This is a genomic window from Helicobacter pylori Shi112 (genome assembly GCF_000277405.1).
Taxonomy (GTDB): Bacteria; Campylobacterota; Campylobacteria; order Campylobacterales; family Helicobacteraceae; genus Helicobacter; species Helicobacter pylori_C.
Window position 1 is genome coordinate 57,672 of sequence record NC_017741.1, and the last position, 57,671, is coordinate 115,342.

Below are 57,671 nucleotides of genomic sequence, written 5' to 3' on the forward strand. Positions count from 1 at the left end.
GTTCTAAAATCACGCTGTTTGATAGGAATGGGAACGATATGCCAGAAATCGAACTCAAAATGGATTATAAAGAGCTTTTAAACCTTTTAAAAAGCAAGATAGATGAAGGCGTTGCCAACTTCTTTGCAGAATTTTCTAAAGTGATGGCTGAAAATATTGACAATCAGTGTCGGGCGTTTCATATTTTCTTAGGAGGGAATGCGAGCAAATCGGTGCTGGTCAAACAAGCGTTTGAAAACGCCAAAGAAAAGGAGCTCAAAGCTTACAAGCAAAGGACTTCTAAAGATGATTTCACATTCATTCTTTATGAGCCGCTAGGCACAGAAGCGTCAGACAAACAGATTTCAGAGCTTACAGGAAAAGATGCTGTTGAGGCTTGGGGGGGTTATGTGAAGCCCAGTTGCAAAACCGGTGTGGCTTTTGGGCTTTTAGAGAGCAGGAACAAAGCAGGCGGGATTGAAATGCCCTCTATAGACGCCAACCCTGTGTTTAAATACGATTTGGGCGTTGAAAAAGAAGGGAAATTCCACGCTAAAATCAGTCGGGATTCTTTAAAGCCTAATGAATACCAGATCTTCCAAACTAAAGAGGAATGGGGAGGCTTTGATGGGTTAGAGATACGCTACAGCGATAAAGCTCTAGCCAACACCAACGCTTTAAGCATTCACGACACGCAACTTACTTTTATAGCGTTAGAAGAGCATGAAGAAGTGGATGTGAAGGTGTGTTGCGTGGATTCACAAAGCATTAAAGTGGGGCTGTTTAAAGACGACCAATTAATCTATGAAAGCGAGGTAGAAAAACTATGATAACTAAGAACGCGTATGCGTTTGTCGTGATTGAAGAAAAAGTCATGGCGTTTAAACAAGATAAGGGGCTAATCCCTATCTTTGAAGGCTTTGTGCCTTTAAAAGAGGGCTTTTTGAAACATTTTAAAGAGCGTTGCAATTTGGAATTTTTAGAAAGCTTAGACCTTTTGTTTTTGTATGACAAGCCATCCGCGCACGAGATCTTTTCCTTGTGCAAGGAGCTGAAAAATTCCATCTGGGACAGGAAGCTTGTGGTAGCTTTAGTGGAGGCTTTAGAGGGGTTTAAGGATTGGAATTTGTCGCTCAAAATAGAAGACAAGCGTTCTAATAGCTTGGGTAATGGCGCAAAAAAATTGCTCACCAACGCTGATTTAGAGAGTTCTCATCAAAAAATAGTGATAGACAGCATGAAAACATACCACCAAAGCCAGCAAGAAAAATACAAAAGAGAAAGAGGCCAAGTAAAAGAAACGCCAGCACAGACACCCCCTAGCTATGGGGGTGGAAGCATTAGAATCAGCGGCGATAAAAAGCCTGATTCTAATGAAGAAAATTTTTAAAAGAAAGGACAACAGATGAGCAAAGTGCAAATGGATACCGAAGAGGTTAGGGAATTTGTGAATCATTTAGAACGCTTTAAAGAGTTATTGAATGATGAAGTGAATGGCTTGAGTAGCCATTTCAATAATTTGGATTCATGGCAAGACGCTAGGAGAGACAAATTTAGCGAGGTGTTAGACAACTTGAAAAGCACTTTCAACGAGTTTGATGAAGCCGCGCAAGAGCAAATCGCATGGCTTAAAGAGAGGATTAGGGTTTTAGAAGAAGATTATTAAGGATGATTTATGGCTGAATGGAAAACGGACACAGAAGAAGTCAAACAAATCGTTAAAAGATGCAGGGATTTTAAAGGATCCTTGCAAGAAGAAAAATGCGCCCAATTTATCAAAAACCTTGATGCATACGCGCGAGAAATCAAATTAGAATGCGAAAAAATTAAACTCCAATTGGAAAACGCCAAAAGAGAGTTGAGGAAAGCAAAACAGAATAAAAATAATCTTGGGTGGGTAACAAGTGGCTTGCAATTTGTAACTGGTGCAGTCTCATTTGTTTATCCTCCTGCTAGAGCTGCTGGTGCTTTGGCTGTTGCAGCCATTGGATTGGCTTCAAAATTTATGGGAGAAAACACAGAAAAATGGGAAAAAAATGTAAGATTACTAGAACAAGCACTTGAAACCTACTCTACTCAAGCTAGAGAGAGCAAGAAACTTGTGGAGGGAGCTTGGGAGAGCGTTAAAAAGATATTAGGGTTTTATACCGATAAACACCAGGAATTTATCAAGCGCTTGAACCATGCGAGTGAAGCGATAGATAACCAATACAATATCGCGTCCCCGGAAATTTTGAACGAGGGCGATTTTGAAAGCATTGTTTATAACCCTAAAAAAAGCGTTTTTGATGAGCGCTTGAAAGATTTAAGGGAAGATTTTAGCTTTTCTTTATACGCTGATTTGAAAGACAGAATTAACGCTAACTCAGATCGCGCTAAAGCGCCTAAAGATCAAGAATTGGATTTGATGAGCGGCGCGTATTCTTTTGATGAAAGCTTGAATTTAGCCAAAAAGAATTACGCTAAAAACTTCAAGGGAGCTTTACAAGATTTTACAGAAAAAATCAAAAAATCCCCTAACGATTTGAACGCTATGAACGAAGCCTTTAACCATTTAAAAACAGAGCTAGAAAGAGTTAGCACTGATGAGCGCTTAAAGGGTTTTGGGGGAAAATCTCGCTTCTTTATATGCGGATTTGAAAGATAAGATTGATCGTAACGCTTTGTCTAACGATGAATTGGATCGCATCATAGCTTTTAGGGGGCAGGAGTTTGAAAAGAATTTAGAGGATTTGATGCCAAGCTTTAGAGATGGAGCTAACTCTAACGAAGAATTAGAACGCATGGCAAGTTTTAGAGAACAAGAATTTGAAAAGAATTTAGAGAATTTGATGCCGAGTCCTTTAGGCGTGCCTTCTTTTGATGAGAGCTTGAATTTAGCCAAAAAGCATTACGCTAAAAATTTTAAGGAAGCTTTACAAGATTTTACAGAAAAAATCAAAGAATCCCCTAACGATTTGAACGCCATGAACGAAGCCTTTAATAACTTGGAAACAGAGTTAGAGCGCGCTACAGAAAATTTTAGCCAAAAAACAGTGTGCGTCTTAGAGCGGTATGAAAATTATAAGCAGCAAGCGTTGGGTTATGGCGAGTTTTTGGAAAAAGAAAAAGAGGGCTTTATTATAGATGAGCAAAACCCTTATCCGGAAGAAGTCCGCTTTAATGAGTTGCGTTTGGCGGAATTTGAGAGCGTTTTTAGCGCCATTGTGCCTTTAGAGGATTTAGATAAAACCGTATGCGCTCATCATGCCCTAAAGGCTTTAGAAGCCGCGCTTAAAAATAGGGATTTGGGCTTTGATGCGACAGAGTTGGAACAGATCGCAAAAGGTTTCATTCCTAGGGGGTATTTGTGGCATTTTGATGCGAATGTTTTAGGGAATTTGGCGTTGGTGAGAGAAGAGCTATTATTAGGCGTGAAGCGCACGAAAGGATACTCACTATGGAAACAATTCCTACAAACTCAGAACTGAATTGGGAATTTGTAGAGCCGCTCAATGACAATGCGTTGAGTGGGTTAGAAGATCAATTAAAAATGGGATTGAGCGATGCGTTTAAGGACTTTGTCAAACGATCAAACTATGGTTTTAGCCAATGGCGTTCTTTCATGGTGGGCAATAAGTCTTACACATTCAAACATGTTTTGAACTTCAATTTAGAGGGCAAGGGCTTATTTATTGATTTCATGAAAAGCTTAAAAGAATGGTTAAAGCCTGAAGAAATTATTTTCGCTAATGACGGGTATGGGGGGTATTATCTTTTGAATACGGCTAGTGGTGTGGCGCTGTTTTTAGACACTGATGATGGCTCAAAACATGCGCTGTTGCACCTTAAAATGTTTTTAAAAAAACTAGAATCAAGGGGTTAAAATGTTTTCTCATAAAGTTTATTTGGAGGGTTGCACCCTTGAATTAAGAAAGATTTGCGATGATTTTGCAGAAAATGCCATGCAAGATGATTTAGGGCAGAAGCTCAGAGATGAGGTGTTAGAAGACATGTTAAAAATCGCGCATGATTTAGAAAATTTAGAGCAAGACACGCAATACCAAAGAAGAAGAATTGATGAGCAAATTGAAGAAGCCAAGAGTTTGATGAAGAAAATTGATATGAATTTCCACTCACAGAGCGAAATTGATAAGCTTATGCGTGAAGCTAAAGAGCATGAAAAAGAAGCCAATAGACGCTATGATGAATACTTAAAATCTAAGGATAAAGAATGATTGGAATCAATACCTTGTTGCAAAAACTGGATGATGCCCTAGATAAAGTTGTCCATCAAAAAGAACCAGAGAGTTTTCTCAAGCCGATCGTTTCAGAAATAGAGGAATATCAAAAGAATATCAGGCAAATCCAAGCGCAATTCACAGACGCGCCGCAATTCAATGAAATGAAAGCTTACCCCCAATTTTTAAGCTGTGGTTTATTGGAAATTAAAGGCAAAAATGGCGCTAATATGGATTTTTGCTTGCCTAAAGTTTATCCTTTCCCCCCTAAAAGCTTGTATATAGAGCATGAAAAAGACGGGCAGTTTTTAAGAGAAATGCTCATGCGTTTGCTATCTAGCACGCCTTTAGTGCAATTAGAAGTGATCTTAGTTGATGCGCTGAGCCTAGGGGGTATTTTCAACCTGGCGCGACGGCTTTTGGACAAGGGCAATGATTTTATTTACCAGCAAAGGATTTTAACCGAAAGCAACGAAACAGAAGAAGCTCTAAAGCATTTGTATGAATATTTAAAGGTCAATTTGCAACAAAAACTAGCCGGTTATAAAGATTTCGCGCATTATAATGAAGACAAAGAGGACAAATTGCCTTTAAAAGCGCTTTTTTTAAGTGGGGTTGATGCTTTGAGTAGCGATGCGCTTTATTATCTGGAAAAAATCATGCGTTTTGGCTCTAAAAATGGGGTTTTGAGCTTTGTCAATTTGGAGAGCGAAAGTAATAAATCCGCAGAAGATTTGAAACGCTATGCGGAGTTTTTTAAAGACAGGACAAGTTTTGAGCGCTTAAAATACCTTAATGTGGAAGTGATCAATGATCATGGTATCCAATCTAGGCACATGAAAGACTTCGCTACTAAAATTAAAGCGTATTACGAGCAAAAGAAAGCAGTTAAAAGGGAGTTGAAAGACTTACAAAGAGAGCAAGAATTTTGGACTAAAAGCTCTCAGTCTAAAGTGTCTGTGCCGGTGGGGTGAGATATTAACCACAAAGAGGTGTGTTTTGAGATCGGTGAAGCGCAAAACCACACGCTCATTTGCGGGCGCAGCGGGAGCGGGAAATCCAATTTCTTGCATGGGTTGATCCAAAATCTGGCTTTCTACTACGCGCCTAATGAAGTCCAACTCTTTTTATTAGACTATAAAGAGGGGGTGGAATTTAACGCATACACAAATCCGACAATTTTAGAGCATGCGAGGCTGGTGGGCGTGGCGAGTTCGGTAGGTTTTGGCGTTAGTTTTTTAAGCTGGCTTGATAAAGAAATGAAAAAAAGAGGCGAACGGTTCAAGCAGTTTAATGTGAAAGACTTGAGCGCTTACCGAGAGCATGGCGAAATGCCCAGACTGATCGTGGTGATTGATGGATTTCAGGTGCTTTTTAGCGACAGCACCACTAAAGAAAAAGAGAGAGTGGAAGCGTATTTAACCACCATTCTCAAAAAAGGCCGTAGCTATGGCGTGCATTTAATTTTAGGCACTCAAACCATGCGCAGCTCTGGCATTACAAGCCTTATGTCTCAAATCGCCAACCGCATCGCTTTGCCTATGGATGCAGAAGACAGCGATAGTATTTTGAGTGATGATGTGGCTTGTGAGCTTGTCAGGCCAGAAGGCATTTTCAATAACAATGGGGGGCATAAAAAATACCACACCAAGATGAGTATCCCTAAAGCCCCTGATGATTTCACGCCTTTCATCAAAAAAATCCATAAAGAATTTAACCAAAGAAATCTCGCACCCATAGAGCATAGAATCTATAATGGCGAAACGCCTTTAAAAATGCCCGACACCCTTAAAGCTAATGAAATGCGTTTGCATCTGGGCAAAAAAGTGGATTATGAGCAAAAGGACTTGATAGTTGAGTTTGAAAATAGCGAATCGCATTTGTTGGTGGTGAGCCAAGATTTGAGCTCTCGCATCGCTTTGATGAAGCTCTTCGCTCAAAATTTCAAGACTGCCAACAAAGAGTTGCTCTTTTATAACGCTGAAAAACGCCTTGCGAGAGAACTTGATGAGTTGGAAAAACACCACATCACGCCCATGCAAAGCCCTTTAATGAGCGTTTTAGACACCGCCATGAACCCTAATAGCGTGCTGATGATAGACAATTTGAATGAAGCCAAAGAGTTGCATGACAAAATAGGGGTGGAAAAATTAAGATCGTTTTTAGAAAAAGCCACAGACAACGAGCAGTATTGCATCATCTTTGTGCATGACCTCAAACAAATTAATGTTAATCACAATCTTGACAAGTTAAAAGAATTGTTAAACAACCACTTCAAACAACGCCTGGCCTTTGTGTGCAATGGGGAAAATTTAAACGCTATCAGAAAAGATTTACCTTTATTAACAAACAAACTCAACGCGCACCTGATAAACACCTCTAAAGACAGCCATGCTGAATTCAGGCCCTTCAGCTTATAGGGTCAAAAAAAGGGTTAAAAAAAAGGGGGGTTAAAAAGACTAAAGGGATTTAATCTTTTTGAAGTGCTCTTAAATCTTTTGCGTGATGGTTTGCGTGATGGAACGAGCGATTTTTTCTCTTAAATGCAATAAGGGTTCTGAGCCTTTCGCTAAAGCTTTCACACATAAATGAGAACTAGCGATTTCGCTCACTGCCCCATCCACTCCTTCGTTTTCTCCAATGCATTCTCGCACACCAGAAAGCTCTATGGGGCAATTGACCAGCACCAAATTCAAATAATGCGTATAGCCATCAAACATGCACATGTTATTCAAGTTGGTGGTTTTGGGATCTAAAATCGTGTTGTCATAATAGATGGGCTTCTCATCTTGTAAAATAGAGATTTTTGTGTGCAAGCGGTTGAATTGGAACAACTCATTGCGCGCCACTCGCCCTGCGACAATGATTTCACTATAGAGCAATTGAGAGCTAGAGTGCAAAGAAATCGTGGTGTTGCCCTTAAAATGTGCGTTTTCAAAGGGGATTAACGGAAAGGGCGCAAAATCTAAAAAAGCGTTTTCCCCCACAACAATATGCATCTCTCTGCTGGCAAACCCGTCTTCAGTGTTATGGATTTTTTCAAAGGATTGCGAAGTGATCCTTAGCTTGCAGTTTGGACCGATGTTTAATTGCATATCTTGCGCATCGCCCCTCATCATGCCAGGGCTTACCGCTAAAAGCATGATTTCAGCTAAATCGTCTTTAGGGTAAAAGGGTGCCATGAGCTTAAAGGGAGGCGTGAAAAAATTGTCTTCAATCACGCACCGCCCGTCAGCCCCTATTTTGGTTTTTAACCTGAGCTTGGATTCTTGAGCGTAAGTGTTCATCAATCTTCCAATAAAGCGTTGCGCTTGATCCAAGCGATCACATCGTCTAAACCTTCTTTAGCGCGGATATTTGTAAAAATAAAGGGCTTTTCGCCGCGCATTTTTTTAGAATCCCTTTCCATGACTTTCAAGTCCGCTCCCACATAGGGGGCTAAATCAATCTTATTGATGACAAGCAAGTCTGAGCGCGTGATTCCTGGCCCGCCTTTCCTGGGGATTTTATCGCCCTCAGCCACATCAATCACAAAAATCGTAAAGTCCGCTAGCTCCGGGTTAAAAGTCGCTGAAAGGTTATCGCCTCCGCTTTCAATCAAAAGCAATTCCAAATTAGGGAAACGGCCATGCATTTCTTCTACGGCTTCTAAATTCATAGAAGCGTCTTCTCTAATAGCCGTGTGCGGACAGCCTCCCGTTTCTACACCAATGATCCTATCTCGTGGCATCACCGAATTTTTGCACATAAACTCTGCGTCTTCTTTCGTGTAAATATCATTAGTGATGACCGCCATGTCATAATCTTTTGACATGTGGCGCGTCAAAGCTTCAATCAAGGCGGTTTTACCGCTTCCTACAGGACCACAAACTCCAATTTTTACCATAAAATTCCTTTCAATTTGAGATTAAAATTCAAGACATATAAAGGCGCGAGTATAAACTCTCATGCTGCATCGCCTTAATGTCGTTTTGAACGCTTGCTACACACAAGTGGCTTTCGTCTAGTTCTAGGGTTTTTTCTATGAGCTGGTTAAAAGGGCTTTGCAAGCTCAATAAGATTTTTTGCCCGTCGTTTTGGGATAGAGGGACGCTTTTAACGCAGTTGATCACCATGTTAGAAGTTTGCGCATAAAGATAATGCCTTAAAGCCTTTTTCAATTCAATCCCCAAACTCGCCGCAAAAACGCCATAGCTAGTGGCATGGGTGGGATCTTTGGTTTTTTGAGCGTAAGCGTTGAAAAATTCGCCCATGTCTAATTCGTTCATGGCTTGTAAGGTTTTAATGAAACGATTGCCTAGCTTTTGGTTGGCTAATCGTAATTCCATGGGGCTTGTGGATAGCGTAATGATTTCTTCAATCCCTAAGATCTTTTTTAAATCTTGTTGGAGAGTGCTTTCATAGGTTAATTTCAAGCTCAGCATTTCCGTATAAAGGAACTGGCTAGAGAGATTGGCTTTTAAATATTCTAAAGCGCTTTCTTTATTAGTAACCTTTTTTTGCTGGATGTAAGTTTCTAGCCCAAAAGAATGCGTGTAAGAGCCAATGGGGAACACCGCATCATTGACTTGCAAAATCAGAAATTCATTATCCACATGAGCGTTGTTGTCTTTTGGAGTTTTTGGGGGCATGCCCACGCTTTTTTTAGTGCTTTTCACGCTTTTTCCTTCATCTGTCTGTTATTTTCTATTTCATGACCACTTTAAAATCGCTCGCTAGTGAGACCTTAAAATTAGGCTCGCTATGAGGCATGCTCACGGTTAAGCGATCTTTGGAATCCAGTTTTGAACTTAAAACATGATTTTGAACCCCTAGCTTTTCTAACAAGGCTAGTGTGGGCTTTTCAAATGGTGTTTTAAATTCAAATTGAGACTCGCCATAGTATAAAGCCGCATGGCGGTTTCCTATTTCGTAGCATATTTTAGCCACTTCTGCCACGCTCTTAGCTTGGATGTGAATGACTTCAGAATCCAAGATATTAACGGCGATAATTTCCTTCTCTTCTTTAAATAAAATGTCCCCTTGAGAGAGACCCAACTTGGGAGCGTCTTTAAGGCGTATGGCCATGTCTTTGCCTTGCCTGGTTTTAAAGCGAGCGATTTTTTTTCTCGTTTCAAACCATTCCAAATCCACATAATCCACGCTGAAATCCAAGGGGTTTAAATCCCTTAGATTGCCTATTAAACGCTCTATGATCATCTCACGCCCAGTGTTGGATAAAGAGTAACCAAGCAGGGATCCAAGCGGTTAAAATACCCTCAATGATAGCAAGCCATGGAGTGAATTTCCCTAAAGGGATTTTCAAGATGTTTTCAATGAAAGCGGTAAGCCACAAAACACCCCAAGCCAACCAAATGATCGCCCACCAATCGCCTTCAGTGATGCCTAACACTTTGTGGTCATCAAGCATATCGCTATAGTGGGATAAAATCGCAGCAGGAATCGTGTTGATCGCTACGAATAAGCTATACCAAGAGTAGGGCCTCCAATCCAAACCAAAAGTGTGGTTGATAGCCGCATACAAGTAGGTAAAACCGAACAATAACCCAGTCGCTGGCCCATAGAAGCTAGTCAAATGGTGCGATACTTGAGCAATATCTTCTGCACCTTCTACAGGGGCTGTAGGGTTGAGCGCAGAATAAGTGATGACAACCACATTACAAACAATGGAAAGCCCGCCCACAAAAAAGTTCATCACCGCAGTGCTTTTAGGATCGACTTTGGTTAATCCGCAAATCCCGTTGCTGATTAAAACAATCCCAACATATAACAATACAAGTCCTAGCATTGCCTTTTCCTTCCAAACAAAAATTTTTACAACAAACGCACCTTACGAATAACTTTTGTTGCTTGAGCTAATCATAAAGAAAAATAGTAAATTGACAAAAAATAAAAACAAAAAAAAGCCCCCAATTTTTTGATAAACAAAAAATCAGAGAGCTAAAAACTAAGGATTTAAGGAGCGTCGCTCCTAAAGATCCTAGAAAATGCTAAAGAGTTGCGCCAAGCTCACTTTATTGGCTGGTTTAGAAGTTACTTCTTTGCCATCCACGAACACATGGTAAGTTTCAGAATTGACTTCAATGTGAGCGGTAGTGTCGTTGAATTGCATGTCTTTTTTAGTGATGTTTCTGCAATTTTTTACCGGCAACACTTGTCTTTCAAGCCCTAATTCTTCTTTAATGCCTTTGTCATAAGCCGCTTGGGATACAAAAGTGATGTTTGCATCGTATTTGGCTTTACCATGATGAGCGAACATTTCTCTGTAATAAACCGGTTGTGGGGTAGGGATAGAAGCGTTCGCATCACCCATTTGACTTAACGCAATGAACCCGCCTTTGATGATCATGTTGGGTTTTACGCCAAAGAATGCTGGACTCCACAATACCAAGTCAGCCACTTTGCCCACTTCTACAGAACCTACATACTCGCTAATCCCATGAGCGATCGCTGGGTTAATGGTGTATTTAGACAAGTAGCGTTTGATCCTGAAGTTGTCGTTATCGCCTTTTTCTTCTTTCAAGCGGCCAAATTCTTTTTTGTTTTTGTCAGCTGTTTGCCAAGTTCTGGTGATAACTTCACCCACACGACCCATAGCTTGAGAGTCAGAACTAGTGATTGAGAAAATCCCCATGTCATGCAAAGTGTCTTCAGCCGCAATGGTTTGAGGGCGAATCCTTGAATCAGCGAACTGGACATCTTCTTTAATGCTTTTATCCAAGTGGTGGCACACCATAAGCATGTCCATGTGCTCTGCTTCTGTATTCACAGTGAAAGGGATAGTGGGGTTAGTGGAAGCGGGCAGAATGTTGTGTTCACCGGCCACTTTAATAATATCAGGAGCGTGTCCGCCGCCAGCGCCTTCAGTGTGGTAAGTGTGCATAGTGCGTCCGGCAATAGCTGCCATAGTGTCTTCTACACAACCGGCTTCATTCAAAGTGTCTGTGTGGATAGCGACTTGCACATCGTATTTGTCCGCAACATCTAACGCATGGTTGATTGCAGAAGGAGTTGTTCCCCAGTCTTCGTGGATTTTAAGACCAATCGCACCGGCTTCAATTTGATCGGCTAAGCTCGCATCGTTAGAAGCGTTACCTTTAGCCAAGAAACCTAAGTTCATGGAGTATTCTTCAGCCGCTCTGAGTATAAATTTTAAATTTCTTCTGCCTGGAGTGATAGTGGTTGCGTTAGTGCCATCAGCAGGGCCAGTTCCGCCACCAATCATCGTTGTTACACCGCTTGCAAAAGCTGTAGGGATTTGTTGGGGAGAGATGAAGTGGATGTGTGTGTCAATACCACCAGCAGTTACGATCAAACCTTCACCAGCTAAGGCTTCAGTAGCAGGACCCACGCTAAGATTGTTTTTAACGCCATCTTGCATGTCTTTGTTACCGCCTTTGCCAATGCCAGCGATTTTGCCATCTTTAATACCAATATCCGCTTTATAAATACCGGTATAATCCACGATTAAAGCGTTAGTGATGATTAAATCCAGTTCTTCTTTGCTGGGGTTGTTGGATTGGCTCATGCCTTCTCTTAAAGTTTTACCGCCACCGAATTTAAGCTCTTCGCCATAGATGGTGTAGTCATGTTCTACTTCAGCGATCAAGTCTGTATCGCCCAATCTCACTTTATCGCCTGTAGTAGGGCCATACATAGAAGCATATTCTTTTCTGCTAATCTTTTTCATTTCTTACTCCTTAATTGTTTTTACATAGTTGTCATCGCTTTTAGCGCCATGAAAACCACGCTCTTTAGCTCTGTGTAAAGCAATTTTTTTGCTTTCGTTGTCTGCTTGCCTATCAACCAATGCGTTAAATCCAAAGATTCTTCTGCTGCCGCCAATGTCAATCAACTCTACGGATTTTTCTTCGCCAGGTTCAAACCTTACCGCTGTCCCGCTCGCAATGTCTAAGCGTTTGCCGAAAGTTTTTTCTCTGTCAAAGTCTAAGCATCTATTCACTTCAAAGAAATGGAAGTGTGAGCCGATTTGAACCGGTCTGTCGCCAACATTTTTAACTTTCACGCTAACGGCTTTTTTGCCTTCGTTGATAGTGATGTCTTCATTTTTTAAGAACAACTCACCAGGAACTAATTTACCACTAGCCTCAATAGGGGTATGCACGGTTACGAGTTTGGTCCCATCAGGAAACATCGCTTCAATACCCACTTCATGGATCATGCTTGCCACGCCATCCATCACATCATCAGGTTTTAAAAGAGTGCGCCCTTCTTGCATCAATTCAGCCGCAGTCTTTTTACCAGCTCTCGCTTCTTCCATAATATGGGCACTAATCAAAGCTACTGCTTCCACATAGTTAAGCTTAATGCCTTTTTCTTTGCGTTTCCTAGCCAATTCTCCAGCGTAGTGGAGCATCAACTTATCTAACTCTTTTGGGGTGAGTTTCATCTCGTTCTCCTATTCTTAAAGTGTTTTCCCTTGAAGACATAACGAAATCAAGGTTGGAGTAATTGTAGCAATATTTTGATTTACTAAGATTAACAGAAGCGTTCATTAACTAATTATTATTTAAAATGAATTAGTGTTATAGTTTTGGAGTGCCATAAAAGCGTTACTTGTAGCGCGTTTAATACCTTTTGGAATCATTTGACAAAGATCAAAAACCCACAAAAAACAAGAATTAATGAGAATTAGAATTGGAGTAATAGTAATAATAATGGTGGCCACGACTGGACTTGAACCAGCGGCCACTACCATGTCAAGGTAGTGCTCTACCAACTGAGCTACGCGACCTTTTATTTTAAAAAGGGTAATTATGCCTTAATTTTGTTTTGTTTTTGCTTAAAAAAGAATTGTCTTAACAATAAAACGCCCACGCCCACATCTATCATGACATCAGCGAAATTAAAAATGGCAAAATCAAAGCCATAATGATAATACACATAATCCACCACGCCCCCATGCACAAACCGGTCTAAAACATTAGAAACCCCAGCGCCAAACACCATGCCAAACTCTATCGCATGGTTTTTAAAAAGCTCCTTTTGGCGCATTAAAAAGATAAAAAGCCCTAAAATCAAAAGGATTTGCAAGTATTTCAAACCCCCCTCTAAAAAACTGAGCAAGGAAAACGCCACGCCTTTATTGAACACTAAAACAATATCTATAATCAAACTTTCATAGCGAAACCCTTCTAAAATAGCGTATTTAATCGCTTGATCCGCGCCAAAAATAAGAAAAAAAACCCCTATAAAAACCAACAGGCTTTTTTGGGTGGTTTTTAGCACAAATGCCCTTCAAAAAACTCTTTTAATTCTTGCATTTTGGATTCTAAAAGTTTTTCATCTTTAGCTTCTAAGAGGATGCGCAATTTGTTTTCAGTGCCGCTATAGCGGATCAAATGGCGGATTTCTAGCTTGTCTAATTCCTTTAAAAGAGCGCTATAACCTTTCAGGCTTTCTAAAGGAGGCTTTTTTTGGATATTCAAATTTATTAGGCTTTGGGGGTATAATTCAAAGGGGTTTAGTGCAACAGAGCTTACTTGCTTGCTTTCTAACACTAACGCGCTCACTTGCAAAGCGCACACCAAACCATCGCCTGTTTTAGCGTAATCGCTAAAAATGATATGCCCGCTTTGCTCGCCTCCAAAATTGGCTTTATTCAATTGCATGCATTCGCTCACAAACTTATCCCCAATCGCGCAATGCTTCAATTCTAAATCTTGGGATTTTAAGTATTCTTTAAGGGCTAAATTGCTCATGCTCGTAGCGACAATTGCTTGAGAAGAAAGGGCGTTTTTAGATTTTTGATAAACCCCTAACACCCCTAAAAGCTTATCCCCATGCACGATATTCCCTAAATTATCCACCACCACCAGCCTGTCAGCATCGCCATCAAAAGCAAAGCCCAAATCCGCGCGGTATTTTTTCACTTCCTGGCTTAGTTGGTTAGGGTGTAAAGCCCCGCATTGTTCATTAATATTACACCCGTTAGGCTCATCATTAATCACTAAAACATCAGCCCCAAGCTCGCTAAAAACTACCGGAGCCACCTTATAAGCCGCGCCATTAGCGGCATCTAGCACGATCCTTAAACTCTGTAAATTCAAATGTTTAGGGAAAGAGTGTTTTAAATGCACGATATAGCGCCCTATGACATCGTCTATCCTTTTAGCGCTACCGACGCTCTCACCCACTTTATAGCTAGAATGCAGCAATTCTTCATCATGAAAGATTTCTTCAATCGCTTTTTCTTCTTCTTCTTTAAGCTTATAACCATAAGAATTGAAAAACTTAATGCCATTATCTTCAAAAGGGTTGTGGCTTGCGCTTATCATAATACCCGCATCACAGCGCATGTCTTCGGTTAAAAACGCAATCGCAGGGGTAGGCATAGGCCCTATTTGAATCACATTATAGCCTATGGAAGTTAAAGCGCTCACTAAAGCGTTTTCTACCATATAGCCGCTTTTTCTGGTGTCTTTACCAATTAAGATTTTATTCGTTTTAGAATGTTTTTTAAAATACAACCCGGCCGCAATGCCCAAACGCATCACAAACATGGGGGTGAGTTTCACCCCTGCTTTACCCCTCACGCCATCAGTCCCAAAAATTTTCATCGTTATAAAATACCTTTTAAACTATTTTTAATCAATTTTTAGATAGGATTATGCCAAATTTTACATTACAAAGGGATTAAAACAAGGCTATGGCAAATCATAAGTCCGCAGAAAAGCGAATCAGACAGACCATTAAAAGAACCGAACGCAACAGGTTCTATAAAACTAAAGTTAAAAATATCATTAAGGCCGTGCGTGAAGCGGTCGCTGTCAATGATGTAACAAAAGCTCAAGAGCGTTTGAAAATCGCTAATAAAGAGTTGCATAAATTTGTCAGCAAGGGGATTTTAAAGAAAAACACCGCTTCTAGGAAAGTTTCAAGGCTTAACGCTTCAGTGAAAAAAATCGCTCTCGCTTAGTTTTGGGGCGTTTTTAACTTCTTTAAGCTCAATAATGGATTTTATTGTTGGGCTTCTTTTTGCGTTTTTTAGATTGTTACATCTTTTATCCACATTTTTTATAGGTAGTCTTGCATGTCTATTCTAGCTGAAAAGCTTTCTTCCATTCTCAAGCGATACGACGAACTCACAGCGTTGCTTTCTAGCGCTGAAGTGGTTAGCGATATTAAAAAACTCACCGAATTGAGCAAAGAGCAAAGCTCCATTGAAGAAATCTCTGTAGCGAGTAAAGAGTATTTGAGCGTTTTAGAGAATATCAAAGAAAATAAAGAGCTTTTAGAAGACAAGGAATTGAGCGAACTGGCTAAAGAAGAGTTAAAAATTTTAGAAATCAAAAAAAGCGATCTAGAAACCGCCATTAAGCAACTCCTTATCCCCAAAGATCCTAACGACGATAAAAACATTTATTTAGAGTTAAGAGCCGGCACGGGGGGCGATGAAGCGGGCATTTTTGTAGGGGATTTGTTTAAGGCGTATTGCCGTTATGCGGATTTGAAAAAATGGAAAGTAGAGATAGTGAGTTCTAGCGAAAACAGCGTAGGGGGCTATAAAGAAATCATCGCTTTGATTAAGGGTAAGGGCGTGTATTCAAGGCTCAAATTTGAAGCAGGCACGCATCGAGTCCAAAGAGTCCCTGAAACAGAATCCCAAGGGCGCATCCACACTTCCGCTATCACAGTGGCGATCATGCCTGAAGTGGATGATGTGGAAGTTTCTATCAACCCTAGCGATTTAAAGATTGAAGTGTTTCGCGCTGGCGGGCATGGGGGGCAATGCGTCAATACCACAGACTCTGCGGTGCGCATCACGCACCTTCCCACTAATATCAGCGTGAGCATGCAAGATGAAAAATCCCAGCATAAAAACAAGGATAAAGCCCTAAAAATCCTAAAAGCACGCCTTTATGAAAAACAAATTGAAGAGCAACAACTCGCTAACGCCAAAGACCGAAAGGAGCAAGTGGGTAGTGGGGACAGGAGCGAAAGGATCCGCACTTATAATTACCCGCAAAACCGCTTGAGCGAACACCGAATCAATTTAACTCTGTATAGTTTAGAAGAAATCATGCTTTCAGGGAATTTAGATGAAGTGATTAACCCTTTAATCGCCCACGCCCAAAGCCAGTTTGAATAAGATTTTTACACGATACGCCCAAAAACGATAAAACACCCAAGCCTTTTTTAAACCACCCACTCCTACCAAAAACCCTAGCATGCTTTTCCAAATTTTCACCCCAAAACAGCGCAAGAGCTTCCATAAAATCTAATTAAATATAATTTTAAATTATATATATATGAACTTTTAAAAAATAAAGTTTTATTTAACCCATTCTTAACAAAAAATTCACTTTTTTGTGGCATAACTCCAAAGATTAATATTTGCAAGAGCGGATTGTATTCTGTAGAAGCGAATGCATGAGGACAACTCTCAAATTTTGATAGCTCCCTATAATTTTTGCACCATGCATGAATGCAATGAAAAAAGAAATTCTTAGGATTTCTCACATTAAGGAGTTTTAAATGAAAAAAGTTTTTTTAGGTATGGCATTAGCCATTAGTGTGTCCATGGCAGAAAAAAGCGGCGCGTTTTTAGGCGGAGGGTTTCAATATTCTAATTTAGAAAACCAAAACACCACCCGCACCCCAGGCGCTAACAATAACACCCCGATAGACACTTCAATGTTTGGCAACAATCAACGCGTGACTAACACCAATAATTACGGGCAAATGTATGGGGTAGATGCGATGGCAGGGCATAAGTGGTTCTTTGGTAAAACCAAACGCTTTGGCTTTAGGACTTATGGATACTACAGCTATAACCATGCGAATTTAAGCTTTGTAGGCAGTAAGCTTGGAATCATGGATGGCGCGTCTCAAGTGAATAACTTCACTTATGGCGTGGGCTTTGATGCGCTCTATAACTTCTATGAAAGCAAAGAGGGCTATAACACAGCAGGGTTGTTCTTAGGCTTTGGATTAGGAGGGGATTCGTTCATCGTGCAAGGAGAGAGCTACTTGAAATCTCAAATGCAAATTTGCAACAACACCGCCGGCTGTTCAGCGAGCATGAACACAAGCTATTTCCAAATGCCTGTAGAATTTGGCTTTAGGAGCAATTTCTCTAAACACAGCGGGATTGAAGTGGGCTTTAAATTGCCTTTATTTACCAACCAATTCTATAAAGAAAGGGGTGTAGATGGATCGGTAGATGTGTTCTATAAAAGGAACTTCTCTATCTATTTCAACTACATGATCAACTTCTAAGCCTTTCTCTTCTTTCCAACAGAGGGTTTTCTCCCTGTTGGTTTCTTTTTTCTTTTTTTGCGGTGTTTGTTGTGTTGTGTTGGGGAGTTAGGTTTTTGTTTAGATAAAAACTAAAGAAGCGCTTAAAACAGAACCTTTTGTTTTTTAGGTTTTATTTTTTACTTTGGCTTGTTTTTAAAAGTCATTTTGATTTCTAAAAATAGTCTATAATGCTTTCAACAGATATTTTTTAAGGTTATAAATGAAAGCTATAAAAATACTTTTTATGATGACACTCAGCTTAAACGCTATTAGCATGAATAGGGCGTTGTTTGACTTAAAAGATTCGCAATTAAAAGGGGAATTAACGCCAAAAATAGTGAATTTTGGGGGTTATAAAAGCAGCACCACAGAGTGGGGAGCTACGGCTTTAAACTATATCAATGCGGCTAATGGCGATGCGAAAAAATTCAGCATGTTAGTGGAAAAAATGCGTTTTGGCTCTGGCATTTTGGGGAATTTAAGAGCGCATGCGCATTTAAGGCAAGCCCTAAAATTGCAAAAGAATTTGAAATATTGCCTTAAAATCATCGCTAGGGATTCTTTTTATAGTTACCGCACCGGTATTTATATCCCCTTAGGCATTTCTTTAAAAGATCAAAAAACGGCTCAAAAAATGCTCGCTGATTTGAGCGTGGTAGGGGCGTATCTCAAAAAACAACAAGAGAATGAAAAGGCTCAAAGCCCTTATTACAGGAGCAACAACTATTACAACTCTTACTATAGCCCTTATTATGGCATGTATGGTATGTATGGCATGGGAATGTATGGCATGTATGGAATGGGCATGTATGATTTTTATGACTTTTATGATGGCATGTATGGATTCTACCCTAACATGTTTTTCATGATGCAAGTTCAAGATTACTTGATGTTGGAAAATTATATGTATGCGATCGATCAAGAAGAGATTTTAGACCATGACGCTTCTCTTAATCAACTTGATACGCCTACTGATGATGACAGAGATGATAAGGACGATAAATCCTTACAACAGGCTAATCTCATGAGCTTTTATCGTGATCCCAAATTCAGCAAAGGCATTCAAACCAACCGCTTGAATAGCGCTTTAGTCAATTTAGACAACAGCCGCATGCTCAAAGACAATTCGCTTTTCCACACTAAAGCCATGCCCACTAAAAGCGTGGATGCGATAACTTCTCAAGCCAAAGAGCTTAACCATTTAGTGGGGCAAATCAAAGAAATGAAGCAAGACGGGGCGAGTCCTAGTAAGATTGATTCAGTTGTCAATAAAGCTATGGAAGTGAGAGATAAATTAGACAATAATTTAAACCAGCTAGACAATGACTTAAAAGATCAAAAAGGGCTTTCAAGCGAGCAACAAGCTCAAGTGGATAAAGCCCTAGACAGCGTGCAACAATTAAGCCATAGTAGCGATGTGGTGGGGAATTATTTAGACGGGAGTTTGAAAATTGATGATGGCGATGATAGAGATGATTTGAATGATGCGATGAATAACCCCATGCAACAACCTACGCAACAAACGCCCACCAACAACATGGGCAACACCCATGCAAATGATAGCAAGGATCAAGGGGGTAACGCGCTCATAAACCCTAACACTAACACCGATGACACTCACACCGATGACACTCACACCGATGACACTCGCACTGACACTAACACCACAAACGATACCAGTGCCACTGACACCCCCACTGATGATACTGATGATAAAGATACTGGCGGCATGAACAATACCGGCGATATGAATAATACCGATACCGGCAACACGGACACCGGCAATACCGATACCGGTAACACTGATGATATGAGCAACATGAACAACGGCAACGACATGGGCGATGACATGAACAATGCGAACGATATGAACGATGACATGGGTAATAGCAACGATGACATGGGCGATATGGGGGATATGAACGATGATATGGGTGGCGATATGGGAGACATGGGGGATATGGGCGATATGGGGAATTGAGATTAACCCCACCCAATATCAAAGAGTGATAGCCAAAATTTTAAGGAATGTTTTTATCCCATTAGCACGAAAAACTCCGTTCTTTAGGGTGCAAGATGTGAGCGCGTAGCCGTTAGACTATATTCAAGCTTAAAAGATGACAAAATCCCCCTAGTCTTTTATAGGCTAGGAAATATCAAAGAGCCTTTCGCATTAGCGTTCAATGGAATGCTTTAGTTAGGAAACTCCTTTCTTTAGAAAGGGGCGCTCTCACTTATAGTAAAAATGATTCTTTTAAGGTGGTAGGGGGTATTTTGCGATGGAAACCCCTTTTATCCCCCAACTAACTCCCCTAAAAACGCTTTTTAAAGAGCCTTTCGCATTAGCGTTTTTTAGGGCGTTTTAAAAAGCCCTTTAGGCGGTTTCACATTTTAGACGCTCAGAATTAGAAATTAAAATTTCTTCTTGCTCACATCTTCTAAAATATCTTGAGAGATCCCATCAATTTTAGCGCTGACTTGTAAAGAATGATTAGCGATAGTCAAATTATCCTGGACATCTTGTTGCAAGGCGTTAATGGAGTTGTGGATGTTTTCTACGCCCTTGTTTTGCATTTTAATAGACTCAGCGTTATCGGCAATGCTTTGCACTAAAATATTGATATTGGCTTCAATCTCGCTGAGCGATTTTTGCGTCCTTTCAGCGAGCTTCCTCACTTCATCAGCCACCACCGCAAAGCCTCTGCCATGCTCGCCGGCCCTTGCGGCTTCAATAGCGGCATTTAGGGCTAAAAGATTGGTTTGATCGGCAATATCTCTAATCATATCCACCACGCTTTTAATGTCTTCGCCTTGAGAGATCATCTCTTGGCTTTTAGAATCAATTGTTGTGATAATATTAGTGATTTCTTCTAAGGATTGAGTGGTGTTTTTCAGGCTTCTTTCTTGTTTGTGAGCGGTTTTAGTTAAATCATCCACGCAAGTTTTTAAATCTTTGGATTCATGATTGAGCGCGTTTGCAAACCCTAAAGAAGCTTTAAGCATGCTAGAAATTTCTTGCCCTAAAGTGTTGAGCGCTTTTTCCATGTTGGCTTTAGGGTTTTGGATGTGGTGGGTGAAATCCAGGTTTTTATAATGCTCTAGGGCGTTATTTAGGGCTTCAATATTGGCGCCAATTTGGTTACGAAAATACTGGATAATGCTATTAATCGTATTTCTTAGGGCTTGCAAATCTTTATTTTTAGGCACGCATGCGATTTCTTGCGTGAAATCCCCATTTTCCACATGGTTTGTTACTTCAATGCTGTTTTGAATGGCTTGATTATCGGCTTGAATGCTTTCTTGGATTTTAAGAATGTTTTCATTGATAGAAGTTTGCATTTGCCCGATTTCATCATAAGCGCTTGGGGGCGTTAGGCTTATGGCGTGGTTATTTTTGGGGTTGTTAAGCAAGTTGAAAAAATCGTTTAGGGTGTTATTGACCCTACTGATGCGTTTGGTTATAAGACTAGAAACGATGATAAAGACCAAAAGGGCTAACACCAGCACGCCTAAAATCAAAGTGGTGATAATAATGTATTTGGTGTTTGTGGCTTCTTTAAAGACTAAAGATTTATTGACATATTTCCCAATTGCCCAACGCCACTGGTTGCCGTTATCCCCTTTTTCTTCAAAAAAATCAAAGGGCTGTATGGCTAAAAAGGTTTCTGTATTCCCGCTCAATGAATGGTAGCTCAAAGTGCCCGCTTCGTTTTGATTGTAATACTCCACAGCTTTAGCGACTCTTTTATCCGGATTGATAGCGCTTAAAATCTTATCTTGGATCTCACGATTAGGGTTGATTAAAAGCCTGCCGTCTTTCCCCATTAAAAAGGTGTTGCTCTTTTTCTTGCCTACCACATCTGTATAAAAAGCGTCAATGCTTAAAAAGAGGTTCAGCGCGCCTATAATCTTTTGATTCTTACCCATTAGGGGGAGGGTAATATCCATGCCATAGATTTTATTGCCATTAATTTCTTTATAATAGGGATCTGAATGGGTTATATCTTTGAGCGAACGGATTTGATTGGTCATATTTTCATTGAGCGCGGTATTAGGGTAGGCGATTTTTGAATCCAAATTCATAGCAGTGATAATTCGTTCATTATTATCCGTATAAATCGCATTAATCAATAACACATGAGGGTTTGCTAACAAAAACTCAGAGAGCATGTGCTTTTTTAGGGTGTCGTTGATAGCGCTATTTTCATCGCTTAAAAATTTTTCAAGGGTGTTAGCGCCAATAAAAATGCGTTTCATGATGCTTTGAATTTTAAAACTGACTAACTGAGCCTTTTTTTGCAACAATTCTGTGGCTTGGCTTTGCAACACGCTTTCAACCTTGTAGCTGATAATAACGCCCATAACAGCGCTAATCGCAATGACAACCGCACACACCATCATGACAATTTTAGAACCAATTCTTGTAGATCTCATTCCCTTTGCCCTTTTAAAACTATTGATAGAGAATGATTAGTATACATTATTTTGAAATTTTAATGAAACAAGAGAGGACAAAAAAGCAGAAAATAAAAAAGAGCCAAAGCCCTCCAAAGCTCCCCCCAAAGGAGAGACAAAAAGAAATAAAAATTACCTTTTGGAGAATTGCGGGCTTCTTCTGGCCTTTCTTTTACCATATTTTTTGCGTTCAACCACCCTTGAATCCCTAGTGAGCAAGCCTTTAGGTTTTAAAACGGCTCTAAAAGCAATATCATAAGCGTTCAAAGCCTTAGAAATGCCATGCCTTAAGGCTTCCGCTTGCGCTGAGTAGCCCCCACCAAAAACCACCGCTTTAATATCCACAGACTGCTCTTGTTTGGTTAAAAGCAAGGGCTGCATGACTTTCATTTTAATGGCTTCATGCCCACCTAACCATTGATTCAAGCTCTGTTCATTGATACTCAATTCGCCTTTACCCGGAGTGAGCCACACTTTAGCGATAGCGGTTTTTCTTTTACCGGTAGCATAGATTTTTCTCATTTAGCGTCCTTTTTGCTAGTTTGTGCGGTGTGAGGGTGCTTATCATCGCGATAAACTTTGAGTTTTTTAATCATCGCTTTCCCTAATTTCGTTTTAGGGAGCATGCCCCTAACGGCTAAGTGGTAGAGCTTTTCAGGGGTTTTTTCTAGCATTTCTTGGAGAGTCTTGCTCTTAGTGCTGCCAAAATAGCCTGAATGGGTAAAATACTCTTTATCCTCTAATTTCATGCCTGAAAATTTAACCTTATTAGCGTTGATAACCACCACAAAATCCCCACAATCCACATTAGGGGTGTAAAAAGGGCGGTGTTTGCCTCTTAAAAGCACAGCGATTTCAGTGATCAAGCGGCCAAAAACTTTGTCTTTAGCGTCTAAAACAACCCAATCACGAACGATTTCATTGACTTTAGCAGTCTTTGTCATGAGAATCCTTTGATAAAATTAAAGCGAATATTATAAGGAAATAAGCTTAAATATTGCTGAATTTAAGGAAAGTTTAAAGTTTAAAGTTTAAAAATTTTCTTTTAACTAAATCCCCAAAAGACCGCTTAAAAAAGACCGCTTGATTAAAGAAAAGCTCTTTATTATTTGATCGTAAAAATACAAAAAGCCTTTATTTTTGCTCCTGATTAAGCCTTTCTTCTATCTTTTTGATTTGGTGGCTCATTTGAGCGCTCGCGTTGATTTGATTGATGAGCATGTAAAGGTTTATCATCATCAAAAGCACCACCACAAGCCCTAAAAAAAACACGATTTTAACGGCTTTTTTAGCGATCTCTAGGGCTTCTTGTTCTTTTTGCATGCGTTTTTAATTTTCCAATTCTTCTGGGGATAAATCTTTATAAAAGCGTTCTAATTCAAAGCTCTCGCCCAAATACGCAGCGATTTCTTGGGAATCCACAAGGGCGTTTTGCAAGCAACTCGTTGCGCCTGGAGAGGGGGTCATGTTAAAAGTGATGCCTTTATGGGTGCAAATCTTTTTTTCGCCTAATTCCAGCTTTCGCTTGGTTTTGTCTAAAACTTGCGGGCGCACTTCGCCAAAACCATGAGCGTATTCTAAATCTTCTAGGCTAAGAGAGGGGATGATTTTTTGAGCGTCTTTTAAAAACTTCCTTTTACCAATAATGGGCAACTCAAAAACCATGTTTTTAAACACATAATTACGGATTTCTTTATCGCTCATCAAATCAAACGCAATCTTAAACACATCTTTATTCAAATCCATTTTCAACAATTCCAAGCTAATGCCCTTAAGCCAGCATTTGTTTCGTTCTAATTTAGGCATCGTTAAAGCGGTAGGTCCGATTCGTGTTTTTCCTTTAATGACGGCATCAGGGTCGCCATGCACGGCTGCAAAAGGGAGCTTGGGGTTTTGAACGGTATAAACCTTACCCCTTAATAAATCCGGCACAAAATAAAAGCTGCCCGCCACAGGCAAGCACCCTAAATCCAAGCCATAACCCATGCTCTGAGCCAAAGGCAAAGCGTAAGAGCCGGCATTGACCAGCACGAATTTAGCATACACTTCTTCAATGTCTTCTGAAATCACGGCGTAAGTGTCGTTGCGTTTTTCAATCTTTTTCACTTTGAAATTCAAAAACACCTGGTTGTTAGGCTTTAATTTTAGGGCTTCTTCAACGAAGTTTTCACTCAACTTCGCAAAATTCATCGTGCTCCAATCTTTTTGATACCCATGCCCGATAATGTTTTCATGCCTGTCTATGCCATTAGCCCCTAAAATCACATTAGGCTCTAATTCTTTAATCTTTTGTTTGTCAAATTCTTCTAACCCCACAAAGATTTCTTTAAAGGATTCGTAGCGTTTTTTCATGAACTCGCATTCTTCATCGCCCACGCCTATAGCCATTTTCTGGGTTTCAAAAATCACTTCATTTTGCAAGCCTTTATTGAGCGCGTATTGCCTGGTTTTATAAGCGCTCAAACGCACTTTTTTAGCTTTTTCGGGAGTGTAATTCGTTTCAATAGAGCCATCATGAATGGTTTGTGAATTAGCCTTAGCGCTGGAGCTGATTTGAGCTAATTTAGAGCATTTTTCCACGATAGCCACACGCTTTAAGGAGCTGTATTCGCTCAAAGTATAAAAGGTCGCGCACCCTGAAACCCCACCTCCAATAATGACAGCATCAAATTCCATACTCATTGTCTTTCTCCAAATGTTTTAAATTAATGAATCGTAATCATAGTATAAGAAAATCAATTCGCATTCAAAGGGCTTGAAGTTTTATTGACAAAATCTTTCAAATCGCTCATTCCAAGCACCCTATCAATCAATAATTTCTTTTTAGAAAACGCCCCATTATGTTCTTCTGCTAACCATAATGAAGTGATCACCACGCCTCCTATTTTATGACTCAAGGTTTTAAAATGCTTTTGGGTTTGCACCGACCAAATGCTGTGAGCGACTATCGCTTGATGGTTGTGTGCACCTAAATAGAGCATGATATGCCCCTTTAAATACAAAAGCGTTCCAAAAGGCGTGGCGTTTTTAAGGATGTAGTCTTCTTTTTCTTTGGCTTTCATAGAGCTTAAATCCACATAATTGTTCGCATAACGGCTTTGCGCGTAGGAATTTCTGGGGAGCAAAATACCAAAATTAGCAAAACTATCCCTAGTGAAAGCCGAGCAATCCCTATTGCCCAATAGCCCACCCCAGCCGTATTTTTGCCCTAGCATGGTGTCTATAAAATACGCCATGTTCTCGCTGTTAAAAGCTTTAGGGAAAACAAAAAAATCCTTTTCTTCTAAGATCACGCTTTGTAAAGTTGCATAGCCCTTAGCGTCCCTCAAAAAACCATAGGCTTTTAATTCCTTTTTTGGGGGTTTTTCAGGTGTTTTTTGACTTTGGGGGATGAGAGCGAACAATTCGCCCACTCTGGCGTTGGTGTAAAAATCCCCATAGTCTGTATAAAGGGGGATTTTATCCTTTATGGGCATGACATAATCTTTAAGATGGATTAAAAGCTCTATGTCTTTATCATGCATGTAAGCTAAATCGCTAACTTTGATCCAACCATAAACAAAACTGCTTTGAATGTGGGCGTAAGTTTTATCCGTGTTGAAATGCGTGATTAAAACCGGCGTGCCTTGAAAAATCAATGAATTTTGATACCTGTCAAAAGGGTAGCCTTTTTGAGAGAGGTAAAAAGGCTTGTTAGTGGGTACAGCCCTAACATCGCTATCTCGCGCTACAACAGCCTTAATCTTAACGCTAGGGTAATGCTCAATATCCATGCTTTTAATAAGCTCATCATTGAAGGCTTTTGCGTTGGGTTTTAGATCTTCGCCATAACCGGTGGATTTATCCATCTCCTTAAGGATCCAAAACACTTCTTTTTTATTGCTTTTGACTTTCATGTCTAGCCATGGGGAATACCACGCTTTGAGATAGCTCTCTTTTAGATTTTCTCTTAACGCTTGGGGGTCAATGCTTTGGTTATTGTTACTGCCATTTTGAGGGCTTGCAAGATAGCTTGAAGCCTCTTGGGGCAAGGATAAATCTTTGAGCGTGAAATCCTTTTGCATGCAACCCACAAACAAAAACAAGAAAACTACAAGAAAATAACGCATGCTTTAGAAAAACCTTAACATCAAATGCGCAAATAGTTTCTTAAAATGCGCCCGTATTGCGGGCTTCTCAATTTTTTAATCGCAGAGCTTTCAATCTGGCGCACCCTTTCTCTAGTAACATTCAATTCCTTGCCAATTTCTTCTAAAGTGCGATCGCTTTCATCGTCTAAAAGCCCAAAACGCATGCGAATCACCGCTTTTTCTCGCTCATTCAACTGATCCAAAACGCTTTCAATTTGCACTTTCAAATCTTCTCGCATGATGTGATCAATGGAGCTAACGATATTTTTATCTTCCACGAAATCCCCAAATTTGCCGTCATCATCATTGCCGACTGGGGTTTCCAAACTGATAGGCTCTTTGGTAACCTTAATCACATTCTTCACCTTATCTAACGAAAGCCCCACTTCTTCAGCCACCACTTCCAAATCAGGCTCTTTGCCGTTTTCTTGAATGTGTTTGCGCATGACTTTATTGATGCGATTAATGGTATCAATCATGTGAATGGGGATGCGGATAGTGCGGGCTTGATCGGCTATGGCTCTGCTGATAGCTTGTTTGATCCACCAGGTCGCATAGGTAGAAAACTTGAAGCCCTTTTCATGCTCAAACTTATCCACCGCTTTCATCAAGCCAATATTACCCTCTTGAATCAAATCCAAGAATGGCAAGCCTCTGCTCGTGAATCGTTTAGCGATGCTCACCACCAACCTTAAATTGGATTTAGCCATTTTGTTTTTAGCGCGATCGGAAATCAATTTCCCTCTTTTGATTTGCTCTAAAATTTCTTTTAGCTTGTTAGGGTCTAAATCAAAGCCTTCTTCGCTCGCTTCTTTAGTCAAAAAAAGCTTTTTAAGATCCATATACACGCTCACCATAGTTGCTTCTGGCACTTGAGCGATAATGTCCTCTTTAGTCATGCTAGTGATATTGGCAAGGATTTTTTTATGGTTTGCGATGAGAGTGTCATTGAATAAGGGTAGCTTGTATTCCAAGCGTTTCAACTCTTTTTCAAACCCATCGCCGCTTTTTAAAGTGGTTTCCATCGTTTTGACTAATTCATTAATCAGTTTGCTGGTAGGCTCTAAGTCATAGAGTCTGTCTTTGAGCGTTTGGCGTTTGTAAGCTAGGGTCAATAAACGCACCAGCTCATCTTCTTTTTCATCTACAGGGGCTTCAAGGGCTTTGAGCCATTCTTTTTTAGCCTTATCTAGGGCTTTAAAGCTTTCTTGAACCTTTTCTACACGCTTCCTGTCTTTTTCAGAAACGACTTTTTTCCTTTCTTCGTTTTCTTCATATTCTTCGCTGTCGTCATCTTTTTTAGAATTGCTCACGCTATTTTCATCGTCATCATCAAAGCTCCTAAAAAGCTCTTTAACCCTTCTTTCACGATTGATTAAAGCGTCTTTATACGCATAGATAAAATCAATCAAATACGGCACCGAGCAAATCGCGTCTAAAATAATGTCTTCGCCCAAGCGGATTTGCTTGCTCAATTCAATCTCTTCATCTTTGCTTAAAAGTTTTATATCCCCCATCTCGCGCAAATACATGCGCACAGGGCTATCGCTTCTGCTCCACTCTAAAAAATCCTTTTCTTTCAAAAAGTCATAGCCATCTTCTAATTCTTCATCTAAAACTTTTTTCTTTTCTTCAGTTTTTTTAATCTTGTCAATCGCATTGAGTTTTTTAGCGTATTCTGAAGAGCTGACTAATTTCTTTTGGTATTTTTGGCACAATTCTTTGATTTTTTTGACTTGGGCTAGAGTGGGGACTTTTGCACTGATTTGAATGATAGACTCATAAGAAACGCAATCGCTTAAGGAATTGGCGAACAATTCTTCTAACGCTTCATTAAAACTAAGCTTTTTAACAGGAACAGGTTCTTTCGCTTTAGTTTCTTTGATTTTGCTCTCTTTGGTTTTAGCTTCTTTAATTTTGCTCTCTTTGGCTTTATTGTTTTCTTTAGTTTTATTTTCCTGTGCGGCTTCTGCTTTGGCTTTTTTTGGGGCTTTTTCTTCGTTAGCTTTCTTTTTCATTGGACACTCCATAAAATAAGAACCCATGCTTTTTGCAAGCCAGGTCTATAAGATAAGATACACCTAATCCTTTATTATTTTACTAAAAAATAGCTTAAATTCTAATTATAAAATGAGTTTAAAATAAAATTTAAAAACCCCATTCTTTAAAATAGGGGTTTAATGGTTTGCGTTTGGTAAAAACAAGCCCTAAAGCTTATCCACCATGCTTTTTAAGAATTTCGCTGAAGTTTGAGCGCTTTTTTCTAAAAACGCATCAAAACTCATGTTAGCTTTCTCATCAGCGTTATCGCTAATGCTCCTTAGCACACAGCATGGCACGCCAAATTTTTGGCACACAAACGCCACGCTCGCCCCCTCCATTTCCACCGCGCTCGCCTTAAACTCACTGACTAAAAACTCTTTCCTTTCTTTGCTGTGCACAAACTGATCGCCTGATGCGATGACGCCTTCTTTGAGCGCGATGTGTTGCTCATTAGCGACTTTTTTAGCTAAAGCGTTCAAGCTTTCGCTCGTTTCAATAAAAATCGCGCTTTCTGGGATAAACCCTAAAGGGTGGTTAAACGCGCTCAAATCCACATCATGCTGGACTAATTGAGTAGCCACTAACAAATCATTGATTTTTAAGTCTTTGACTAAGCTTCCAGCCACCCCGCTAAAAAGCACCTTTTGAACGCCAAACGCTAAAATCATGCTCGTTGTGGTTAAAGTGGAATGCACCTTGCCTATCTTGCTATAAGCGACAATGATTTCCTTGTTACGATAAACGCCTTTGTGGAAAACATTCCCCCCTAAAGGGATCTCTTCAAAATCCACGCCAAACAATTCTAAAATAGGGGTTATTTCTTCTCTCATCGCCCCTAAAATGCCAATTTTTTGCACCATTTTCTCCCAATCACACATACTCTTCTAAAAACTCAATCGCTTCATCAAGCCCTTTATTATCCCCCACGCTTATGGTGGGCTTGTTGCTCAATCGCTTGTTAAGCCCCTTTAACACACTCCCACAGCCTAATTCAAAAAAGACATCCACTCGGTCATTATTGGATTTCACGCAGTCTTGATAACGCACCGGCTGAGTGAGTTGCAAGCTCAATAATTCAACGGCTTTTGCTTTATTATGATACGCTTCGTTAGTCGCATTGGAGATGATTTCAAAATGGAATTTATCTTTCAGGCTTTTTTCTAGCAATTCCTGGAATTTAAAAATCATAGGCTCTAAAAAAGGGCAATGGCTCGCCACGCTCATTTCTAAAAAAACCACCCTTTTAGCCCCCATTTCCTTTAAAGTCGGCTCTAGGGCTTTCAAATCGTCTTTAATCCCGGCTAAAACCACTTGCATGCCGCCATTGAAATTCGCGCACCACACATTTTTGGTCCTTTGGCACAAACTCAAAAGGCTTTCTTCAGAAACGCCCAAAACGACCATCATGGAAGCGTCTTTATTCGCGCACGCTTCTTGCATCATTTTGCCTCTTTGGTGCGTGAGTTTAAGGGCTTTTTCAAAATCTAGTGCCCCGCTCAAAGACACCGCGCTCACTTCGCCGAGCGAATGCCCTAAAGCAAAAACGGGTTTTAACCCCCCATTTACTTGCTTGTTGAGCAATTGGTAAGCGATATAGCTCACTAAATAAATGGCAGGCTGGGTGTAAGCGCTCTCTTTTAAAAGCTCATTTTCTTCAAAAAGCGTTTTTTTCATATCCACTTTAAGCGCGTTAGAAGCCCTTTCAAACAATTCTTTAGCTAGGGTGTGGCTCTCATAGAATGATTTTCCCATTCCTATACATTGCGAGCCTTGCCCTGGAAATAATAGCGCGTATTGCATGGTGTTATCCTTTAAATTTTATTAATCCATAATTTAAAATTGTAATATAAAAGCCCTTAGTTTTGTTTAGAAACCATTAAAGTTTAAGGTTTATTTTAACTTATTTTTACTATAATTCTACTTTTTTAAAGGACAGGTGGGTGAGTTGGCTGAAACCACATCCCTGCTAAGGATGCGTAGCCGTCAAGGTTACCGAGGGTTCGAATCCCTCCCTGTCCGCCAGCCTTTTTGCCTTTAAAAACTTTTTGTTTAGAATGTATTAACGAGACACCATAGTTTCTAAGCATTCCTTTTACGACACTCCTTTTACAGATTTTACAAATACAAATTTTAGGTTGGGTGAAGAGAGACACCCAGCCTAAACCCTATAAGGGTTGTAAAGCACAAAATATATGATTAAAGAAAAACATTAAAACGGAGCAAAAATGAAAAACCATCTGCCTTTTAATATTTTTTTGCAAAGTCTTAAGATAAGTAATAGGACTTTAGGCTTTTTCACCGATTGGCAAAAGTGCCTCAAAAATAGAAATGAAATAAGCATCGCTTTAAATCATTTGAATTTTTTATTGGGGAAAGGCGCACAAGAACTTAAAAGTTGCATTAAGAGTCTCTTTGAAGAATACCCCAAAGCTTTTAATGTTTTAAATATTCTCATTGCTGTGAGAAATAAAGATGAGGTAGTGCTTGATGCTGATGGCAATTTTTACCCCCTACATTCTTATTTTGAAAATGATGAAAAGGTTTATCAATTCATCTGTCAAACGGGGTTGGAGCAAATTTTTTGTAACAGAAATATTAAAGATTTAAATGATTTTGTTTTTGGTATAGAAGTGGGGCTTGATAGCAATGCGAGAAAAAATCGCAGCGGAAAAGTTATGGAAAATTATCTTAGCGGTCTTTTTTTTCAAGCTCAATTAAATTTTAAAGAACAAGTAGATATTAGAGAATTTGAGAATTTATACCAAGCTTTTGGAGATGATATTAAAAAATTTGATTTTGTTGTTTGTGGTAAAGATACAACTTATTTTATAGAAGCTAATTTTTATACCATTAACGGGAGTAAGCTTAATGAAGTCGCAAGATCCTATCAAGAATTAGCTTTAAAATTTGAAGCGTTCCTCAATTACGAATTTATTTGGATAACTGATGGCATAGGTTGGTGGGACGCTAAAAGCAAACTCCAAGAAGCTTACAAGTCTGTAGAAATCTACAATTTGAGCAATGTAAATGATTTTATATCAAAGGTGCAAAAATGGTAATCGCGCATTCTAATGAAATCGCACGCCCCATTTTTAAAAGCCAAGACCAGCTTTTCACCCTTTATCAAGGGGATTGCAATGAGGTTTTGCCCCAATTTGAAAACCAGTTTGATTTGATTTTTGCCGATCCACCTTATTTCCTTTCTAATGACGGCTTAAGCATACAGAGCGGTAAAATCGTGAGCGTCAATAAAGGCGATTGGGATAAAGAAGAGAGCGTCAATGATATTGATGGGTTCAATTACCAGTGGATAAACAACGCCAAAAAGGCTTTAAAAAACACAGGAAGCCTTTTAATCAGTGGGACTTACCACAACATCTTTTCTTTGGGGCGTATTTTACAAAAATTGGATTTTAAGATCTTAAACCTCATCACCTGGCAAAAAACCAACCCTCCGCCCAATTTTAGTTGCCGTTATTTGACGCATTCAGCTGAGCAAATCATTTGGGCGAGAAAAAGCTACAAACATAAACATGTTTTTAACTATGAGGTTTTAAAAAAGATCAATAACGACAAGCAAATGCGCGATGTGTGGAGCTTCCCAGCGATCGCTCCTTGGGAAAAAGTTAATGGCAAGCACCCCACTCAAAAACCTCTCGCTTTATTGGTGCGCTTGCTTTTAATGGCGAGCGATGAAAATTCCCTCATTGGCGATCCTTTTAGCGGGAGCTCTACCACAGGCATTGCGGCTAATCTTTTAAAAAGGCAATTTATCGGCATAGAAAAAGAAAGCGAGTTTGTCAAAATATCAATGGACAGGAAATCAGAATTAGACGCTCGCTTTAAAGAAATTCGATCTAAAATCAAAGATTTAAACCTTAAGTAAGCCTTTTTTAAACCGCTTTAAGCGTTATACTTTTCGGATTTTACCTCAAAATGGGATTCTATTTTCACCCATTCCTCACAAAGGATATTTTCATGCCCAAAAAGCCAGTGTTTGGGGCCAATAATGATTTTTTCTGGATTTTTTATCAAATAAGCCGCCCACCAGCTATAAGTGCTATTAGCGATAATGCCATGCTGACAAGATTGCATGAGCAGCATATCCCAATACGCCTCTTCTTCTTTATCCCTAGTGGTCATGTCTATAAAAGGGTAGCCCAGATCAAGGTTTTGCGTGAATTTTAAGTCTTCGCAAAACACAAAAAGCTCCATGTTTGGCACGCGCTTTGCCATATACTCAAGCGCCTTTTTTTGATAATTAATACCAAGCTGACAGCCAATCCCCACATAATCCCCTCTTCTTATATGCACAAACACGCTGTTTTTAGCGGCTAAAATCAAAGAAAGCTTGCGGTAGTATTCTTCCTCTTTTTTTTTACTATTTTCTGGGGGGGGTAGGGTGAAGGTTTGCTTGATTAAAGGGGATATAGCGTCAAAATATCGTGGATCTTGGAAATAGCCAAAAAAATAAGTCAAGCGGCTTGGCTTTAGTAATTTAGGCTCGTATTCAAAAACGATTTCTTGACTCACCCTATCAAATCCCATGCATTTGAGCGCATCTCTTACTAACTTGGGGAGGTGTTGCATTTTAGCTATAGCGATTTCTTTCGCGCTCGCATAGGGCAAATCAATAGGGAAAAGTTCTAATTGCATTTTCCTATTACTCCCATCAAAAGAAGTAATATCTAATAGCACAGGCGTATTAAGGTGTTTTTGCAAACTTTTAGCAAAAGCGTATTGAAACATTTGATTCCCAAGCCCCCCGCAAATTTGCACCACCTTAAAAGCCATTCAATCCCTTATTTGTCAAATGAAACGCTAATTTTAGCTCATTTTAAAGCCCTTTTTCAATAAAAGCCTAAAAAGTGGGGCAAGTAACGCTTTCAAATCATTTGAATTTTTTATTTGAAAAAGATGCGTATGAGGGTTCTAGCAAGCGTTCCTGGTATTCTAAAAGAATCCTATCTTCGCTATTGAGCGAGTAGGCTTCATCGTATTTGCGCTTGATGATGCCCTTTAAAATGGTGTGCTGGACTTGGTATTTATCTTCTTTAAGCATTTCATCCACTAAAGCGTAAAGCTGAATGTCTTGAATGAGTAAATCTGAAATTTTAACGCTCTCTTTGTCAAACAATTCTTCATTAGTGCAATATTCATTCACTAAAATAAGCACTCGGTTATACACATCAGAGGCGATTTTAGCGTTCAGGGTTCTATAAATATAAGCTTTGATTTTTTTGAGTTGCTCTTCTAAATCTTCGCTGGTCTTGCTCGCTAAAGCCAGAATGCTTAAGATTTGAATCAGAGTCATCATTTTATGGCTTAAAGAACGGGTGCGCCATTTAATGAGAAGACGCATGAAATAAGACATTTTGATAGAAAGGCTACAGGGGAGGGTGTTTTTCTTGGGTTTTGGCATGCTTAGTTTCTTTTAAAAAAGGATTTTGTGGTTTAATTATATAACTTTAAAACTAATTCTAGGAGTAAAGAGATGGAAACATTCAAAAAAGGCGTGGTCTTAGACGCTAAAAGCGTGGGGTTAAAGGCGCTAGAAGTTTTAAAAGAAGTGGCGGATTTTGATTTTTATGAGATCACTTCGCCTAATCAAGTGGTTGAGCGCTGCAAAGACGCTGAGATTGTGGTGCTGAATAAAGTCATTATCACTCAAGAAATTTTAAGCCAATTGCCTAAACTCAAACTCATTTGCATCACCGCTACAGGCACGGATAATGTGGATATAAAAAGCGCGAAAGCTTTAGGCATAGAAGTTAAAAATGTGAGCGCTTATTCTACAGAATCCGTAGCCCAGCACACTTTAGCGTACACGTTGTCTTTGCTAGGGAGGATCAATGATTACGATCATTATTGCAAAAGCGGGGAATATAGTCAAAGCGATATTTTTACGCACATTAGCGGTATTAAAATGGGGCTTATTAAAGGGAGTCAATGGGGGGTTATTGGTTTAGGGACAATCGGTAAAAGAGTCGCCAAGCTCGCTCAAGCTTTCGGGGCAAAGGTGGTGTATTATTCCCCTAAAGACAAAAAAGAAGAGTATGAGCGCTTGAGTTTAAAAGATTTGCTCACAACAAGCGATATTATCAGCATTCATGCCCCCTTAAATGAAAGCACGCGCGATTTAATCGCTCTAAAAGAATTGCAAAGCCTAAAAGACGGGGCGATTTTAATCAATGTGGGGCGTGGGGGCATTGTGAATGAAAAGGATCTGGCTGGAATTTTAGAAACCAAAGATTTGTATTACGCGAGCGATGTGTTTGTGAAAGAGCCTTTTGAAAAAGATCATGCGTTTTTGAACCCAAAGATCCAAAATAAATTGCTTCTAACCCCCCATATCGCATGGGCGTATAGCGACAGCTTGAAAACCTTAGTAGAAAAAACCAAAGAAAATATCCAGGATTTTTTAGCTTCTCAAAAATAAACGCAAAAAAGGGGGTTTAATTGTTGGGCTTTTCTCCCCTTTTGCCGTGGAGCGCCCCCTTTCTAAAGCAAGGGGCTTCCTAACTAAAGCATTCATTGAGTGCTAACACGAAAGGCTCTTTAAAGTCTGCATGGGTATTTCCTACCCTATAAAAGACTAGGGGGATTTTAACCTCTTTTAGCTTTGAATATAACCTGACGGCTATGCGCTTTTGCACCCTAAAGGACAGAGTTTTTTGCGCTAGTGGGATAAAATCTAAACAATGGAGTAAGGTTTAATGGTTTTTAACCCAATTAAGAAAAAACCTTTAGGTGGATTGACCTAAAGGCTTTAAAGGGGATGATCACATCTTAGAAATATCAATTTTAAAGGTGTGGATTTCATCTTCTAAAAAGACTTTAACCACCACCACACCCGGGGTTTTAAGGTTTTTGGTATCCACCACCACAAACCCTCCCTTAGCCTTGTTTTCAACATTAAGGGTGTTGTTTTTAAGGTAATTGATCGCTAGGATTTTTAAAGCTTGGCGGCTTTCTTGCATGACTTCTTGCTCTTCTACATCATCCATCATCATCATGCCAAAGCCTGGCCCATACATGCCCATTCCCCCATACATCAAGCCATTATAAGCTAAAAATCCCCCTTGCCCGTAATAAAACATAGGCGGGGTGATCATATTGACATTATCAATAGGGGTGGTCGGCACGGCAATATTAAAACTTTGTAAAATACCCTCAAAATCAAAACTGGATTTCATCACCTGTCTTAGGCTTAAGACCGGTAAAATCGTTTGGTTGATAGACACCGAAATGGCTTTACGGCTAAACACCACAGGATTTCCCTCTAAAACTTGCGCCGCTACATACAGCACTAAAGGGGACTCGCTCAAGCCTTTCAATTTGCTTTGAGCGATTTCTAGCTGGACTTTAGATTTGGCTTGCGTGGAAGTCATCACTTGAATCCCATTATTATAGGATGTAACATGTTCAGGCGTGATCTTATAGCTCGCGCAAGCGCTCATCAGTAAGGCTATCGCTACTAAAACGATTTTTTTCATCAAAACCCCTTTCATTCAAAGTTTAATTTTCGTTTAGAGTTTATTTATTATAGTGTGTTTTAACTTAAAATGTAACTCTTGTTAAGGCTAAAAGCTCAAAAAAGCTTTAATGCGTGTTTTCTAGCCACAAAAGGATAGAAGATTTGATCTCATTGAGTTTTAAAACCTCTTGGTGCTTGATTCCTCTTTCAAATAAATCATCAAGGCGCTGGCTATCTGGGGTATTGTAGCTGTTTTTAAGCGTTTCTAGGGCGGTTTTGTCGTTATCGTTTTTCTTTTGCTCGTTTAGGGCTAAAAGGGTGGTTCTGGGGAATTTTTCATAAGAGGCGGTGGCAGAAACAAGGGTTTTTTCATGGGTTTTCAAGCTGGCGTTTAAAGCGGTGGCGGTGTGAGGGTCAATCAGGTATTGGTGCTCTGCATAAACTTCTTGGATTGTTTTCAAACAAGCTTCATCTGAGCAGCTCGCGCAAGAAAAATGCTCCTGTAAAAGGGCTAATTCTTTAGGCTTTAATGCATAAAACTTCTCTTCTTCTAAAGCTTGCATCAATTCTAGCGTGCGTTCAAACCCAAAGAGATCAAAAAGCACTCTTTCCACATTAGAGCTTTTTAAAATATCCATAGCCGGCGAGTAAGTTTGTTTTAAAGAACGATGGGTTAAATCGTAACGCCCTGTTTCTATAAACTCCCTTAAAACATCATTGCTGTTGGTTACAACCTTGATTTTATCAATATTCAAACCCATTTTTTTGGCATAAAACGCCCCTAACGCGTTCCCAAAATTACCGCTAGGTATGGCTAGGGTGATTTTTTCTTTAGAATTGATCGCGCCTTTTTTATACAATTCTAAAAAGCCCCAAATATGATAGACGATTTGAAAAGCGATGCGCCCAAAATTCACGGAATTAGCCACGCTTAATTTTAATTGGCGCGTTTTTAAAGCGCCGTTAAAATCATCGTCTTTTAAAAGGTTTTTGAGCGCGTTTTGCGCATCATCAAAATCCCCACTGATCCCAAAGACCTTTAAATTGCTAGCGCTTTGGGTAACCATTTGGAGTTTTTGGACCAAACTTGTGCCGTCTTTGGGGTATAAACACACCACAAAAACATTAGGCATGCCCGCCAAACTTTCTAAAGTCGCAGGGCCGGTATCGCCACTGGTAGAAACAAGCATTAAATACTTTTCATTTTTTCCTACCGCTAGATTAGAAAACAAGCTCGCTAAAGGCTGTAACGCCATGTCTTTAAACGCCAAACTAGGCCCATGGTAGAGCTCTTGGACAAAAAGCCTTTCATTGAGCGCAAAAATAGGGGCTGGATTTTTAGGGTTATCAAAATTTTCATAGCGTTTTAAAGCGCTTGTTAATAAACCCTTAGGAATCTCTAACCCCAACCGCTCAAACACGCATTCTACCAGCTCGTTATAGCTCAGATTCAAACAATCCTGCCATTCTAATGTTTCAAAATGCTCTAAAGTGTAAAGCCCGCCTTTTGGGGCGTTGGGGTTTAATATTGCTTCAATAAAATCAATCTTTTTTTCTTTCAAAGAACGCGTGGGGACAAAAGGCATGGTGATTCCTTCTTATATTTGGATAATTTCAAGTCGTAGCATACCCTAAAAGAGCGAATGCAACCTTAAAAGGGTTTTTGATGAGAATGATGGATCGTCTTTTTAATCCAATTTAATTTTTGATTTATGCTTAAAATACTATAATGCGGTTTAAAATTTTGCCGCAAATGGGCAAAAAATTTCATCATAGTAAGGTTGTGTTTTGTCTAAAGGTTTGAGTATCGGTAATAAAATCATATTGTGCGTGGCGTTGATTGTGATCGTGTGCGTGAGCATTTTAGGGGTGTCCTTAAACAGCAGGGTGAAAGAGATTTTAAAAGAAAATGCCCTGCATTCTATGCAAGATAGTTTGCATTTCAAGGTTAAGGAAGTGCAAGGGATTTTAGAAAACACTTATACGAGCGTGGGCATTGTCAAAGCAATGCTCCCTAAAGACACCAAAAGAGAAATCAAAATCCACTTGTTAAAAAACTTCATTTTAGCCAATTCGCATGTCGCTGGGGTGAGCATGTTTTTTAAAGACAGAGAAGATTTAAGATTCACGCTTTTAAGGGATAACGATACGATTAAGTTGGTGGAAAATCCGTCATTGGGGAATAACCCTTTAGTGCAAAAAACGATGAAAAATAAAGAAATTTCTAAAAGCTTGCCTTATTATAGGAAAATGCCTAATGGGGCGGAAGTTTATGGGGTTAATATTCTTTTACCTTTATTGAATGAAAACACTCAAGAGGCTGTAGGGGCTTTGATGATTTTCTTTTCTATTGACAGCTTCAGTAATGAAATCACTAAAAACAGGAGCGATTTGTTTTTAATTGGCGTTAAGGGTAAAGTGCTTTTGAGCGCGAATAAGAGTTTGCAAGACAAATCTATCGCAGAAATTTATAAGAGCGTTCCTAAAGCCACCAACGAAGTGATGGCTATTTTAGAAAACGGCTCTAACGGCTCTAAAGCGACTTTAGAATACCTGGATCCCTTTAGCCATAAGGAAAATTTTTTAGCCGTTGAAACCTTTAAAATGCTAGGCAAAACAGAAAGTAGAGACAATCTTAATTGGATGATCGCTTCAATCATTGAAAAAGACAAGGTCTATGAGCAAGTAGGCTCGGTGCGTTTTATGGTGATCGTGGCGAGCGCTATCATGGTGTTAGCCTTGATTATAGCGATCACTCTCTTAATGCGAGCGATTGTGAGCAATCGTTTGGAAGCCGTTTCTAGCACCTTATCTCATTTCTTCAAATTATTGAACAATCAAGCCAATTCCAGCGGTATTAAATTGGTTGAAGCGAAATCTAATGACGAATTAGGCCGCATGCAAACAGCGATCAATAAAAATATCTTGCAAACCCAAAAAATCATGCAAGAAGACAGGCAAGCCGTCCAAGACACCATTAAAGTGGTTTCAGATGTGAAAACAGGGAATTTTGCGGTGCGCATCACGGCTGAGCCCGCAAGCCCTGATTTGAAAGAATTGAGAGACGCGTTAAATGGAATCATGGATTATTTGCAAGAAAGCGTAGGGACTCACATGCCAAGCATTTTTAAAATCTTTGAAAGCTATTCTGGTTTGGATTTTAGAGGCCGGATCCAAAACGCTTCGGGTAGGGTGGAATTGGTTACTAACGCTTTAGGGCAAGAAATCCAAAAAATGCTAGAAACTTCGTCTAATTTTGCCAAAGATTTAGCGAACGATAGCGCGAATTTAAAAGAATGCGTGCAAAATTTAGAAAAGGCTTCAAACTCCCAACACAAAAGCTTGATGGAAACTTCTAAAACGATAGAAAATATCACCACTTCCATTCAAGGCGTGAGCTCTCAAAGTGAAGCCATGATTGAACAAGGGCAAGACATTAAAAGCATTGTAGAAATCATTAGAGATATTGCCGATCAAACCAATCTTTTAGCCCTAAACGCCGCTATTGAAGCCGCAAGAGCCGGCGAGCATGGCAGAGGCTTTGCGGTGGTGGCTGATGAGGTGAGAAAGCTCGCTGAAAGGACGCAAAAATCGCTCAGCGAGATTGAAGCTAATATTAATATTCTCGTTCAAAGCATTTCAGACACGAGCGAGAGCATTAAAAACCAGGTTAAAGAAGTGGAAGAAATCAACGCTTCTATTGAAGCCTTAAGATCAGTTACTGAGGGCAATCTAAAAATCGCTAGCGATTCTTTAGAAATCAGTCAAGAAATTGACAAAGTTTCTAACGATATTTTAGAAGATGTGAATAAAAAGCAGTTTTAATGCTCATTCATATTTGCTGTTCGGTGGATAACCTTTATTTTTTAAAAAAGGCTAAAGAGGCTTTTGCGGGTGAAAAAATGATAGGGTTTTTTTATAACCCCAATATCCACCCTTATAGCGAATACTTGTTGCGTTTAGAAGATGTGAAACGCGCTTGCGAGATGCTAGAAATTGAATTGCTTGAGGGCGATTATGAATTAGAAAAATTTTTAGATAAAGCTAAGGGTAAGGAATTGTTAGGGGAAAAAAGCGAACGCTGTTTTGAGTGCTTTGATTTACGCTTGGAAGCGAGCGCTCTAAAAGCCTTTGAATTAGGGGAAGAAAAATTCACCACGACCTTACTCACAAGCCCTAAAAAAGACCCTAACCAGCTCATCGCTAAGGGACAACACATCGCGCAAAGGCACAATTTGGAATTTGTTGTGTTTAGAAACGATAATTTTGAACATTTTAAGAGCGAGTTGGATTTAAACTTGCAAGCTTTGGCGAGAGAAAATGAGCTTTATCGGCAAAATTATTGCGGTTGCCAATTCGCTTTAAAAATCCAAAAAGAATCCCAAAACAGAAGCCCCTTTGAGCTTTACTCGCCTTTAAAACGCCAGATTTTACCCGCAAGCGTTGAAGAAAGAACGCAAGTTTTTAGAGCGCTAAACGCAGCTAAAAAGGACGCTAATAAGCCTTTTTTAGCCCAAAAAACGATCGCAACTTACCGCTTATTGAATGGGGGCGTGTGGCTTTCTAAAAATTCAAACCCCTTGAATTGCTATATTTTAGCGCGCTCTAAAAGTAAGGCTAAAGTAAGGATTAACGATTTAAGGTGGGTTTTTTCCCAGCGTTTAAACGCGCTAGTAGGTTATAGCCAAAGAGATGAAACCTTGTTTTTAACTTTAGAAAGCCTTAATGCTCTTATGGCAAAAAACTACGAAAGTTTAAAAGAGTTAAGCCTTAACCCTTTAAATTATGAAGAAGAGTTGTCTTTAAGGGCGTTAGTGAGCGGGAGCGAGAGCGTTAATCCTATTATCGTGCTAGAAGAACGCATGGAAAAAACCCTTTTTGTAGAAATTAAAAGCATTTTTCAAGAAGAAAAGGTGTTTTATTTGCTCTAAGCCAAATTAAAATACAGCGTTGTGTGTGGGTGGGGGTTATAGTAAAACATGCAAGTAATTTAAAATCAATTTAAGATAATTAGGCATAATAGTCGCAAAAAGTTTAAGGCTGTATTTGAAAACTCTATTTAGTGTTTATCTCTTTTTATCGTTGAATCCACTCTTTTTAGAAGCTAAAGAAATCACTTGGTCTCAATTCTTAGAAAATTTTAAAAACAAGAATGAAGACGACAAACCTAAACCCCTAACCCTTGATAAAAACAATGAAAAACAGAAAATCCTAGACAAAAACCAGCAAATCTTAAAAAGGGCTTTGGAAAAAAGCCTTAAGTTTTTCTTTATTTTTGGATACAACTATTCGCAAGCCGCTTATTCAACCACTAATCAAAACTTGACTCTTATGGCTAATAGCATAGGGTTTAATACCGCTACAGGCTTGGAGCATTTTTTAAGAAACCACCCTAAAGTCGGTTTTAGAATCTTTAGCGTCTATAACTATTCCCATTCCGTTTCGCTCTCCCAGCCTCAAATCCTAATGGTGCAAAATTACGGGGGCGCGTTAGATTTTTCTTGGATTTTTGTGGATAAAAAAACCTATCGTTTTAGGAGTTATTTGGGAATCGCTTTAGAGCAAGGGGTGTTATTGGTGGATACGATTAAATCCGGCGCTATCACAACAATCATCCCAAGAAGTAAGAAAACCTTTTTTCAAGCCCCCTTTCGCTTTGGTTTTATCGTGGATTTTATCGGCTATTTGTCTTTGCAGTTTGGGATTGAAATGCCTTTAGTGAGGAATGTTTTTTACACCTACAATAACCATCAAGAAAGATTCAAACCACGATTTAACGCTAATCTTTCTTTAATCGTTTCGTTTTAGACTCCCTTTAGATTCTCTTTTAAATAAGCCCATGATCTTTCTGGGGTATTTTAAAAGCATGGAAAAAACATTCGCTTGAATGCCGTTTTCTTGGCACGCTCTCAAATTTTCTTTATTCCTTAATAAAAGGCTTTTAAACCCCCTTGCGCTAACCCCACCGGTGCGCATGACGACTAACACTTCTTTCAAATAAGAAAAGCTTATTTTTTGCACCACAAACAAGCGGATGATCATCTCAAAATCCGCTGAAATTTTATAGTCGGTTTTGTAGAGTCCATAGCGTTCATAAATGGCTTTTTTGACAAAAAGCGTAGGGTGCGCTGGCACCACGCCATAAAGCAAGGTTTTAGGGTCAAACTCCCCACTTTCATAATAACGGACCACTTTTTCTAAACAATCAGGTTTGACAAACACCAGATCCGCATACACGCTATCGCAATTTTTGTTTTCAAACTCATGCACCACTTTTTCTACCACAAACTCATCTTTGTAAAAATCATCGCTATTCAATAAAGCGATAATATCCCCACTAGAACGCTTTATGCCTTTATTCATAGCGTCATAAATGCCCTCATCTTTTTCACTTATTGCACAAGCGATTTTATCTCTGTATTTTTGAATGATTTCTAAAGTGCCATCCGTGCTAGCCCCATCTATAATGATGTATTCAATGTTTTTATAAGTTTGATTAAGCACGGAAAGAATGGTGTCTTCAATGGTTTTTTCGCTATTAAAACACGCCGTGATCACAGAAACTTTTAACAATCCAACCCTTTTTTAATCAACTCCCCCTGATTAAGTTTTAAACAAATTCACTTGTTTGTCTAAATTCATGGTCGTTTCGCTCACATGCATAGCGATGTTTAAAATATCTGAAGAATCAGTTAAAGTCTTAGAAGACACTTTTTCCACTTCTACAAAATCGCTTACCATAGCTTCAATTTGGTGTCCGGATTTGGCGTAATCGTCCATGCTTTGATTGCTGTCTGATACGACTGAGCTTAAATTGGAACTCATTTTGTCGTAAGTTTCTTGCACGCTTTTACTCATATCGCTCAAGCGCTCCATTTTTTGCGAATTGAGATTCATTTGCGAGCTTACAGCATCGATTTCTTGGACAATCACCATGATAGTGGAATTGATTTCGGCTAAAGACTTTTGAGTGCGCCCGGCTAAATTCCTAACTTCATCAGCCACCACCGCAAAGCCTCTGCCATGCTCGCCGGCCCGTGCGGCTTCAATAGCGGCGTTTAGGGCTAAAAGATTGGTTTGATCGGCAATATCATTGATAATATCCAAAATGGATTTGACATCATCAGCGTTACGGCTTAGTTGCTCCACTTTGCTAGAGAGTTCCTCTTCAGTGTGCGCGCTCTCTGTGATTTGAGAAAATAAATCCCCGATCGCATCCTTACTCTCTTTGACAAGCGCTTGCGTTTCAATCAAACGCTTCCTTAACCCTTGAGACTGCTCTATGGAAGCACTCATCATGCTCGCTATACCAGTGGCTTTATTTTTTACGGAATCTAGGGTGGTTGATGAATTTTTCATGCTCTTTTGGGTTTCTTGCGCGATTTGGACTAATTTATCCATTGAAGTTTTATTGAGGGTGGAAGTCCCTTTAATCTCTTCTATGATCAAGCGGGCGTTTTCCACAAACAAATTGACCCCACGGCCCACTTGCGAGATTTCATCGTTGCGATCATCCACATCAATTTTGGCCCTCAAATCCTTATCCCCATGGCTGAAAGCGTTGATTTTAAGGACCAGTTCATCAATGCGTTTCACGATCCTTAATTTAGCGTATATGAGCGTCAAAACCACTAACGCTATCGTCGCTGTCAGTATCCAAAGGAATAATTTCGTGGCGCTTTCATTAAAAACCTTGTCCACGCCTTCTGTGATCGCTTTATTTTCTGTGTTAATGTCAGTGTAATAAGAAGTCGTTGCGATCACCATTGAAGACACCTCATCATAATGCGAATAGGCGAATTTTTTCTCCGGCACGCCTCCATCGTATTTAGGCATTTTATAATAAGTGTAGCCTCCCCCTTTTTTAGCCGCTTCCAAATACCCCCTAACATAATACACCCCATCAACGCTCTGAGCGTCAAGCCCTGATTGGCCTACGGTTTTAGGATTGACTGGATCAAACAAGACTATCCCGTTTTTATCCACCACCACCATATAAATCATGCCCTTATCGTCGTTAATGCGTTTAAAATAATCCAAAGCCATTTTTCTTGCAGTGGTATTGTCAAAATTTTTGTAATACTCATGAATGCCCTGTTCAAGAAGTTTTGTCATGTAAGCGAGCGTTTTTTCACGCTTTTTGTATTGCTCGGTTTCTAAATGCTCCTTGAGTTGCGCTAACGCATCTTTTTGCATAACCTTTACAAAACCAATAAAAAGCCCCCCTAAAGAAATAAGCGCGGCTAACACGACCAGCACGATACGAGTCCCTAACGAAGCAAACATTGAAGAAAACACCATTCATCTCCTAATCAATCATTTTTAAGTCAAACCCTAATTTTAGAATTCAGCTTCTAAATGCCCCCCCCGAAAAATGAGGGATGCAAAACAAAATTAAACCCCGGTTGTTTGAAAACCGCCAAAAAAGTAAAAAGCCAACAATCTAGGATTATAGAACACCCTTTTTTAAATTAAACTTAAGAGTAAAATAATAAAAATAAAAAATTTTATTTAACTTCACTTTCCTTAATGGATTTGACATTCAAAGTTCTCCCGTCTTTTGAAGTGGGGATTTTGATGCTCCCCTCTTTTAATTTTTCTCTCAATTTTTCCAGCAACGGGTTTTTGAAATTATAGTTGATGATTTCCCAGTTATGTTCCAGTTCAGGGGTTACCTTCCCGCCTTTTTCTTCCGTGATGTATTTGATGATCAAATCTCGTATCTGCCCATTATCTTGCAATTCATCGTAAGAATTATAATACCTATTAGCGTCTGTAACCAAATTTAATGTCTTGGATAATGTCCCAAATCGGTAATTGTTGATCGCTAATTTATAGACCGCTTTGGGGTCAATGGGTTTGTTGTTGATTGTCGGATTAATAATCCTTGATCCGGCGGGTTTTGTAACATCAACTTGGTATTTCACGCCAGAAAACATATCAAAGTTATAACCACGAATATTTTCATTAAAACTGATCGTCAAATCTCCTGGTTGCAACTGATTGTAAAATTGATACGACCATTCCATGTATTTCAACAGATTTTCACCCGTTATTTTCACTCCAATGAGCGTATTAGCGAACTTGTAAATATAGGCGACATCTTTTCTTTTGAAAGGCCCTTTTTTCAAATTGGTGCCAAAATTGAATAAGGCTGCCGCTGAAACATCGGCTTTTGCATAATATTTTTGCACATTATTAATCAATTCTATCACCGGTGTTTCTTGCAATGCGGCGGTGGGCATCGTAGTGATTTTTTCTTCTCCTGTGATAAAATCAGGCCTGTCAATAAAGGTTTTTGTAACTTCGCCGACAACTTCATTAGCGTATTCTTTTGATTTTTTATCCACATATTCGTATTTTTTCGCTAATTCTTCATCTTCTGGCACGCCTTTTGTGGGTAAATTTTCAGTCGTTACGATTTTTTTCTTCGTTTTGGTATCAAACATTACCACGCCTTTTGCCAGATAAGCCCCATACGCTCCAGGCTCAATGGTGTGCACCTTTCCTATTTTGGTGTTATAAACCGCATGCTCATGCCCTGCAAAAATGATGTCAAATTGCGGGAATTTTTTCGCTAGATCAGGGACTCCATCGCCACCTTTCTCATCTTCTCGCCCCAAATGAAAAGCGCCAATCAAAACATCATACTTCCCTTTTAGCTCTTTTAAGGTCTTTTTTAACGCTTCTTCAGCGTCCAAAAACTCTAAGCCTGCAAAATGTTCAGGCGTAGAAGCTTCCCAAGTGGGGATGTGTGGCACCACATACCCCACAATTGCCACCCTCACGCCATCAATTTTCTTGATCGCATAAGGCTTTACAAACGGCTGATTGTCCGCGGTTTTGATGATATTCGCATTCACAACATCGCCGTTAAACCCCTTGATATTTTTCTCTAAAAAATCTTTACTGAAATTGAACTCGTGATTCCCAAGCACACGAATATCAAATTTCAAATCATTTTCAGCTAAAACTAACGGGTGGATAGGCTCATCATTAAACAACTCCGCGCTATTACCCTGCAACAAATCCCCGCTGTCAATCAAAACCACATTTTTATTCTCAGCCCTCTGCTTTTTGATTAAAGCCGCAATCCTTGTCAAGCCATTATTGGGTTTTTGCTCGCCAGTCGCATAATCATACGAAAAAAGCCGCCCATGAATGTCTGAAGTTTCTAAAAATACTATTTTCACTTCTTTTGCAGATATTGAAAGCGTTAGCGTTAAAAAGACGATTAAAACCAATTTTTTCATTGAAATCCTTACTAATACAAGAGATTCATAGCATTAATTTTTACATAATATTAACACTGATACGATGATTTTTGATTGGAATGTAACGCTAAAATGAATAAGGGGGTAGGGGAGTGAAAATCACCCCCAACCAATCAAACCCCCACTTCAGACCACTCAGTGCGTTTGTCTAAAAAAGCGCGTGCTAAATTCTGCGCGCCCTCTAAGGTGTGGTTAGCCGCCCAACCGCATTGCTTTTCATTGCTGGCAGGCACTTCTGTAGCCTTTAACACATCTTGCATCGTCTTTTCTAAAACCTCTAAAATCTCTGTGTAATTGTCATGGTTTAACACCGTGAGATAAAATCCCGTTTGGCAACCCATAGGCGACCAATCTATAACATAACTGGCATGGTTGCGGATGATCTCAGCGACTAAATGCTCTAAAGAATGCAAGCTTGGCATGTCCATGTGATCTTTGTTGGGCTGCTTGAAGCGCACATCGTATTTGACGATCAAATCCCCATTAACGCCCTTTTTGCGATCAGCGATACGCACATAAGGGGCTTTGACTTTGGTGTGATCCAAATTAAAACTCTCTACATTCATTTTTGGCGTTTTCATGTTTTTAACTCCTTTATTTTATTTTAGCGAACGCTTGCTTTAAATCTTCTAACAAATCCTGTTCATGCTCAATCCCCACAGACAAGCGCACCAGGCCATCTTTAATCCCGGCAGCTTCTCGTTGCACTTTGGGGATACACGCATGGGTCATGAATGCTGGAATCCCCACCAAACTTTCCACCCCGCCCAAACTCTCGCCTAAAATGAATAATTTAAGGCTTTCTACAAAAGCAACCGCTTCGCTGTCATTTTTGAGAGTGAAAGAGAGCATCCCGCTAAAGCCACGCATCTGTTTTTTGGCCAACTCGTGGTTAGGGTGAGCGCTTAGACCCGGGTAATAAACCCTTTCCACTTTAGGGTGTTTTTCTAAAAACTCAGCCACGCAAAGAGCGTTTTTTTGATGGGCCTCCATGCGTAATCCTAGCGTTTTAATCCCTCTTTGCAACAGCCAGCTGTCTTGAGGGCCTAAAACCCCACCGATAGCGTTTTGGAAAAAAGCGATCTCTTGGGCTAGCGCTTCATTACTAGTGGTTACAAGCCCAGCGACCACATCGCTATGCCCGCCTAAGTATTTGGTGCCGCTATGCACTACAATGTCCGCTCCCAAAAGAAGCGGGTTTTGGCAATAGGGGGTGGCAAAGGTGTTATCCACGATAGTGAGCAAACCATGATCTTTAGCGACACTAGCGCATTGCACTAAATCCGTGATTTTAAGCAAGGGGTTACTAGGGGTTTCTAAATAAAGGGCTTTGGTGTTGGGTTTGATAGCCTTTTTGATTTGGGATAGATCGCTAGTGTCTATAATGGTGCAAGAAAGCCCGTTTTTGACAAGCACTTTATTGAACAAGCGAAAAGTCCCCCCATAGACATCATCGCCTAATAGCACATGATCGCCTGATTGCAAGAGGGAAAAAACGGCATGGATTCCAGATAAACCAGAGGCAAAAGCAAACCCCTTAACCCCCCCTTCTAAATCAGCGATGAGTTCTTCTAAAGCAAAGCGTGTGGGGTTGCCTGAGCGAGAGTATTCATAGCCCTTATGGCGGCCTATGGCGTCTTGGCGGTAGGTGGAAGTTTGATAAATAGGCACGCTCACTGCCCCCGTTGTCGCATCCTCACTAATGCCCCCATGGATTAATTTTGTTTGCATGCGCATGATTTTTCCTTTTTATGAATTTATAAATAAATACCTTTTGAGAGATAACGATCGGCAACATCCGGGAAAATGGTTAAAACCTGGCTGCCTTCTGGGAGGCGTTGCGCTTCTTTCAATGCTGCTACAAAAGCTGCTCCGCTAGAGCTCCCCACTAATAAGCCGTTTTTCTTGGCTAATTTCCTAGTGTAGCTAAAACCCTCTTCATCTGAAATCGTTTCAAAGCCATCAATATCCAAGTTTGCAAAAAAAGGAGGGATAAACTCCACGCCAATGCCCTCAATCTCATGAGGCCCAGGCTCGCCCCCATTCAAAATAGAGCCCTCCGGCTCCACCCCAATCAAGCGAATCGTAGGGATGCGTTCTTTCAAATACCTAGCTGTGCCCGCAAAAGTGCCACCACTCCCTATCCCGGCTACAAAGCTCGTAAGCCCTACGCCTAATTCTTGGACAATCTCAGGGGCTAGGGTGTGGTAGTAAGCGGCGGGATTATTAGGGTTTTCAAATTGCAAGGGCAAATAGCTATCAGGGATACTTTCAGCTAACTCTTTACTTTTTTTAATGGCGCCAGAAATCCCCTCGCTAGTAGGCGTGTTGATCACTTTAGCCCCCAAAGCCCTCATGATTTGTTGTTTTTCTGCGCTGAATTTTTCCGGGACAACAAAGATGGTTTTTAAGTGGTGCTTGAGCGCTACTAAAGCTAGAGCGATTCCGGTATTGCCTGCGGTAGGCTCAATGATGGTTGTTTTAGAAGTGATTTTACCCGTTCTAAACCCTTCTTCTATAAGGTATTGGCCTAAGCGATCTTTGATGCTCCCTCCCGGGTTTAAATGCTCTAGTTTGGCGTAAATGGCGGAATTTGTGGGAATGGGGTAATCCTTGCTGGTGAATTTAAAAACGGGAGTGCGGCCTATGGCGTCTTGCATTGTGGTGATAATCATCATTCCTCCTATAACAATAACTCAATTTTGCGATTATGCCTAAACTCGTTAAATGGAATAAGTTTAGGATAAAATGTTGGCTTATTAAGATGGATTAAGGAGTTGATATGAAAGAAACAGAATGGAATGAGGAGCAAAGAAAAGCGTTTCAAGACTTGTTAAGAGAATTTGTAGCGCTAATAGACGCTAAAGCGCAAGAGAAAAAACAAACAGGCAGAGCTCCAAAGATACCAAAATATGGTTCATGCCAAAAAGGACTGAACAAGTTTTTAACGCCATGGGGTTATGCGTGCAAAATCAGTCTTGGCTCTGGGAACTTATCCAATGAACCATCAATCGCTTTTTGCCGTCAGGATATTTTAGGGGAAGAGTTTGTCAATGGTGAAATACCAACCCCAAAAAAAGATTTTTACCTTTGATTTGCTTATTATTGGCTCAATGATGCAGAAAAATTTTATCTTTGTATAGGTCGATCCATAGAGGAGAATGGGGAAAAAGAGTGTCTCAAAAATGCCTAGCGTATGACAAAATCATTGATCCTAATAAAGACACATACTACCAAGAGATCTATGACGATTTAGAAGCCCATCTTGAAAAGATTACCAACGATTTTTTACGCTTTGCTAACGAATTTAATCAAATCCCCACTGCGTATTTTGAATTAGAACCATCTAGTGCAAGCCATTAAAAATAACCCCCTAACAGAAAGGAACTCTCTGTTAGGGATTTCCCCCAAAAGTTAGCTTTGATACCCAATTAATGAAGCACAAAAAAGTAAGCAAGTTTTCATTAAAACCGCCCGCTTAAAAGAAGTTTTTAAAGCGTTTCACTCCACTTCCGCATCAATCACATCATCGTCTTTTTTCTTGGGCTGCTCGGCGTTGTTTTTATTCGCCATGGCTTCGCCTAATTTTTGAGCCGCTTGCGCTAACGCTTTTGTTTTGTCTTCAAGCTCAGCTTTAGTAGCGTTATCGTTTTTGACGCACTCTTTAAGGGCGTTAATGGCGTTTTGGATCTCGTTAGCGTCGTTTTCATTCAAATTCGTTTTATGCTCATCAAGGCTCTTTTGGGTTTGGTGCGCCAAACTATCGGCATGGTTTCTCGCTTCAATCACTTCTTTTTTCCTAGCGTCTTCTTCTTTGTGTAATTCAGCGTCTTTAACCATTTTTTCAATTTCGCTATCAGACAACCCGCTAGAGCCAGAAATTTTAATCTCTTGGCTTTTACCGGTATTTTTATCTTGCGCTGACACGGTTAAAATCCCGTTAGCGTCAATATCAAAGGTTACTTCAATTTGCGGCACGCCTCTTGGAGCGGGAGGGATGCCTTGCAAATCAAATTTACCCAAAGATTTATTATCCCTTGCCAATTCCCTTTCACCCTGTAAAACCATAATAGACACAGCGGGCTGGTTGTCTTCAGCGGTTGAGAACACTTGAGATTTTTTCGCCGGGATAGTCGTGCCTCTATCAATCACTTTAGTCATCACGCCCCCTAAAGTTTCAATCCCAAGGCTTAAAGGCGTAACATCTAATAAAAGCACATCTTTCACATCGCCTTTCAACACGCCCCCTTGAATGCTCGCGCCCACCGCCACGACTTCATCAGGATTGACGCTTTTATTCAAATCTTTGTTGATAAAGGCTTTCACCCTTTCTTGGACTTTAGGGATACGAGTGGAGCCGCCCACCATCACCACTTCTGAAATTTCATTTTTGGTTAGCCCTGCGTCTTTGATCACGCTTTCAATTTTAGAAATCGTTTCTTCCACTAGATCTTCTGTCAAGCTTTCAAATTTAGCCCTAGTGAGTTTTTTCACCAAGTGTTTAGGCCCGGTAGCGTCTGCGGTGATAAAAGGCAAATTGATTTCAGTTTCCATCGCGGAGCTCAACTCTTTTTTAGCGTTTTCAGCCGCTTCTTTCAAGCGTTGCAACGCCATCACATCGTTTTTAATTTCAATGCCTGTTTCGCTTTTAAACTCACTCGCCAAGAAATCAATCACACGATTGTCAAAATCATCGCCCCCTAAGAACGCATCGCCCCCTGTGGCTAAAACTTCTACAACATTATCGCCTGTTTCTAAAACGGTAACATCAAAAGTCCCCCCACCCAAATCATAAACCATGATTTTTTCGCTCTCTTTTTTATCCAAGCCATAAGCTAACGCCGCGCTTGTAGGCTCATTGATAATCCTTAAAACATTAAGCCCTGCAATCGTGCCGGCTTCTTTAGTCGCTTTCCTTTGGCTGTCGTTAAAATAAGCCGGAACCGTGATGACCGCTTCAGTAACGCTCTCGCCCAAATAACTTTCAGCGTCTTCTTTGAGCTTCATTAAAATTTTGGCTGAAATCTCTTGAGGGGTATAAACTTTACCCGAAATCTCAATCGCGCAAGCCCCATTCCTATCCACAATCTTATAAGGCAAGCGTTTTTCGGCTTCTTTAGCCTTATCTTCATTAAACATCAAGCCCATGATTCTCTTAATAGAATAAATGGTTTTTTCTGGATTGGTTACCGCTTGTCTTTTCGCGCTCTCGCCCACTAAAATCTCGCCCTTATCCGTAAAAGCTACAATAGAAGGAGTGGTGTTTTTACCCTCTTTATTGGCAATAATCTTTGCTTCATTGCCTTCATAAACCGCCATTGCGGAGTTGGTTGTCCCTAAATCAATTCCAATAACTTTTCCCATGCGTTATCCTTTCTTTTAAAATAAATGTTTTTAATCGTTTTTAGCAATGCTCACCATTGCCGGCCTCAAAACCCTACCCTTATACTTGTAGCCCTGCTGAAAAACTTGCACGATTTTCCCGTTTTCTTTTTCTTCGCTTTTGACTTGCATGATCGCATTGTGGAAATTGGGATCAAATTCTTCTAAGCATTCAATCCCTTCAATGCCATGCCTTGCCAAAACTTCATGCAACTTTTCCATCGTAAGCTCCAAGCCCTTGGTTAAAGCGCTCTCTTTATCCTCTTCAGCTGCGCTTCTATGAGCCCCAAGAAGTGCATCAATCACTGGCAATAGATCCAATGCGATTTTTTCATACGCATACTCTAACGCCATGCTCTTATCTCTTTCTAAGCGCTTTTTCACATTTTCAAAATCCGCATGCACTCTTAAGTATTTTTCGTGCATTTCTTGGTATTTAAGCTCAAAATCTTCCTTAATCTCGCATTCTTTTTCGCTCGCTTCTTGCATTTCTTCACCTTGTTGTTCTTTGCAAGCGCAAGCCTTTTCGCAAGACTCTGGCTCTTCTTGGCTTAAATGATCGTGTTCTTGGTTGTGTTTATCTTTCATTATTCCTCCTTAGAAATGGTTTGAAAAAACCCTTCATAATCGCATTCCAATTTCCCCACGCAAAGCAGTTGCATCCGCTTGTTTTGAAATTCTATAGGGCGCGTTACTAGCATGCAATCAGGCTCTATAAAATGCAAACCTTTTTTCAAACGCTCTAAAACCTTACCCCCTAAAATGTCAAAAAATAAAGGGCTGTTTAAAAGCGTTTTTAACCCCATTAGATTAAAGCGTGTGATTTGCGTGTTGGAATACTCCAAGCGCTCTAATTGCCTAGCCAAACTCAACGCATTGACAGAAGCAGCGATTGAGCGCACTTCTTTAACGCTTCTACCCACAAGTTCTAATAAAAATTTCTCCATTTTAACGCTGTAACTCATCGCACAAGAAAACGCCAAAAAGTCCAAAATCAAAAAGCGTTTTTCGCACTCAATGACTCTTTCTAAACGCTCCAAACTCGGTTTTTTTAACAGCGTGAAAAGCCCAAAATTTTCACTCGCGCTTTTTAAGCGTTTTTCATTTACCTTTAAAATTTCAAAGCGCAACGACTTTTGCCAATAGTTTTCAAGCGCCTTAAAAGTGGGCAATCTAGCGCCGCTAGAATGGGCTTGATAGAGCATGCCCTCTTTAGAAAGGGTTTGAAAATAATTCCTAATCGTCGCGCAAGATATTTTCAAGTTTGCCAACTCTTTTAAGCGTTTAGAGCTAATGGGTTCTAAAATCTGCAGATAGGTTTTAACAAACGCATCTAACAAACTCTCTTTTTTATTCAAATCAGAACCTACTTTAATTCTTTTTAACATCATTATTTGAAAAATCTCGTCAATCACCATTCTTGATGAAAGAACCCTCGCATTATAGCGCAAAAAGTTAATAATCTATCACTTGTTTTAAAAAAGTGATAAAAATTACCCGATTTTTCTTTAAAGTTTAGTCTATATCACTAAATTTATTTACTAGTATTAAATTAGGATTTTTTATAGAGTTAATTTAATTTTAGCGATCCCCTAACTTATGCCCTCTATTAGACAAAACGAATAAAACTTGTTATCATGCTAAACATGAACACACACACAAGAGGCATTGACAGCAATCTGATTCATTCGCTCAAAAGCATTTCATTATCCATGTTTAGAAAGGGTTTTTTTGGGCTTTATCAAGGCTCTATCTCAGCGCGCATTGGCACGAATCAATTTGTGATCAATAAAAGGAACGCTGTTTTTGATCAATTGAATGAAAACACCTTATTGGTTTTGCATGACAAGATAGATTATCGCTGGAAAGAAGCGAGCCTGGATTCGCCCATTCATGCGAGCGTGTATAGGGAGTTTTTGGACGCTAAATTCATCGCTTATGCGCGCCCTCCTTATAGTTTGGCGTATTCCTTGCGCCACAACCGATTGCTCCCTAGGGATTATTTAGGGTATCGTTCTTTGGGCGAAGAAATTTCCATTTTTAACCCCAAAGACTATGACAGCTGGCAAGAAAGAGCGGATACAGAAATTTTACGCCAACTGCAAGAGAGCAAAAAACATTTTGTCTTCATTAAGGGGTGTGGGATTTTTGCCTACCACAGGGAGCTTTCTAAACTCATGGAAGTTTTTGATTTGATTGAAAACTCATGCAAGGTTTTACGACTAGGCGATTTAATGGATTATTGCTATAATGATGATCCACGATTGAGCGTGTAAAAAGCTAAAAAGGATAAAACATGACCATCAACACCCATTACACCCCTAATTTCACACAGTTCCAAACCCTAAACAATATCAATAATGACGCAACCATAAAGGATAGGAATCAGGTAGAGCAGGATTTACAACAAAGCAATATTCAAGATGGTTTCAGCCAAGATAATACGCAAAACGCCCCTGATTTTGACAGGTTACAAGCTTTAAATGCTATCAATAACGACGGCGAGATTAAAGATAAATCCCAAGTTGAGAAAAGCCTTGCTGATGGCGAAAACATCCCTGAAATTTATTCCAGCCTAGACACATACGCTTAAAAAGGGGTTTTACCATTCTTTCAAAGCCATTTTGATCGCTTCTATCACGCAATCAATCCCACCCGCCAAACTAAAAAGCCAGTATTTGTGCGCGTAAATGTATTCCAATTGCTTAGCCCTTAATTCGTCTTCATTATTCGTTTTTTTACACACGATTTCAGCGATATGCAATTCCTGGTGGAAGATGTAAGATTGTATCGCATCCATAAAATACGAATTGAATTGCTTGTCATCAAAAAGCTCTTTAATGTTATCAATTTCAGCGCTCAAATTTTCTAATGCTTTAAAATCCAGCTCTTCTAATTTTTTTTCTTCATGAAGCTTTTCCACTTCTTCTAAAAATGGCGCCACTTTCAAAAACACTTCTTCAACTTGCGTTTTTTTCTCATTGGCGTATTTGATGATCTCTTCGCATTTTTGTTTAGCGATCCTTAAATTTTTAGCCTGTTCTGATTTAGTGGGATAAATGAGATTGATAGGAGGCTTTGGCTTGGATTTGTCTATTTTTTCGCACACTTCTTTAAAAGGCATTTCTTTAGTCCCTTTAATCCTAGCCCCCCCTTCAGTAGCGTTAATGACTTCCAGTTTATAGGGCGTGTTAAAAATATCTTTTTCAAAAAATTCTAAGAAAAGTTTCCACACTAAAGTGGTTTCTACTTCCCCATTACCCCCATATTTTTCTGTAAAGATCTTGTCTTTATCTTTTTTAGGCTTGATCTCTCTATCGCCATAAATCGCCCCACTAGCGTGGCTGTTACCGCTTTGTGAAAAGCTCAAATCTTGCCCGATAAACACGCATCTTTTGAAACGAGAATGCACCACTAATTCATACGCCATGTTCGCTGCGCTCATGCCTATGCCCACATAGCCATACTGGTGCAAACCAAAAAGGTTGGTGTAACCAAAGGGGCGGAAGCTGAATTGTTTAACCCCCTTTTTAATCGCTTGAATCAATCGTTTATGCACAATGGAAGTCAGAGCAAAAATAACGCCTTCTTGAAAATCTAAGGGGGTTTCTTCGTAAAATTTTGCCGTTAAATCCACCCTTTCTAAAGACAGCACAATATCAGGCTTGATACCGGCTTTAGCTAAAATAGGGAAAGAAGCGTCTATACAAAAAAGCGTGGCGTAGGGCGCGATTTCTTTTAAAAGAGGGAGTTGCTTGTTCAAACTGGGCCCGGTTGAAACAATAATAGCGGTGTCTCTGTTTTTTAAAGTGCTTACAAAATCCACTAAACTAGGGCTTTTGATGACTTCAGGCAAATTAGCGGCATGCTGTTTGATGCCTATAAGTGCGTCTTTGGCGTCATTGCCTACGCTAATAGCGCCATGCTCTAAAGCGCGCGTGAAATGCTGGTTGATTTCTATCATTTGATGAGAGTATCGTTCATAATAAGCGTTAAAAAGTTTTAAATCATACATTCTTGCGTATAAACGAGATTTTTTATCCATATCAAACAATGAAGCGATCATGTTGTAATGGCAAAAAGCCGCATGCAATAAAATCAAACGATTTTCTAAAATCTCAGTGGAAAAATCCAAGAGATTCAACACGATGAAAATAACCTCTATTTCAGGCTCAATAACCACCAAGCGCTTTAAATTTCCATTGCCTAAAAGCAAGCGATAAAACACCCCATTACCCAAGCCAAAATAATACAAATAAGGATAAAGCATGTAAATTTCGCTATTTTTGTATAGCTCTAAGCTTGAATCTAGCGGGCTTTTTTCAAATAAGGGCGTGTTTGTTTCTTTATCTAAGAGGTTGAAATTCGCGCTGTCATTCCCTAAAAACACTTCGTATTTTTTGTTTTCTTTAATGGCTTTGAGTTGTGCGAACAAAAGAGGGTCTTTTTTGAAAAGAGCTTGTAAGTTTTTTTGATAAATATCCATCATTCTAACTTATAAAAATAACTGATAAAAAGGGCTAACGCCCCTTTGAATTAAAAGGGCTGTTATTGTAAAAGCCTTAAGACATTCTGTTGCACCGCATTCGCTTGCGCCATAGCAAAACTCCCGCTTTGCGCCAAAATATTGTATTTAGAAAAGTTCGCGCTCTCTTCAGCAAAATCCACATCTCTGATCTGAGATTCAGCCGCTTTAACATTCACTTGGGTTACAGAAATATTATTGATGGTTGTAACCAATTCCATTTGCACCGAACCCATATCCGAGCGAATCTTGTCTAATTGCGTGCGCGCTGAATCCGCCATATCCATCACAATCATCGCCCCTTTAAGGCTTGTTACCCCAGCCCCTATACCTTGAGAATTGGTTTCAGCTTGCGCGCCATTAGCGTTCGCTCCAGCTGCTGAAGCCACATTCGCATCAAAAATGCCCCTAACCGCTCTCAAATTCACGGTGTATTCTGCCACCCCTTGAGCGGAATGAAAGCCCACATGGCTAAAATTCACACCGCTCACAATGATGTCCCTAGCGTCGGTCCTAGTCAAGGTTAAGCGCCCAATAACCGCATGCTGTGTCCCAGAAATCCCTGCAAAATTCCCTCCCCCAAAAACCTGACCGCTCGCGCTTGTTGCATGCACTGAAATTGCACGCCCGTCAATGGAGTGTAAATTAATGCGCCCTTGAATATCCAAGCTCGCTTCCACGCCGGTCCTGTCTTTGACGGAGTTGATCGCATTAGTCAATCTCCCGTCAGCGTCGTTTTTATGCACATCATTCACGGTTCCAATTTCTACGCCATTAATGGTAAGATCCCTCACGGTTCCTGATTGCACGGGAGTGCCGCCGGTAGCCATGACATTATAAGACGCCCTAACGCCTAAAGTGTTAGAAAAACGATTGATGATTTCGCTTAACGCTCCGATTCCAGTGCCAGCGCTTGTAGAAATGCGCACGCTTTCAATCTTATAATCATTCACGCCATTGACTTGTTTGAAATTCAATCCCACTTCAGTCAAGTTTTGCGCCGCTGCGCTAGCGAGCATGCCTTCACCGCTAAAAGAAGAGGTTTCCATGCGCACATGCCCAATCTTATCCGAACTCGTTGAGCCAATGGACGCCTTAATCGTGGTGTTAGAATACGCACCAATTTGAAATTCTTTGTTAGAAAAACTTCCTGAAAGCATTTGCTGGCCGTTAAAGCTTGTAGTGTTGGCGATATTGTCTAGTTCTTCTAACAACCTTTGAATATCGCTCTGGAGCGCTCTTCGGCTTTCTAAAGTTTGCCCGTCTTGAGCGGCTTGAACGGCTTTGGTTTTAATGGTGTCTAAGATTTTGATTTGCTCATCCATCGCTTTATCAGCGGTTTGAACCATACCAATAGCGTCATTAGCGTTGCGGATCGCTTGACCCAAATTCGCGCTTTGACTCCTTAAGCTATCAGCGATCGCCATCCCACTAGAATCGTCAGCGGCTTTATTGATCCTAAGCCCTGAGCTTAACTTTTCAAGCGAGCTTGAAAGGTCTCTGTTGTTTTGAACCCCTACCGCATGAGAAGTTAAAGCGGCGATATTGGTATTTATCCTAAAACTCATGTTTGCATCCTTTGCATAGATATTTGCTGTTAGTCAAGCAAAGGGTGTTCCAACTCTTTGATTTTTAGCGCTGTTATGGTTTTTATGGTTTAATAGGGCGTTTAGTCAAAATTCTATGCTACAATCATTCATTAATAGGTATAAACATTTCATTAAAGGCGTTCCATGAAGCACCTTATCATTGTAGAATCCCCCGCAAAAGCCAAAACCATTAAAAATTTTTTGGATAAAAATTACGAAGTCATTGCCTCTAAAGGGCATGTTAGGGATTTATCCAAATTCGCTTTAGGCATTAAGATTGATGAAACAGGCTTCACTCCTAATTACGTCGTGGATAAAGACCATAAAGAGCTTG

Annotated in this window: 51 protein-coding genes, 2 tRNA genes and 4 pseudogenes (2 of these 57 cut by a window edge); 22 read left to right on the plus strand and 35 right to left on the minus strand. The window is 39.9% G+C overall.

Annotated elements, in window-relative coordinates:
* From HPSH112_RS00295 to HPSH112_RS00330, 7 genes and pseudogenes are all read left to right on the plus strand, one after another.
* Positions 1-809: pseudogene (locus HPSH112_RS00295) on the plus strand (hypothetical protein) (it extends 1,629 nt beyond the left edge of the window).
* Entirely contained in the window at positions 806-1,369 is a 564-nt protein-coding gene (locus tag HPSH112_RS00300) for a hypothetical protein (RefSeq protein WP_000628956.1), read from the plus strand. Before HPSH112_RS00295 ends, HPSH112_RS00300 begins: the two are co-directional and overlap by 4 nt.
* A 15-nt stretch (positions 1,370-1,384) precedes the next feature.
* Positions 1,385-1,645: a WXG100 family type VII secretion target gene (locus HPSH112_RS00305; protein ID WP_000049126.1), complete on the plus strand. Its 261-nt coding sequence runs from the start codon at positions 1,385-1,387 to the stop codon at positions 1,643-1,645.
* 9 nt (positions 1,646-1,654) lie between these two features.
* Positions 1,655-3,449 (plus strand): annotated as a pseudogene (locus HPSH112_RS08135) (HNH endonuclease).
* Positions 3,419-3,844, plus strand: a complete 426-nt coding sequence (locus HPSH112_RS00320) for an SMI1/KNR4 family protein (RefSeq protein WP_000447915.1) — start codon at positions 3,419-3,421, stop codon at positions 3,842-3,844. Before HPSH112_RS08135 ends, HPSH112_RS00320 begins: the two are co-directional and overlap by 31 nt.
* 1 nt (position 3,845) lies before the next feature.
* On the plus strand, positions 3,846-4,196 hold the full coding sequence (locus HPSH112_RS00325; protein ID WP_000491338.1) for a hypothetical protein: 351 nt from the start codon (positions 3,846-3,848) through the stop codon (positions 4,194-4,196).
* Positions 4,193-6,619: pseudogene (locus HPSH112_RS00330) on the plus strand (FtsK/SpoIIIE domain-containing protein). The gene HPSH112_RS00325 and the pseudogene HPSH112_RS00330 overlap by 4 nt, the downstream one beginning before the upstream one ends.
* 69 nt (positions 6,620-6,688) lie before the next feature.
* Here HPSH112_RS00330 and HPSH112_RS00335 read toward each other — a convergent pair.
* The 10 genes from HPSH112_RS00335 to glmM form a co-directional block, all read right to left on the minus strand.
* Entirely contained in the window at positions 6,689-7,486 is a 798-nt protein-coding gene (locus HPSH112_RS00335; RefSeq protein WP_001099459.1) for an urease accessory protein UreD, read from the minus strand.
* Positions 7,486-8,085 carry an urease accessory protein UreG gene (gene ureG, locus HPSH112_RS00340; protein WP_000238747.1) on the minus strand — a complete coding sequence of 200 codons (600 nt, stop codon included), beginning with the start codon at positions 8,083-8,085 and terminating at the stop codon, positions 7,486-7,488. The genes HPSH112_RS00335 and ureG overlap by 1 nt, the downstream gene beginning before the upstream one ends.
* Positions 8,086-8,113: 28 nt before the next feature.
* Complete coding sequence (locus HPSH112_RS00345) at positions 8,114-8,830, minus strand: urease accessory protein UreF (protein WP_080024735.1); 717 nt, start codon at positions 8,828-8,830, stop codon at positions 8,114-8,116.
* Positions 8,831-8,885: 55 nt separating this feature from the next.
* Positions 8,886-9,398 (minus strand): urease accessory protein UreE, encoded by a 513-nt coding sequence (ureE, locus tag HPSH112_RS00350; RefSeq protein WP_000583051.1) that lies wholly within the window; start codon positions 9,396-9,398, stop codon positions 8,886-8,888.
* 1 nt (position 9,399) lies between these two features.
* A complete protein-coding gene (ureI, locus tag HPSH112_RS00355; protein WP_000901278.1) occupies positions 9,400-9,987 on the minus strand; it encodes an acid-activated urea channel protein UreI in 588 nt (195 codons plus the stop codon).
* A gap of 192 nt (positions 9,988-10,179) precedes the next feature.
* Positions 10,180-11,889, minus strand: coding sequence for an urease subunit beta (gene ureB / locus HPSH112_RS00360; RefSeq protein WP_000724275.1), 1,710 nt, complete (start codon positions 11,887-11,889; stop codon positions 10,180-10,182).
* A gap of 3 nt (positions 11,890-11,892) precedes the next feature.
* On the minus strand, positions 11,893-12,609 hold the full coding sequence (ureA, locus tag HPSH112_RS00365; RefSeq protein WP_000779238.1) for an urease subunit alpha: 717 nt from the start codon (positions 12,607-12,609) through the stop codon (positions 11,893-11,895).
* A gap of 269 nt (positions 12,610-12,878) precedes the next feature.
* Positions 12,879-12,954 (minus strand) — tRNA-Val (locus HPSH112_RS00370).
* Between the two features lie 20 nt (positions 12,955-12,974).
* Positions 12,975-13,448 (minus strand): signal peptidase II, encoded by a 474-nt coding sequence (gene lspA / locus HPSH112_RS00375; protein ID WP_000921401.1) that lies wholly within the window; start codon positions 13,446-13,448, stop codon positions 12,975-12,977.
* On the minus strand, positions 13,442-14,779 hold the full coding sequence (gene glmM / locus HPSH112_RS00380; RefSeq protein WP_000688351.1) for a phosphoglucosamine mutase: 1,338 nt from the start codon (positions 14,777-14,779) through the stop codon (positions 13,442-13,444). The genes lspA and glmM overlap by 7 nt, the downstream gene beginning before the upstream one ends.
* An 89-nt stretch (positions 14,780-14,868) precedes the next feature.
* On the opposite strand from glmM, the gene rpsT reads away from it, so the two are divergent.
* Positions 14,869-15,138, plus strand: a complete 270-nt coding sequence (gene rpsT / locus HPSH112_RS00385; protein WP_001273635.1) for a 30S ribosomal protein S20 — start codon at positions 14,869-14,871, stop codon at positions 15,136-15,138.
* Positions 15,139-15,252: 114 nt separating this feature from the next.
* On the plus strand, positions 15,253-16,311 hold the full coding sequence (gene prfA, locus HPSH112_RS00390; protein WP_000025140.1) for a peptide chain release factor 1: 1,059 nt from the start codon (positions 15,253-15,255) through the stop codon (positions 16,309-16,311).
* Here prfA and HPSH112_RS08450 read toward each other — a convergent pair.
* Positions 16,279-16,425 carry a hypothetical protein gene (locus HPSH112_RS08450; RefSeq protein WP_154017434.1) on the minus strand — a complete coding sequence of 49 codons (147 nt, stop codon included), beginning with the start codon at positions 16,423-16,425 and terminating at the stop codon, positions 16,279-16,281. The genes prfA and HPSH112_RS08450 overlap by 33 nt on opposite strands.
* Positions 16,426-16,697: 272 nt before the next feature.
* On the opposite strand from HPSH112_RS08450, the gene HPSH112_RS00400 reads away from it, so the two are divergent.
* Positions 16,698-17,441 carry an outer membrane protein gene (locus HPSH112_RS00400; protein ID WP_000755246.1) on the plus strand — a complete coding sequence of 248 codons (744 nt, stop codon included), beginning with the start codon at positions 16,698-16,700 and terminating at the stop codon, positions 17,439-17,441.
* A 241-nt stretch (positions 17,442-17,682) separates the two neighbouring features.
* Complete coding sequence (locus HPSH112_RS00405) at positions 17,683-19,443, plus strand: hypothetical protein (protein WP_000644253.1); 1,761 nt, start codon at positions 17,683-17,685, stop codon at positions 19,441-19,443.
* Between the two features lie 431 nt (positions 19,444-19,874).
* Here HPSH112_RS00405 and tlpC read toward each other — a convergent pair whose 3' ends face one another.
* From tlpC to fabD, 9 genes are all read right to left on the minus strand, one after another.
* Complete coding sequence (gene tlpC / locus HPSH112_RS00410) at positions 19,875-21,896, minus strand: methyl-accepting chemotaxis protein TlpC (protein WP_001257991.1); 2,022 nt, start codon at positions 21,894-21,896, stop codon at positions 19,875-19,877.
* 153 nt (positions 21,897-22,049) lie between these two features.
* A complete protein-coding gene (rpsI, locus tag HPSH112_RS00415; protein WP_001227270.1) occupies positions 22,050-22,439 on the minus strand; it encodes a 30S ribosomal protein S9 in 390 nt (129 codons plus the stop codon).
* Positions 22,436-22,861: a 50S ribosomal protein L13 gene (gene rplM, locus HPSH112_RS00420; RefSeq protein ID WP_000167683.1), complete on the minus strand. Its 426-nt coding sequence runs from the start codon at positions 22,859-22,861 to the stop codon at positions 22,436-22,438. Before rplM ends, rpsI begins: the two co-directional genes overlap by 4 nt.
* Positions 22,862-23,051: 190 nt before the next feature.
* Positions 23,052-23,240, minus strand: a complete 189-nt coding sequence (locus tag HPSH112_RS00425) for a DUF5408 family protein (protein ID WP_001168417.1) — start codon at positions 23,238-23,240, stop codon at positions 23,052-23,054.
* Positions 23,241-23,246: 6 nt separating this feature from the next.
* Complete coding sequence (locus HPSH112_RS00430; protein ID WP_000061418.1) at positions 23,247-24,599, minus strand: FAD-dependent oxidoreductase; 1,353 nt, start codon at positions 24,597-24,599, stop codon at positions 23,247-23,249.
* Positions 24,600-24,652: 53 nt separating this feature from the next.
* Positions 24,653-26,026 (minus strand): SH3 domain-containing C40 family peptidase, encoded by a 1,374-nt coding sequence (locus HPSH112_RS00435; RefSeq protein WP_001268633.1) that lies wholly within the window; start codon positions 26,024-26,026, stop codon positions 24,653-24,655.
* A gap of 20 nt (positions 26,027-26,046) precedes the next feature.
* Positions 26,047-28,065 (minus strand): RNA polymerase sigma factor RpoD, encoded by a 2,019-nt coding sequence (rpoD, locus tag HPSH112_RS00440; RefSeq protein ID WP_000725812.1) that lies wholly within the window; start codon positions 28,063-28,065, stop codon positions 26,047-26,049.
* Between the two features lie 189 nt (positions 28,066-28,254).
* Complete coding sequence (locus HPSH112_RS00445; protein WP_014534173.1) at positions 28,255-28,950, minus strand: 5'-methylthioadenosine/adenosylhomocysteine nucleosidase; 696 nt, start codon at positions 28,948-28,950, stop codon at positions 28,255-28,257.
* Positions 28,951-28,960: 10 nt separating this feature from the next.
* Positions 28,961-29,890, minus strand: a complete 930-nt coding sequence (gene fabD, locus HPSH112_RS00450) for an ACP S-malonyltransferase (protein ID WP_001199038.1) — start codon at positions 29,888-29,890, stop codon at positions 28,961-28,963.
* Between the two features lie 130 nt (positions 29,891-30,020).
* Here fabD and HPSH112_RS00455 point away from each other — a divergent pair.
* From HPSH112_RS00455 to HPSH112_RS00465, 3 genes are all read left to right on the plus strand, one after another.
* A tRNA-Ser gene (locus tag HPSH112_RS00455) sits at positions 30,021-30,112 on the plus strand.
* 203 nt (positions 30,113-30,315) lie between these two features.
* Positions 30,316-31,149, plus strand: coding sequence for a type II restriction endonuclease (locus HPSH112_RS00460; protein WP_000788574.1), 834 nt, complete (start codon positions 30,316-30,318; stop codon positions 31,147-31,149).
* Positions 31,143-31,976 (plus strand): DNA-methyltransferase, encoded by an 834-nt coding sequence (locus tag HPSH112_RS00465; protein ID WP_000233884.1) that lies wholly within the window; start codon positions 31,143-31,145, stop codon positions 31,974-31,976. Before HPSH112_RS00460 ends, HPSH112_RS00465 begins: the two co-directional genes overlap by 7 nt.
* A gap of 17 nt (positions 31,977-31,993) precedes the next feature.
* Here HPSH112_RS00465 and HPSH112_RS08145 read toward each other — a convergent pair whose 3' ends face one another.
* Both HPSH112_RS08145 and HPSH112_RS00480 read right to left on the minus strand, forming a co-directional pair.
* Complete coding sequence (locus HPSH112_RS08145) at positions 31,994-32,884, minus strand: alpha-1,2-fucosyltransferase (protein WP_000874773.1); 891 nt, start codon at positions 32,882-32,884, stop codon at positions 31,994-31,996.
* Between the two features lie 97 nt (positions 32,885-32,981).
* Positions 32,982-33,512, minus strand: coding sequence for a hypothetical protein (locus HPSH112_RS00480; protein ID WP_001125775.1), 531 nt, complete (start codon positions 33,510-33,512; stop codon positions 32,982-32,984).
* Positions 33,513-33,584: 72 nt separating this feature from the next.
* Between HPSH112_RS00480 and HPSH112_RS00485 the strand changes: the two genes are divergently transcribed.
* Positions 33,585-34,529: a D-2-hydroxyacid dehydrogenase gene (locus tag HPSH112_RS00485; RefSeq protein WP_000447292.1), complete on the plus strand. Its 945-nt coding sequence runs from the start codon at positions 33,585-33,587 to the stop codon at positions 34,527-34,529.
* Positions 34,530-34,872: 343 nt separating this feature from the next.
* On the opposite strand, the gene HPSH112_RS00490 is transcribed toward HPSH112_RS00485, so the two are convergent.
* A complete protein-coding gene (locus HPSH112_RS00490; RefSeq protein WP_000725117.1) occupies positions 34,873-35,586 on the minus strand; it encodes a hypothetical protein in 714 nt (237 codons plus the stop codon).
* A 106-nt stretch (positions 35,587-35,692) separates the two neighbouring features.
* Positions 35,693-37,153, minus strand: a complete 1,461-nt coding sequence (gene thrC, locus HPSH112_RS00495) for a threonine synthase (protein WP_001117285.1) — start codon at positions 37,151-37,153, stop codon at positions 35,693-35,695.
* A 202-nt stretch (positions 37,154-37,355) separates the two neighbouring features.
* Between thrC and tlpA the strand changes: the two genes are divergently transcribed.
* The 3 genes from tlpA (at position 37,356) to HPSH112_RS00510 (ending at position 41,375) form a co-directional block, all read left to right on the plus strand.
* Positions 37,356-39,392 (plus strand): methyl-accepting chemotaxis protein TlpA, encoded by a 2,037-nt coding sequence (gene tlpA / locus HPSH112_RS00500; RefSeq protein WP_000033501.1) that lies wholly within the window; start codon positions 37,356-37,358, stop codon positions 39,390-39,392.
* Positions 39,392-40,498: an epoxyqueuosine reductase QueH gene (locus HPSH112_RS00505; RefSeq protein WP_000905225.1), complete on the plus strand. Its 1,107-nt coding sequence runs from the start codon at positions 39,392-39,394 to the stop codon at positions 40,496-40,498. The genes tlpA and HPSH112_RS00505 overlap by 1 nt, the downstream gene beginning before the upstream one ends.
* Positions 40,499-40,613: 115 nt before the next feature.
* A complete protein-coding gene (locus tag HPSH112_RS00510) occupies positions 40,614-41,375 on the plus strand; it encodes an outer membrane beta-barrel protein (protein WP_000853719.1) in 762 nt (253 codons plus the stop codon).
* On the opposite strand, the gene HPSH112_RS00515 is transcribed toward HPSH112_RS00510, so the two are convergent.
* From HPSH112_RS00515 to HPSH112_RS00540, 6 genes are all read right to left on the minus strand, one after another.
* Entirely contained in the window at positions 41,358-42,140 is a 783-nt protein-coding gene (locus HPSH112_RS00515) for a glycosyltransferase family 2 protein (RefSeq protein WP_000922052.1), read from the minus strand. The two genes, HPSH112_RS00510 and HPSH112_RS00515, sit on opposite strands and share 18 nt — an antisense overlap.
* A gap of 30 nt (positions 42,141-42,170) precedes the next feature.
* Positions 42,171-43,868 carry a methyl-accepting chemotaxis protein TlpB gene (tlpB, locus tag HPSH112_RS00520; RefSeq protein ID WP_000232116.1) on the minus strand — a complete coding sequence of 566 codons (1,698 nt, stop codon included), beginning with the start codon at positions 43,866-43,868 and terminating at the stop codon, positions 42,171-42,173.
* Positions 43,869-44,074: 206 nt separating this feature from the next.
* On the minus strand, positions 44,075-45,820 hold the full coding sequence (locus tag HPSH112_RS00525; RefSeq protein WP_000737607.1) for a bifunctional metallophosphatase/5'-nucleotidase: 1,746 nt from the start codon (positions 45,818-45,820) through the stop codon (positions 44,075-44,077).
* 134 nt (positions 45,821-45,954) lie between these two features.
* Positions 45,955-46,422, minus strand: coding sequence for an S-ribosylhomocysteine lyase (locus tag HPSH112_RS00530; RefSeq protein WP_000856642.1), 468 nt, complete (start codon positions 46,420-46,422; stop codon positions 45,955-45,957).
* 13 nt (positions 46,423-46,435) lie between these two features.
* The gene (locus tag HPSH112_RS00535; protein ID WP_001242840.1) at positions 46,436-47,578 is read right to left on the minus strand and encodes a cystathionine gamma-synthase; all 1,143 of its coding nucleotides are present in this window, start codon (positions 47,576-47,578) and stop codon (positions 46,436-46,438) included.
* Between the two features lie 20 nt (positions 47,579-47,598).
* A complete protein-coding gene (locus tag HPSH112_RS00540; protein WP_014662180.1) occupies positions 47,599-48,516 on the minus strand; it encodes an O-acetylserine-dependent cystathionine beta-synthase in 918 nt (305 codons plus the stop codon).
* A 107-nt stretch (positions 48,517-48,623) separates the two neighbouring features.
* On the opposite strand from HPSH112_RS00540, the pseudogene HPSH112_RS08455 reads away from it, so the two are divergent.
* Positions 48,624-49,204, plus strand: a pseudogene (locus HPSH112_RS08455) (hypothetical protein).
* A 138-nt stretch (positions 49,205-49,342) separates the two neighbouring features.
* Here the strand turns inward: HPSH112_RS08455 and dnaK are convergent.
* From dnaK to HPSH112_RS00560, 3 genes are read right to left on the minus strand one after another with little or no spacing between them, the layout of a single operon-like run.
* The gene (dnaK, locus tag HPSH112_RS00550; protein WP_000521034.1) at positions 49,343-51,205 is read right to left on the minus strand and encodes a molecular chaperone DnaK; all 1,863 of its coding nucleotides are present in this window, start codon (positions 51,203-51,205) and stop codon (positions 49,343-49,345) included.
* A 30-nt stretch (positions 51,206-51,235) separates the two neighbouring features.
* On the minus strand, positions 51,236-51,811 hold the full coding sequence (gene grpE / locus HPSH112_RS00555) for a nucleotide exchange factor GrpE (protein ID WP_000653242.1): 576 nt from the start codon (positions 51,809-51,811) through the stop codon (positions 51,236-51,238).
* The gene (locus HPSH112_RS00560) at positions 51,811-52,641 is read right to left on the minus strand and encodes an HrcA family transcriptional regulator (protein ID WP_000233952.1); all 831 of its coding nucleotides are present in this window, start codon (positions 52,639-52,641) and stop codon (positions 51,811-51,813) included. The genes grpE and HPSH112_RS00560 overlap by 1 nt, the downstream gene beginning before the upstream one ends.
* 228 nt (positions 52,642-52,869) lie before the next feature.
* Here HPSH112_RS00560 and HPSH112_RS00565 point away from each other — a divergent pair, with 228 nt between their 5' ends.
* Together HPSH112_RS00565 and HPSH112_RS00570 are read left to right on the plus strand one after the other, a co-directional pair.
* A complete protein-coding gene (locus HPSH112_RS00565) occupies positions 52,870-53,499 on the plus strand; it encodes a class II aldolase and adducin N-terminal domain-containing protein (RefSeq protein ID WP_195727946.1) in 630 nt (209 codons plus the stop codon).
* A 20-nt stretch (positions 53,500-53,519) separates the two neighbouring features.
* Positions 53,520-53,816: a hypothetical protein gene (locus tag HPSH112_RS00570; protein WP_000154709.1), complete on the plus strand. Its 297-nt coding sequence runs from the start codon at positions 53,520-53,522 to the stop codon at positions 53,814-53,816.
* 9 nt (positions 53,817-53,825) lie between these two features.
* On the opposite strand, the gene HPSH112_RS00575 is transcribed toward HPSH112_RS00570, so the two are convergent.
* A complete protein-coding gene (locus HPSH112_RS00575) occupies positions 53,826-55,709 on the minus strand; it encodes a motility associated factor glycosyltransferase family protein (RefSeq protein WP_014662182.1) in 1,884 nt (627 codons plus the stop codon).
* Between the two features lie 62 nt (positions 55,710-55,771).
* Positions 55,772-57,316 (minus strand): flagellin B, encoded by a 1,545-nt coding sequence (locus HPSH112_RS00580; protein WP_000010002.1) that lies wholly within the window; start codon positions 57,314-57,316, stop codon positions 55,772-55,774.
* A 165-nt stretch (positions 57,317-57,481) separates the two neighbouring features.
* On the opposite strand from HPSH112_RS00580, the gene topA reads away from it, so the two are divergent.
* Positions 57,482-57,671, plus strand: partial view of a type I DNA topoisomerase gene (gene topA / locus HPSH112_RS00585; protein ID WP_000681459.1) — the 5' end (the start) only. 2,021 nt of this gene lie beyond the right edge of the window; only the first 190 of its 2,211 coding nucleotides appear in the window; it begins with the start codon at positions 57,482-57,484; the stop codon falls past the right edge of the window.

Bases quoted from the DNA above. Each gene is read 5' to 3' on its own strand.
- HPSH112_RS00300 (WP_000628956.1), top strand. From the start codon at position 806: ATGATAACTAAGAACGCGTATGCGTTTGTCGTGATTGAAGAAAAAGTC.
- HPSH112_RS00305 (WP_000049126.1), top strand. From the start codon at position 1,385: ATGAGCAAAGTGCAAATGGATACCGAAGAGGTTAGGGAATTTGTGAAT.
- HPSH112_RS00320 (WP_000447915.1), top strand. From the start codon at position 3,419: ATGGAAACAATTCCTACAAACTCAGAACTGAATTGGGAATTTGTAGAG.
- HPSH112_RS00325 (WP_000491338.1), top strand. From the start codon at position 3,846: ATGTTTTCTCATAAAGTTTATTTGGAGGGTTGCACCCTTGAATTAAGA.
- HPSH112_RS00335 (WP_001099459.1), bottom strand. From the start codon at position 7,486: ATGAACACTTACGCTCAAGAATCCAAGCTCAGGTTAAAAACCAAAATA.
- ureG (WP_000238747.1), bottom strand. From the start codon at position 8,085: ATGGTAAAAATTGGAGTTTGTGGTCCTGTAGGAAGCGGTAAAACCGCC.
- HPSH112_RS00345 (WP_080024735.1), bottom strand. From the start codon at position 8,830: ATGCCCCCAAAAACTCCAAAAGACAACAACGCTCATGTGGATAATGAA.
- ureE (WP_000583051.1), bottom strand. From the start codon at position 9,398: ATGATCATAGAGCGTTTAATAGGCAATCTAAGGGATTTAAACCCCTTG.
- ureI (WP_000901278.1), bottom strand. From the start codon at position 9,987: ATGCTAGGACTTGTATTGTTATATGTTGGGATTGTTTTAATCAGCAAC.
- ureB (WP_000724275.1), bottom strand. From the start codon at position 11,889: ATGAAAAAGATTAGCAGAAAAGAATATGCTTCTATGTATGGCCCTACT.
- ureA (WP_000779238.1), bottom strand. From the start codon at position 12,609: ATGAAACTCACCCCAAAAGAGTTAGATAAGTTGATGCTCCACTACGCT.
- glmM (WP_000688351.1), bottom strand. From the start codon at position 14,779: ATGAAAATTTTTGGGACTGATGGCGTGAGGGGTAAAGCAGGGGTGAAA.
- rpsT (WP_001273635.1), top strand. From the start codon at position 14,869: ATGGCAAATCATAAGTCCGCAGAAAAGCGAATCAGACAGACCATTAAA.
- prfA (WP_000025140.1), top strand. From the start codon at position 15,253: ATGTCTATTCTAGCTGAAAAGCTTTCTTCCATTCTCAAGCGATACGAC.
- HPSH112_RS00400 (WP_000755246.1), top strand. From the start codon at position 16,698: ATGAAAAAAGTTTTTTTAGGTATGGCATTAGCCATTAGTGTGTCCATG.
- HPSH112_RS00405 (WP_000644253.1), top strand. From the start codon at position 17,683: ATGAAAGCTATAAAAATACTTTTTATGATGACACTCAGCTTAAACGCT.
- tlpC (WP_001257991.1), bottom strand. From the start codon at position 21,896: ATGAGATCTACAAGAATTGGTTCTAAAATTGTCATGATGGTGTGTGCG.
- rpsI (WP_001227270.1), bottom strand. From the start codon at position 22,439: ATGAGAAAAATCTATGCTACCGGTAAAAGAAAAACCGCTATCGCTAAA.
- rplM (WP_000167683.1), bottom strand. From the start codon at position 22,861: ATGACAAAGACTGCTAAAGTCAATGAAATCGTTCGTGATTGGGTTGTT.
- HPSH112_RS00425 (WP_001168417.1), bottom strand. From the start codon at position 23,240: ATGCAAAAAGAACAAGAAGCCCTAGAGATCGCTAAAAAAGCCGTTAAA.
- HPSH112_RS00430 (WP_000061418.1), bottom strand. From the start codon at position 24,599: ATGAGTATGGAATTTGATGCTGTCATTATTGGAGGTGGGGTTTCAGGG.
- HPSH112_RS00435 (WP_001268633.1), bottom strand. From the start codon at position 26,026: ATGCGTTATTTTCTTGTAGTTTTCTTGTTTTTGTTTGTGGGTTGCATG.
- rpoD (WP_000725812.1), bottom strand. From the start codon at position 28,065: ATGAAAAAGAAAGCTAACGAAGAAAAAGCCCCAAAAAAAGCCAAAGCA.
- HPSH112_RS00445 (WP_014534173.1), bottom strand. From the start codon at position 28,950: ATGGTGCAAAAAATTGGCATTTTAGGGGCGATGAGAGAAGAAATAACC.
- fabD (WP_001199038.1), bottom strand. From the start codon at position 29,890: ATGCAATACGCGCTATTATTTCCAGGGCAAGGCTCGCAATGTATAGGA.
- HPSH112_RS00460 (WP_000788574.1), top strand. From the start codon at position 30,316: ATGAAAAACCATCTGCCTTTTAATATTTTTTTGCAAAGTCTTAAGATA.
- HPSH112_RS00465 (WP_000233884.1), top strand. From the start codon at position 31,143: ATGGTAATCGCGCATTCTAATGAAATCGCACGCCCCATTTTTAAAAGC.
- HPSH112_RS08145 (WP_000874773.1), bottom strand. From the start codon at position 32,884: ATGGCTTTTAAGGTGGTGCAAATTTGCGGGGGGCTTGGGAATCAAATG.
- HPSH112_RS00480 (WP_001125775.1), bottom strand. From the start codon at position 33,512: ATGCCAAAACCCAAGAAAAACACCCTCCCCTGTAGCCTTTCTATCAAA.
- HPSH112_RS00485 (WP_000447292.1), top strand. From the start codon at position 33,585: ATGGAAACATTCAAAAAAGGCGTGGTCTTAGACGCTAAAAGCGTGGGG.
- HPSH112_RS00490 (WP_000725117.1), bottom strand. From the start codon at position 35,586: ATGAAAAAAATCGTTTTAGTAGCGATAGCCTTACTGATGAGCGCTTGC.
- thrC (WP_001117285.1), bottom strand. From the start codon at position 37,153: ATGCCTTTTGTCCCCACGCGTTCTTTGAAAGAAAAAAAGATTGATTTT.
- HPSH112_RS00505 (WP_000905225.1), top strand. From the start codon at position 39,392: ATGCTCATTCATATTTGCTGTTCGGTGGATAACCTTTATTTTTTAAAA.
- tlpB (WP_000232116.1), bottom strand. From the start codon at position 43,868: ATGGTGTTTTCTTCAATGTTTGCTTCGTTAGGGACTCGTATCGTGCTG.
- HPSH112_RS00525 (WP_000737607.1), bottom strand. From the start codon at position 45,820: ATGAAAAAATTGGTTTTAATCGTCTTTTTAACGCTAACGCTTTCAATA.
- HPSH112_RS00530 (WP_000856642.1), bottom strand. From the start codon at position 46,422: ATGAAAACGCCAAAAATGAATGTAGAGAGTTTTAATTTGGATCACACC.
- HPSH112_RS00535 (WP_001242840.1), bottom strand. From the start codon at position 47,578: ATGCGCATGCAAACAAAATTAATCCATGGGGGCATTAGTGAGGATGCG.
- HPSH112_RS00540 (WP_014662180.1), bottom strand. From the start codon at position 48,516: ATGATTATCACCACAATGCAAGACGCCATAGGCCGCACTCCCGTTTTT.
- dnaK (WP_000521034.1), bottom strand. From the start codon at position 51,205: ATGGGAAAAGTTATTGGAATTGATTTAGGGACAACCAACTCCGCAATG.
- grpE (WP_000653242.1), bottom strand. From the start codon at position 51,811: ATGAAAGATAAACACAACCAAGAACACGATCATTTAAGCCAAGAAGAG.
- HPSH112_RS00560 (WP_000233952.1), bottom strand. From the start codon at position 52,641: ATGGTGATTGACGAGATTTTTCAAATAATGATGTTAAAAAGAATTAAA.
- HPSH112_RS00565 (WP_195727946.1), top strand. From the start codon at position 52,870: ATGAACACACACACAAGAGGCATTGACAGCAATCTGATTCATTCGCTC.
- HPSH112_RS00570 (WP_000154709.1), top strand. From the start codon at position 53,520: ATGACCATCAACACCCATTACACCCCTAATTTCACACAGTTCCAAACC.
- HPSH112_RS00575 (WP_014662182.1), bottom strand. From the start codon at position 55,709: ATGGATATTTATCAAAAAAACTTACAAGCTCTTTTCAAAAAAGACCCT.
- HPSH112_RS00580 (WP_000010002.1), bottom strand. From the start codon at position 57,316: ATGAGTTTTAGGATAAATACCAATATCGCCGCTTTAACTTCTCATGCG.